The organism is Pseudomonas sp. D4002 (assembly GCF_013385665.1).
GTDB lineage: Bacteria > Pseudomonadota > Gammaproteobacteria > Pseudomonadales > Pseudomonadaceae > Aquipseudomonas.
Genome location: NZ_JACAPN010000044.1, coordinates 55,520 through 110,603 on the forward strand (window position 1 = coordinate 55,520; position 55,084 = coordinate 110,603).

General features: G+C 58.8%; 56 protein-coding genes, 1 pseudogene and 1 riboswitch (2 of these 58 cut by a window edge). Of the genes and pseudogenes, 22 read left to right on the forward strand and 35 right to left on the reverse strand.

Translation table 11 applies throughout. The annotated features are described in order from the left end of the window. The 6 genes from chrA to HX824_RS27040 all read right to left on the reverse strand — a co-directional run. On the reverse strand, positions 1 to 1,074 hold the 5' portion of the coding sequence (chrA, locus tag HX824_RS27015; RefSeq protein ID WP_177055556.1) for a chromate efflux transporter. It extends 144 nt beyond the left edge of the window; the window shows 1,074 of its 1,218 coding nt (coding positions 1-1,074); it begins with the start codon at positions 1,072 to 1,074; its stop codon lies beyond the left edge, outside the window. A gap of 193 nt (positions 1,075 to 1,267) precedes the next feature. Further along, positions 1,268 to 2,470, reverse strand: a complete 1,203-nt coding sequence (nhaA, locus tag HX824_RS27020) for a Na+/H+ antiporter NhaA (protein ID WP_055135311.1) — start codon at positions 2,468 to 2,470, stop codon at positions 1,268 to 1,270. A gap of 310 nt (positions 2,471 to 2,780) precedes the next feature. After that, positions 2,781 to 3,311, reverse strand: a complete 531-nt coding sequence (ppa, locus tag HX824_RS27025) for an inorganic diphosphatase (protein WP_055135310.1) — start codon at positions 3,309 to 3,311, stop codon at positions 2,781 to 2,783. A 2-nt stretch (positions 3,312 to 3,313) separates the two neighbouring features. Next, positions 3,314 to 3,667 carry a DUF190 domain-containing protein gene (locus HX824_RS27030; RefSeq protein WP_008438039.1) on the reverse strand — a complete coding sequence of 118 codons (354 nt, stop codon included), beginning with the start codon at positions 3,665 to 3,667 and terminating at the stop codon, positions 3,314 to 3,316. Between the two features lie 10 nt (positions 3,668 to 3,677). Then, positions 3,678 to 4,061, reverse strand: coding sequence for a fluoride efflux transporter CrcB (gene crcB, locus HX824_RS27035; RefSeq protein WP_055135309.1), 384 nt, complete (start codon positions 4,059 to 4,061; stop codon positions 3,678 to 3,680). Between the two features lie 138 nt (positions 4,062 to 4,199). After that, positions 4,200 to 4,261, reverse strand: a riboswitch (Fluoride riboswitch). A 135-nt stretch (positions 4,262 to 4,396) separates the two neighbouring features. Beyond that, complete coding sequence (locus tag HX824_RS27040; RefSeq protein WP_055135308.1) at positions 4,397 to 4,732, reverse strand: hypothetical protein; 336 nt, start codon at positions 4,730 to 4,732, stop codon at positions 4,397 to 4,399. 466 nt (positions 4,733 to 5,198) lie between these two features. Between HX824_RS27040 and HX824_RS27045 the strand changes: the two genes are divergently transcribed. Continuing rightward, positions 5,199 to 5,642, forward strand: a complete 444-nt coding sequence (locus HX824_RS27045; protein ID WP_103451672.1) for a 3'-5' exoribonuclease — start codon at positions 5,199 to 5,201, stop codon at positions 5,640 to 5,642. A 116-nt stretch (positions 5,643 to 5,758) separates the two neighbouring features. Here HX824_RS27045 and HX824_RS32715 read toward each other — a convergent pair whose 3' ends face one another. The 5 genes from HX824_RS32715 to HX824_RS27070 all read right to left on the reverse strand — a co-directional run bounded on the left by HX824_RS32715 (position 5,759) and on the right by HX824_RS27070 (position 9,470). Beyond that, positions 5,759 to 6,955 (reverse strand): hypothetical protein, encoded by a 1,197-nt coding sequence (locus HX824_RS32715; protein ID WP_256347051.1) that lies wholly within the window; start codon positions 6,953 to 6,955, stop codon positions 5,759 to 5,761. Between the two features lie 42 nt (positions 6,956 to 6,997). Further along, positions 6,998 to 7,870, reverse strand: a complete 873-nt coding sequence (locus HX824_RS27055) for a restriction endonuclease (protein WP_043303409.1) — start codon at positions 7,868 to 7,870, stop codon at positions 6,998 to 7,000. Positions 7,871 to 8,169: 299 nt separating this feature from the next. Continuing rightward, complete coding sequence (locus tag HX824_RS27060) at positions 8,170 to 8,559, reverse strand: hypothetical protein (RefSeq protein WP_150689268.1); 390 nt, start codon at positions 8,557 to 8,559, stop codon at positions 8,170 to 8,172. A 2-nt stretch (positions 8,560 to 8,561) separates the two neighbouring features. Then, positions 8,562 to 9,032, reverse strand: coding sequence for a hypothetical protein (locus HX824_RS27065; protein ID WP_007246713.1), 471 nt, complete (start codon positions 9,030 to 9,032; stop codon positions 8,562 to 8,564). A 42-nt stretch (positions 9,033 to 9,074) separates the two neighbouring features. After that, positions 9,075 to 9,470 (reverse strand): hypothetical protein, encoded by a 396-nt coding sequence (locus HX824_RS27070; protein ID WP_150689267.1) that lies wholly within the window; start codon positions 9,468 to 9,470, stop codon positions 9,075 to 9,077. Between the two features lie 157 nt (positions 9,471 to 9,627). Here HX824_RS27070 and HX824_RS33050 point away from each other — a divergent pair, with 157 nt between their 5' ends. Further along, complete coding sequence (locus HX824_RS33050) at positions 9,628 to 10,083, forward strand: helix-turn-helix transcriptional regulator (protein ID WP_177055558.1); 456 nt, start codon at positions 9,628 to 9,630, stop codon at positions 10,081 to 10,083. A gap of 206 nt (positions 10,084 to 10,289) precedes the next feature. Continuing rightward, complete coding sequence (locus HX824_RS27080; RefSeq protein ID WP_256347052.1) at positions 10,290 to 10,916, forward strand: hypothetical protein; 627 nt, start codon at positions 10,290 to 10,292, stop codon at positions 10,914 to 10,916. 94 nt (positions 10,917 to 11,010) lie between these two features. On the opposite strand, the gene HX824_RS27085 is transcribed toward HX824_RS27080, so the two are convergent. From HX824_RS27085 to HX824_RS27105, 5 genes are all read right to left on the reverse strand, one after another. Continuing rightward, positions 11,011 to 12,045: an AAA family ATPase gene (locus HX824_RS27085; RefSeq protein ID WP_177055560.1), complete on the reverse strand. Its 1,035-nt coding sequence runs from the start codon at positions 12,043 to 12,045 to the stop codon at positions 11,011 to 11,013. Continuing rightward, a complete protein-coding gene (locus HX824_RS27090) occupies positions 12,030 to 13,592 on the reverse strand; it encodes an ATP-dependent endonuclease (protein ID WP_177055562.1) in 1,563 nt (520 codons plus the stop codon). The genes HX824_RS27085 and HX824_RS27090 overlap by 16 nt, the downstream gene beginning before the upstream one ends. Before the next feature lie 203 nt (positions 13,593 to 13,795). Further along, positions 13,796 to 14,344 carry an SH3 domain-containing protein gene (locus tag HX824_RS27095; protein ID WP_311968484.1) on the reverse strand — a complete coding sequence of 183 codons (549 nt, stop codon included), beginning with the start codon at positions 14,342 to 14,344 and terminating at the stop codon, positions 13,796 to 13,798. A 48-nt stretch (positions 14,345 to 14,392) separates the two neighbouring features. Then, positions 14,393 to 14,716: a hypothetical protein gene (locus HX824_RS27100; RefSeq protein WP_177055563.1), complete on the reverse strand. Its 324-nt coding sequence runs from the start codon at positions 14,714 to 14,716 to the stop codon at positions 14,393 to 14,395. Continuing rightward, a complete protein-coding gene (locus tag HX824_RS27105; RefSeq protein ID WP_177055565.1) occupies positions 14,707 to 15,318 on the reverse strand; it encodes a TetR/AcrR family transcriptional regulator in 612 nt (203 codons plus the stop codon). The genes HX824_RS27100 and HX824_RS27105 overlap by 10 nt, the downstream gene beginning before the upstream one ends. Before the next feature lie 115 nt (positions 15,319 to 15,433). Here HX824_RS27105 and HX824_RS27110 point away from each other — a divergent pair, with 115 nt between their 5' ends. Genes HX824_RS27110 through HX824_RS27120 form a run of 3 tightly spaced genes read left to right on the forward strand, consistent with a single transcriptional unit; the run spans position 15,434 to position 18,203 of the window. After that, complete coding sequence (locus tag HX824_RS27110) at positions 15,434 to 16,648, forward strand: MFS transporter (protein ID WP_074908471.1); 1,215 nt, start codon at positions 15,434 to 15,436, stop codon at positions 16,646 to 16,648. 36 nt (positions 16,649 to 16,684) lie between these two features. Next, positions 16,685 to 17,677, forward strand: a complete 993-nt coding sequence (locus HX824_RS27115; RefSeq protein ID WP_200994539.1) for an alpha/beta fold hydrolase — start codon at positions 16,685 to 16,687, stop codon at positions 17,675 to 17,677. Positions 17,678 to 17,690: 13 nt separating this feature from the next. Further along, positions 17,691 to 18,203 carry a VOC family protein gene (locus tag HX824_RS27120; protein ID WP_074908470.1) on the forward strand — a complete coding sequence of 171 codons (513 nt, stop codon included), beginning with the start codon at positions 17,691 to 17,693 and terminating at the stop codon, positions 18,201 to 18,203. 421 nt (positions 18,204 to 18,624) lie between these two features. On the opposite strand, the gene HX824_RS27125 is transcribed toward HX824_RS27120, so the two are convergent. Beyond that, entirely contained in the window at positions 18,625 to 19,530 is a 906-nt protein-coding gene (locus tag HX824_RS27125; RefSeq protein ID WP_177055567.1) for an AraC family transcriptional regulator, read from the reverse strand. A gap of 98 nt (positions 19,531 to 19,628) precedes the next feature. Between HX824_RS27125 and HX824_RS27130 the strand changes: the two genes are divergently transcribed. After that, positions 19,629 to 20,372, forward strand: a complete 744-nt coding sequence (locus HX824_RS27130; protein WP_177055569.1) for an SDR family oxidoreductase — start codon at positions 19,629 to 19,631, stop codon at positions 20,370 to 20,372. Next, positions 20,369 to 21,337 (forward strand): alpha/beta fold hydrolase, encoded by a 969-nt coding sequence (locus tag HX824_RS27135; protein WP_177055571.1) that lies wholly within the window; start codon positions 20,369 to 20,371, stop codon positions 21,335 to 21,337. Before HX824_RS27130 ends, HX824_RS27135 begins: the two co-directional genes overlap by 4 nt. A 111-nt stretch (positions 21,338 to 21,448) precedes the next feature. On the opposite strand, the pseudogene HX824_RS27140 reads toward HX824_RS27135, so the two are convergent. Next, positions 21,449 to 22,195, reverse strand: a pseudogene (locus HX824_RS27140) (IS66 family transposase); the annotation flags it as partial. A 129-nt stretch (positions 22,196 to 22,324) separates the two neighbouring features. On the opposite strand from HX824_RS27140, the gene HX824_RS27145 reads away from it, so the two are divergent. Beyond that, a complete protein-coding gene (locus HX824_RS27145; RefSeq protein WP_256347053.1) occupies positions 22,325 to 22,816 on the forward strand; it encodes a hypothetical protein in 492 nt (163 codons plus the stop codon). Positions 22,817 to 23,136: 320 nt separating this feature from the next. Here the strand turns inward: HX824_RS27145 and HX824_RS27150 are convergent, their stop codons facing one another. After that, a complete protein-coding gene (locus HX824_RS27150; protein WP_177008886.1) occupies positions 23,137 to 24,045 on the reverse strand; it encodes a LysR family transcriptional regulator in 909 nt (302 codons plus the stop codon). 103 nt (positions 24,046 to 24,148) lie between these two features. On the opposite strand from HX824_RS27150, the gene tam reads away from it, so the two are divergent. Continuing rightward, entirely contained in the window at positions 24,149 to 24,910 is a 762-nt protein-coding gene (gene tam / locus HX824_RS27155; RefSeq protein WP_177055573.1) for a trans-aconitate 2-methyltransferase, read from the forward strand. Positions 24,911 to 24,922: 12 nt separating this feature from the next. Here tam and HX824_RS27160 read toward each other — a convergent pair whose 3' ends face one another. Beyond that, positions 24,923 to 25,474, reverse strand: a complete 552-nt coding sequence (locus HX824_RS27160) for a cysteine hydrolase family protein (RefSeq protein ID WP_087692337.1) — start codon at positions 25,472 to 25,474, stop codon at positions 24,923 to 24,925. Between the two features lie 95 nt (positions 25,475 to 25,569). On the opposite strand from HX824_RS27160, the gene HX824_RS27165 reads away from it, so the two are divergent. The 3 genes from HX824_RS27165 (at position 25,570) to HX824_RS27175 (ending at position 28,573) form a co-directional block, all read left to right on the forward strand. Further along, on the forward strand, positions 25,570 to 26,550 hold the full coding sequence (locus HX824_RS27165) for a GlxA family transcriptional regulator (protein ID WP_177055575.1): 981 nt from the start codon (positions 25,570 to 25,572) through the stop codon (positions 26,548 to 26,550). A 171-nt stretch (positions 26,551 to 26,721) separates the two neighbouring features. Continuing rightward, the gene (locus tag HX824_RS27170; protein ID WP_177055577.1) at positions 26,722 to 27,831 is read left to right on the forward strand and encodes a DUF3182 family protein; all 1,110 of its coding nucleotides are present in this window, start codon (positions 26,722 to 26,724) and stop codon (positions 27,829 to 27,831) included. Next, positions 27,821 to 28,573, forward strand: coding sequence for a S9 family peptidase (locus HX824_RS27175; protein ID WP_003210032.1), 753 nt, complete (start codon positions 27,821 to 27,823; stop codon positions 28,571 to 28,573). The genes HX824_RS27170 and HX824_RS27175 overlap by 11 nt, the downstream gene beginning before the upstream one ends. On the opposite strand, the gene HX824_RS27180 is transcribed toward HX824_RS27175, so the two are convergent. From HX824_RS27180 to HX824_RS27200, 5 genes are all read right to left on the reverse strand, one after another. Next, positions 28,560 to 29,540, reverse strand: coding sequence for a lysylphosphatidylglycerol synthase domain-containing protein (locus tag HX824_RS27180; RefSeq protein WP_177020916.1), 981 nt, complete (start codon positions 29,538 to 29,540; stop codon positions 28,560 to 28,562). The genes HX824_RS27175 and HX824_RS27180 overlap by 14 nt on opposite strands. Then, the gene (gene clsB, locus HX824_RS27185; RefSeq protein WP_003210028.1) at positions 29,518 to 30,816 is read right to left on the reverse strand and encodes a cardiolipin synthase ClsB; all 1,299 of its coding nucleotides are present in this window, start codon (positions 30,814 to 30,816) and stop codon (positions 29,518 to 29,520) included. Before clsB ends, HX824_RS27180 begins: the two co-directional genes overlap by 23 nt. Next, positions 30,813 to 31,589 (reverse strand): endonuclease/exonuclease/phosphatase family protein, encoded by a 777-nt coding sequence (locus tag HX824_RS27190; protein WP_177055579.1) that lies wholly within the window; start codon positions 31,587 to 31,589, stop codon positions 30,813 to 30,815. The genes clsB and HX824_RS27190 overlap by 4 nt, the downstream gene beginning before the upstream one ends. Continuing rightward, the gene (locus HX824_RS27195) at positions 31,586 to 32,512 is read right to left on the reverse strand and encodes a DUF72 domain-containing protein (RefSeq protein WP_177028969.1); all 927 of its coding nucleotides are present in this window, start codon (positions 32,510 to 32,512) and stop codon (positions 31,586 to 31,588) included. The genes HX824_RS27190 and HX824_RS27195 overlap by 4 nt, the downstream gene beginning before the upstream one ends. A gap of 213 nt (positions 32,513 to 32,725) precedes the next feature. Further along, complete coding sequence (locus HX824_RS27200) at positions 32,726 to 33,928, reverse strand: MFS transporter (RefSeq protein WP_177035943.1); 1,203 nt, start codon at positions 33,926 to 33,928, stop codon at positions 32,726 to 32,728. Between the two features lie 177 nt (positions 33,929 to 34,105). Between HX824_RS27200 and HX824_RS27205 the strand changes: the two genes are divergently transcribed. Next, on the forward strand, positions 34,106 to 36,220 hold the full coding sequence (locus HX824_RS27205; protein WP_177055581.1) for a mechanosensitive ion channel family protein: 2,115 nt from the start codon (positions 34,106 to 34,108) through the stop codon (positions 36,218 to 36,220). A gap of 131 nt (positions 36,221 to 36,351) precedes the next feature. Here the strand turns inward: HX824_RS27205 and HX824_RS27210 are convergent, their stop codons facing one another. Beyond that, a complete protein-coding gene (locus tag HX824_RS27210) occupies positions 36,352 to 40,632 on the reverse strand; it encodes a DEAD/DEAH box helicase (RefSeq protein ID WP_177055582.1) in 4,281 nt (1,426 codons plus the stop codon). Between the two features lie 407 nt (positions 40,633 to 41,039). On the opposite strand from HX824_RS27210, the gene HX824_RS27215 reads away from it, so the two are divergent. From HX824_RS27215 to HX824_RS27230, 4 genes are all read left to right on the forward strand, one after another. Then, the gene (locus HX824_RS27215) at positions 41,040 to 41,930 is read left to right on the forward strand and encodes a sugar nucleotide-binding protein (RefSeq protein WP_008436463.1); all 891 of its coding nucleotides are present in this window, start codon (positions 41,040 to 41,042) and stop codon (positions 41,928 to 41,930) included. A gap of 243 nt (positions 41,931 to 42,173) precedes the next feature. Further along, entirely contained in the window at positions 42,174 to 43,298 is a 1,125-nt protein-coding gene (locus HX824_RS27220) for a PAS domain-containing hybrid sensor histidine kinase/response regulator (protein ID WP_177055584.1), read from the forward strand. A gap of 90 nt (positions 43,299 to 43,388) precedes the next feature. After that, complete coding sequence (locus HX824_RS27225; protein WP_023659166.1) at positions 43,389 to 44,849, forward strand: ATPase domain-containing protein; 1,461 nt, start codon at positions 43,389 to 43,391, stop codon at positions 44,847 to 44,849. Between the two features lie 6 nt (positions 44,850 to 44,855). After that, positions 44,856 to 45,218 (forward strand): response regulator, encoded by a 363-nt coding sequence (locus tag HX824_RS27230; RefSeq protein WP_008436466.1) that lies wholly within the window; start codon positions 44,856 to 44,858, stop codon positions 45,216 to 45,218. Between the two features lie 98 nt (positions 45,219 to 45,316). On the opposite strand, the gene HX824_RS27235 is transcribed toward HX824_RS27230, so the two are convergent. The 5 genes from HX824_RS27235 to HX824_RS27255 all read right to left on the reverse strand — a co-directional run bounded on the left by HX824_RS27235 (position 45,317) and on the right by HX824_RS27255 (position 49,376). Beyond that, on the reverse strand, positions 45,317 to 46,015 hold the full coding sequence (locus HX824_RS27235) for an OmpW family protein (protein ID WP_008436467.1): 699 nt from the start codon (positions 46,013 to 46,015) through the stop codon (positions 45,317 to 45,319). Positions 46,016 to 46,111: 96 nt separating this feature from the next. Beyond that, complete coding sequence (locus HX824_RS27240; protein WP_177055586.1) at positions 46,112 to 46,633, reverse strand: DUF3299 domain-containing protein; 522 nt, start codon at positions 46,631 to 46,633, stop codon at positions 46,112 to 46,114. A gap of 11 nt (positions 46,634 to 46,644) precedes the next feature. Beyond that, positions 46,645 to 47,910 (reverse strand): ABC transporter permease, encoded by a 1,266-nt coding sequence (locus HX824_RS27245; RefSeq protein WP_003210004.1) that lies wholly within the window; start codon positions 47,908 to 47,910, stop codon positions 46,645 to 46,647. 1 nt (position 47,911) lies between these two features. Beyond that, positions 47,912 to 48,622, reverse strand: a complete 711-nt coding sequence (locus tag HX824_RS27250) for an ABC transporter ATP-binding protein (RefSeq protein ID WP_087692348.1) — start codon at positions 48,620 to 48,622, stop codon at positions 47,912 to 47,914. A gap of 148 nt (positions 48,623 to 48,770) precedes the next feature. Beyond that, complete coding sequence (locus HX824_RS27255) at positions 48,771 to 49,376, reverse strand: DUF2796 domain-containing protein (protein ID WP_177055587.1); 606 nt, start codon at positions 49,374 to 49,376, stop codon at positions 48,771 to 48,773. A gap of 135 nt (positions 49,377 to 49,511) precedes the next feature. Here HX824_RS27255 and HX824_RS27260 point away from each other — a divergent pair, with 135 nt between their 5' ends. Further along, a complete protein-coding gene (locus HX824_RS27260; RefSeq protein WP_008436481.1) occupies positions 49,512 to 49,859 on the forward strand; it encodes a hypothetical protein in 348 nt (115 codons plus the stop codon). Between the two features lie 3 nt (positions 49,860 to 49,862). Here the strand turns inward: HX824_RS27260 and trxA are convergent, their stop codons facing one another. From trxA to HX824_RS27280, 4 genes are all read right to left on the reverse strand, one after another. After that, a complete protein-coding gene (gene trxA / locus HX824_RS27265; RefSeq protein WP_003209995.1) occupies positions 49,863 to 50,735 on the reverse strand; it encodes a thioredoxin in 873 nt (290 codons plus the stop codon). 32 nt (positions 50,736 to 50,767) lie between these two features. Next, a complete protein-coding gene (locus HX824_RS27270; RefSeq protein ID WP_177055590.1) occupies positions 50,768 to 51,472 on the reverse strand; it encodes an Abi family protein in 705 nt (234 codons plus the stop codon). A gap of 269 nt (positions 51,473 to 51,741) precedes the next feature. Then, positions 51,742 to 52,395, reverse strand: coding sequence for a methyltransferase (locus HX824_RS27275; protein ID WP_177051298.1), 654 nt, complete (start codon positions 52,393 to 52,395; stop codon positions 51,742 to 51,744). Then, complete coding sequence (locus HX824_RS27280; RefSeq protein WP_003209991.1) at positions 52,392 to 52,850, reverse strand: YbaY family lipoprotein; 459 nt, start codon at positions 52,848 to 52,850, stop codon at positions 52,392 to 52,394. The genes HX824_RS27275 and HX824_RS27280 overlap by 4 nt, the downstream gene beginning before the upstream one ends. 139 nt (positions 52,851 to 52,989) lie before the next feature. Between HX824_RS27280 and nrdR the strand changes: the two genes are divergently transcribed. The 3 genes in view from nrdR to HX824_RS27295 are tightly spaced (at most 34 nt apart) and all read left to right on the forward strand, a layout consistent with a single transcriptional unit that may run on beyond the window. Next, entirely contained in the window at positions 52,990 to 53,460 is a 471-nt protein-coding gene (gene nrdR / locus HX824_RS27285) for a transcriptional regulator NrdR (RefSeq protein ID WP_003209990.1), read from the forward strand. Continuing rightward, complete coding sequence (gene ribD, locus HX824_RS27290) at positions 53,457 to 54,593, forward strand: bifunctional diaminohydroxyphosphoribosylaminopyrimidine deaminase/5-amino-6-(5-phosphoribosylamino)uracil reductase RibD (RefSeq protein WP_177055592.1); 1,137 nt, start codon at positions 53,457 to 53,459, stop codon at positions 54,591 to 54,593. The genes nrdR and ribD overlap by 4 nt, the downstream gene beginning before the upstream one ends. 34 nt (positions 54,594 to 54,627) lie before the next feature. Next, on the forward strand, positions 54,628 to 55,084 hold the 5' portion of the coding sequence (locus tag HX824_RS27295; protein WP_177055594.1) for a riboflavin synthase. Its footprint extends 221 nt past the window's final position; the window shows 457 of its 678 coding nt (coding positions 1-457); it begins with the start codon at positions 54,628 to 54,630; its stop codon lies beyond the right edge, outside the window.

A 55,084-nucleotide genomic window follows, 5' to 3' on the forward strand; every position in this document is an offset into this window, starting at 1 on the left:
TGGGTTATACAAGGCTGCCAGGAGAAGGCCTACAACTGCTGCGTTTACGCCTGAAAGTGCGGCTTGGGTGCGTAAGCTGTTCCGCAGTTGCTCCCAAAATGGCAACACGCCGATTACGAGCAAGAACGAAGGAGCAAAAATTGCAACGACGCACGCGGTAGCCCCGAGCCAACCAGAAGGTTGGGCATTCATGGACGCGCCAAGAAATGCTGCGAAGGTAAAAAGTGGGCCTGGTACGGCCTGTGCTAAGCCATATCCGGCAAGAAACGTGTCATTGGCTACCCATCCGTTCGGCACGGTCGCCGACTGAAGCAACGGCAGCACAACATGCCCACCTCCGAAAACTAATGACCCGGCGCGGAAAAAGGCGTTTACCACAGCTAACGCTTGTGAGGGCCACAACTGAACCAGCAATGGCAGGCCAGCTAACAGGCCGAAGAACAGCAGCAACGACACCACACCGACTTTCCTGCTCACCGGTATCGGCAAAGACTCAGTAGTCTGGCTTTGATCGGTTTTGAAGAGCATTAGTCCTATGACGGCACCGAAGAAAATCACGCCGATCTGCCCCCAAGCATGTGGCCAAAGCATTGCAGCATAAGCCGCAAACACGGCGACGGTTATTCGAGGGGCATCAGTGCAAAGACTACGGCCCATTCCCCAGACGGCTTGAGCAACGACAGCCACCGCGACAATTTTAAGACCGTGCAAAAGACCGCTCGGAAACGCGCCTCCCCACGCGGACATACCCTGAGCGAATAAAACCAAGATTATTGCCGAAGGCAATGTGAAACCTGCCCACGCAGCGACTGCTCCTGGAAATCCGGCACGAGAAAGTCCTATACCTATGCCAACCTGGCTACTGGCGGGCCCCGGCAAGAATTGGCACAGGGCAATCAAATCCCCATAACTGCGCTCGCTCAGCCATTGGCGTCGGGCAACGAATTCTTCGCGAAAGTAAGCTAGATGTGCAATCGGGCCTCCGAAAGAAGTGAGACCTAGGCGCAGGAATACCAGAAATACTATCCATGGGGACTCAGTCGTAACACCCTTTGAACGTCCCTCGGCTGACAAGATTCGTTACTCCCCACATGACTGCTATAGAACACCAAATACGACGGCCTCCCTCACCGGCATATCTCGGCTTCGATATGCCGTCGCACACTGTATCGTGATCCTAACGACAAAATGATGGCACTTCGTTAGACGGTGCTCCTACAGCAGAAATTCTGATGGAGAGAAATTCTGCTGTCAGCTCATTTTCTAATCACCTCGATAGAGTGGCTGTGGCAACGGCAGGCGCAGCGCTGCGACGCAAAATCAGGACTCCACCGATTGCAGCCAAGGTCGAACCGATCAACACGCCGACTTTTACCTCGTCAATCAGGTGAGCTGATCCAGCAAACGCCAAGTTGCCAATGAACAGGCTCATGGTGAAGCCGATGCCACACAGGAGCGCAACGCCGTAAAGCTGTGCCCAATTGCTGCCTTCTGGTAGTTTGGCCAGGCCCATACGAATGGCAAGAGCAGCCAATAGGAAGATGCCAATCTGCTTGCCCACCAACAAGCCCAGCGCAACACCCAGAGGAACCGGATCGACTAGGTTCTCCATGGAAATACCTGCCAGTGAAACGCCCGCATTGGCGAAGCCGAAAATCGGCACCACAGCGAACGCAACCCACATGTGCAGCTTTTCCTCCAGGAATAGCAGTGGAGACCGGGCTTCCTCTTCAGGCTTGCCCATTGGGACGCACAGAGCTACAGCGACACCCGCAAGGGTGGCATGCACTCCCGACTGCAGCACGAAGAACCACAGCACACCGCCGACCAGCAAATAAGGGAATAATCGTCTGACGCCCAATCGATTCATTGCGATCAGAATGACCAGGGTTACGAGCGATGCCAGCAACATCGGCATGGAAAGACCGGTGGTGTAGAAAAAGGCGATGATGACTACAGCACCCAGGTCGTCAATGATCGCCAAGGCGGCGAGGAAGACCTTCAGCGACGTAGGGACTCGCTTACCTAGGAGCGACAAGACGCCCAGGGCGAACGCGATGTCGGTAGCGGCAGGGATAGCCCACCCCTTCAAGGTCTCAGAATTCCCCCAGTTGATTGCGATGTAGATCAGCGCAGGCACCACCATGCCGCCTATAGCACCAAATCCCGGCAAGGCACGCTGGCCCCAAGTGGAGAGCCCGCCTGCCAGAACCTCCCTTTTGATCTCAAGGCCGACCATCAGGAAGAAGATAGCCATCAGGCCATCATTGACCCAATGCTCCACAGACATGCCCAGCCAGACACTGTGCAAGGCGGCAAAATAACCTTGCGAGAGAGGCGAGTTAGCCACAATTAAGGCCGCGAGTGCTGCGCCCATCAGTACGAGACCGCCAGCGGATTCCGACGATAGGAAGCGAGCCAGGATCGCGGCTGCTCTAGGGGTTTCTGCGGGAGTTCTGCTGTGAGTCATCAGTGTCCTTACGCTTTGATCCAAAGCGATTATTTTAACATCCGAGGTTTACCAACGCGGCAGGGCACATAGCCTGTAACGATTTACACCAAGCCCTAATCAGCCTCCAGCCTGTTCCCCGGCAGAGGCTCGCTCACGAAACTCAGGAGCACGCTCCAAGCGCATATCCTCAATAGGCGAGCGAACATTGATCATTCCTTACAGGCGTGTGGTTCCCCGGATATTTGATGATTGAAGCAACTGAAACCCACCATAAATGCCCGCACCTCAGCGCGATCCTCCGACTGTGGCATTTCAATCTGGAGTAAGCCTATTTGGGGATATACGCTGCTACCGACTTGCGAATTTCTTCCCGCGCTTCATCCGCGCTCCCCCAACGCCCCATCTTCACCCACTTACCCGGCTCCAGTGCCTTGTAGTTTTCGAAAAAATGCTGGATCTGTGCGAGGAGTAACGCAGGGAGGTCTGAGCACTCCTTTACATCGCTGTACATTGAGCTGAGTTTTTCATGAGGCACTGCGATCACCTTGGCATCCGCACCAGCTTCGTCCGTCATGTACATCACACCCACCGGGCGACTGCGGATGACAACGCCAGGTGAGACGGGATAAGGGCAAACCACCAGGACGTCCAGCGGATCACCATCGTCGCTCAGCGTGTTCGGGATAAACCCGTAGTTGGCCGGATAGAACATCGGTGTGCTGAGGAAGCGGTCAACGAAGATCTGCCCACTTGGCTTGTCCACTTCGTACTTGATCGGAGTGTGGTTTGCAGGAATCTCGATAACGGTGAAAAAGTCATCGGGGATGGCTTTGCCAGCTGGGATGTCCGCGTAGCTCATGTTCATAGCTCCGAAGTTGTGGAGGGGGCTGCGCTGGAAGGCGTTTTTCCAAGGGTGCCCATCTCGATTGGCGTCTTAGTGAAAAACACCGATATCTCCTCGGAGTCCAGTCGTGTGAACAACCGTTCTGCCTCATCTTCCGTGATTGCCAAGCGAATCTCCGTGGGTTGATCCGCCAGCTCAAAAAAGTGCGATGAATGCAGTTTTCCGGTGTGCCCAAACCCTTCGATTCCAGTGCAGAGCGTGGCGCCTCGCAAACCCATTTCTTTAGCCACGTCGACGATCCATTCGCCTAGCATCTTTCCCTGATAGCGACGGTTTTGTTGAGTAAAGAAAACGACCATAAAGCCTTTCATTTCGATCTCCTCAGCGAGTACCAATCATTTGGTAGGACAGAAGCCCGGCAGCAGTCATCGCTAACGAACCTACGACGTGCAACGAAATTGAGCCGAGCGCCCAGAGCAGTCTGCCTTCCTGAATCAAGGCAACCGTTTCGGCTGAAAATGTGGAAAAGGTGGTAAGCCCACCACAGAAGCCCGTGATGATCAGGAGACGCCACTCTGGGCTTAGGGTCGGAGATGCGGCCAAGAAGGCGATGGCCAAGCCGATGATGTAACCCCCAACCATGTTCGCGACCACAGTACCTGGAGGAATCGTTGGGAACAGAGCATTCAGCTTCATCCCCAAGAGCCAACGCAACCAAGCTCCAAGTGAAGCGCCAACAGCGATGACGATTAATGACTTCAGCATGGCGAGCCCACCTCATCAGACCTGAATGGAATAACAGGCGGAGGGCAGGTGCAGAGAAGAAATCGAGACTCGAAGGGTAAGATCATATCCTGTCCTAAATTGGAGGACAGGGAGGCACACCTACGCACCCTGTCCAGGGTTCACGTAGGCATCATCAGCACGAAGGCGGTTAAAGGAGGAATGCCATCTCCTGTTCTGATCCTATAGCATCAGCGCCAATGGCATCAAGAGCAGTTACACGCGAGCGATCTGAAGGCCCCTTCGGCCAGGCAAGATGGTTGATCAATGATCCAGGCAGGGGTCGACCCTTCGCCCAACCAGATTAGTTGGCGCGTCTACATCGATTTAACCGATACCACTTCCACATACTTGTACTTTTTCCTAGCAGCCTTCACAGCCTCCTGCTCAGCAAGCAACGAGCTCAACGTGTCGGCCTCGTGGATAAACTCATGCATCTTCCCCTCGAATTCGTTTCCAACCCGAAGCGTGACCTTCAGCCTAGGCGTAAATGCTTTTGCCACTTTCTTCTTCGCTGCTGGAGCGACCAGCGGTTTGGCGAGCACAACTTCTTCCACGGGCTCCGGCACTAGCGACGTAGAAACTTGCTCCTCTGGCTGAGGTGTGCCGAAAAGGGCATGACGCATTTCTTCTTCAGTTAAATCAGAGCTCATAGAACATCTCAAAGGGACGCATTTCGCTGGGCAAGTTCTAATAGGATTGTTGCTGACCGGTGTTCGGGGAGCCTGCGGAGACGTCAAATCCCCAATTCGATTTCAATACAAGAGCCTCGCAAGGCTCGCGAAAGCTGCGCCTTTGGCAGCAGTGTAATGAGCCCATCAACTAAGTTGCTAGCGTGACGAGCGTACAGCGTGACTGTGCCTGCATCAGGCGTTCGACCTGGCACGATGGCACCTACCCGCTGCTGGGCAATTTTCAGTATGCTCAAGACTTCCTGACTCACCTCATTGGTGGACAGGTGTTCAACCAATGGTCTGGGTGGAGGGGCGGCGCGGCTCCACATTTCTATGACCGCTTGGAGGAGTCCGTCTGAGCCAAGATGCTCGAGGGCCATTTCCCATAGCTGCCCCTCCTGCGCCATATCCAAGCGAGCCCTAGTCATTACGGAGTTCTAACAAGGTGAGGGTCTTTCTTGATTGTGAGTTTACCAAGCTCTCAGCGGCTGCGAAGCTGATATCACTCGCACTGGTGGCTGAGGATGGGCGCGAATTCTACGTGGAATTGCTCGATGCTTGGAAAGAAGAAGACTGCAGTGATTTCGTAAAGGAAATCGTGCTTCCGCAGCTGTGGGGTGGGAGCTACGCATTGCCCATTGTTGAAGCCAGGATATCGCTGCTCAGGTTTCTGACGTCGTTCAAAAAGGAGGTCGAGATCGTTACTGATGCCCCTCAGTACGATTGGGAGCTTTTTTGCGACCTGGTATATGAGGAGGGACGATGGCCCAGAATCGTTCGTAATTTCCCTACTGACGCAACGACACTTACTCCGACTAGCGAGGGTGAAGAGCTGCCTCACCACGCGTTGCTCGATGCAAGGATTATCGCCGGTGTCTTTGCTCAGTGATGGCAGGGCACTGTTGCGGATCGCTAACCTTTTCGATAGTGAAGTGACATCTAAACCTATAGTTCAGTGCTGGAGTTCGTTGAGGTTACGCGTCATGGGCTGGCCATGGTGGTGAATCAGCGTGGGGGTAGCTCAGTAAAGCGAAGTCTGGGATAGATCCTCTGTTCAACCGCGCACTCGGAAATTTGCCAGAATGCCGAAAGGAGTGCCTGCTCTGAGGGACAGTGCCTCGTCATAACCTCGAACTCGTTGTAATCAAATGCCAACACACGAACACCTACATCGTCCATGAAATCCAAGATCATGGCCCCGTACTCTTCATAGGTGTCGCTAAATAGCTCTTTTACCACCACGACTCCTACAAGGGGACGTGCTGCAAGATCGATTTTGAGGGGAGTACCATTAACAAGCCGCAGCGCGGGATTTCCCTCACGCTCGATAGTTGAAACTGCGCCACGTAGCTGCGATAGGCCTCCTTTCAACTGACTCAGGGCCTTCTTGCGCTTTCGTTCAAGCTTTGTCCCCATCATCTCAGCGGTGTTTGGGCTGTCCTTAGCCTGTAGTAAAAGCGTGACCTCCGTCCCCAAAACAACAGCATCGGTCAGCTCTTCCCCATCGGAGACTTTCACTGGCCCATGGATGATTTGCTCCGCCGAGTAAGCACGCTGGAGCAGATAGATGATATCCAGCTCCTGTAGGTGTCCTGGCTCCGGTCGCTCAAGGTGAGTATTTGAGAAACCCCTGGAACCCTGGAAGCCTTGGCGAGTGAGGTCGGTGATCAGGAAGTCGCTTGGAAATAGATCCTCCAAGAGCGTCAACGTTACTGCTCGGCTGTCGTCTTCCCTAGTCGTAAAGCTGAACCAGTCATCTGCCTGCTCCATCATGAGATGCCAGTGCTCCTTCCCCAAGGGATTGACACCCTTTGCATGCTTTCGGAGCTCTTCAAGGCTAGCGTGCGCTGTACTACTAAGAAGCTCGCGATTGTGTTCATCAAAAAAACAGACGCTAAAATGGTCAGGAAGGCTTTTCAGCCCCTCTGTAAAAGGATCGCTACCCATCAGGGGTGTTTTAATAGTCAGCGGACTAATCGGGTCATCAAAGCAGGCCGTCAACAGCGTCAGGCCTTGCGCCTCATCAGACTCGTATGGCGCAAGATAGAACTTCAGCTCGCGCTTCTCACGTGCGGCGAGGATAAATTCTTTGCCCGCTTTGACCACGAGCACTGGGCCTTCAGGGCCATCTACAATCCAAAGGCCACGACCGAGCGATGCAACGTCCTGAAGCACTTCGGGCTTCATGATGGTTAGGTACATTGGAGCCCCTGATGAAATTTCCCTTCGCGTTGCCGCATGGGCTTAGAACAATTTATCCAAAGGTACGAATACTGAACCTGTCTCAGCAGCCGCCCGCACTTTGCGGTCTATGACATCCGCGAATGGGATGTGCCTCTCTAAAGCATGGTTGATATCTTTTCCCGAAATGCATATCAGGCTCTTGCCGCGTCCGAATGCCTCCAGCCCAACGTCAGTGAATCCGTAGTAACTGATAAAAACACCTCGTGTCCAAGCTGCCTTTTGGCTGATCTTGCCTTGAAAGATGTGCAGCTCCCCTGCACCAACAGGGTTCACTACCCACTTCGCCTCAACAAGGTAGATGTCCCCTCGGCATTGGAAACTTCCATCTATCTGTTCCCCCGTATTCCGAAATGGTGCGCGAGGTTGGAGGTTGGATGCCTCAAACAGCTGCTGGAGGAACGTCTCGAATGCGTAGCCACGTGCTTGAGGAGCGAGCTTATGAATGTCCAACAGGGCCCTCTTCAACTGAGCCGCCTGATCAACATTTACCTGACGCACAGCTGCGAACGGATCGCCCTTGATGACGTCGGCAGATGAGCCGGACTCCAAGCCTTGAATCAAAGTCAGGAAGCGCCCCTCGGCGTTAACCACAGGTTCATCTTTGCGTTGGTTGGCCAGCGCAGCCTGACGATATTGCCAGAGTGCTTTGAGCGCTCGCACGCAAGTCGGTGTATCGGCAAGCGTGAGGAAGCTCCGCAGGCGCCTAGCTTTGGATGTGCCATCCGCAGTGAACAGCGGATCATCAATATCGATCTCCAGCTCTCCGAGGAAGAACTGGGACATGGTGCGGTCTGAGAAGTCCAACACGTAACCCCCTTCCATCTCGAAAAGAAGGTCGATTAGCTTCATATCCAGTGGTTTGATCTTCGGCATGCCACACGTCCTTGGCTAAGCATAGGGAACCGAGCATACGATATCGCTGAAAGTGTCCAATAACTATCTGCTCCCGAGGAAGCGTTAAAAACCTCGGAGACCGGATTCAAAGGCCAACAGTTAGGGAATCGAGCAGGCACCATTGTGCTGGCTTCCGAAATGGCAAGCGGAGCGCTTAGGCCCAAGCAGGGCTGGAGACTTAAGGATGGAAGCCCGAAGAGGCCAAGTCCCGCAACAGAGGGATTGGTAAACGACAACCATCCCCGAGGCGGGGCAGGCCCAAAACAACGACCTCAGTGCTACTGGAGGCGATCAGGCGTTGGCAGATACCTGTCTCCCGCTATGCGCATGAACTCACGCAAGCTACGCCGTCCGACGTCCCGCCTGAACGTCGCAATGACGTACTTCGAGTTGACCGTATTGATCACCCAAAACCTGCCTTCCTTCGTTACGGACTGAATGTCGGATGTCCGAATCAGCCGACCATCTGCAAATCGTTGGTACGGCCCAGGGCAAATGTGACCGAACACCACACCAACAGCACTGCACGCATGAATATGGACATTCACCAGGTAGGCCGTGACCAGCCCGTCGTAGTCTTGATTCACTGCTTTGGCGATGCGAAGAAGGTCGAAGTCCGAGTAGCGCTTTTCATGTAAATCGACTGCGACGGTATTGATGTCGTCCATAGCTACAGAGCCTCCGACGCTGAGGCTACGCCGGTGGTTGCAGCACTGCGCCGATATAGCTCCCTGACCCCAACCAAGGCATCGACATCGAGGTCGCGCTGATGGGTATTGACGTACACATCACCACTCTCGACCTGCAGAACACAGATTGGCACTTCTGCCTGGTTGAACCCCATGGAGAGCGATTTCAGCTTTTCCATCTTCCAGCCTGACCCTTTGTTCATCCATGCCGGGGTAACGACCTGGACATCTTGAATGACCATGCTCTCGTCTTGGGAGACCAGCAGCTCCACCAAGCGAGGCTCATCGTTCAGCATCTCTTCATAAGCTACGAATCGCCCCTCATGCCGGCGCTTGAGGCTCACGTGATACCAATGGGTAACCAAGGATCGCGACATGGCGTGAAAGTGAGCGAGACCATCCCCGAACATACCCACCGGGCCGGCCTGGTCTTGCATGCTAATCCTGAACATCGTGTATCTCTTGTTGAGCAGGCCCGCGAAGTGCGCCTGCGATTAACATAAGCCAAATATTGTCTTCAGCGAGGCAGTCATCTCGCGCCCTTTTCCCACGAGCACGTACACCGTGTTTCGCGTCTCGAACAGGCAAACACCGTCGAACGATTTACACAGGGTCGAGCGCACCCAGCCCCCTGGCGGAAACCGGCCATGACCGTCATGGATGACGCAATGGGCATACATGAACATCGGTTCCAGACCAGTAGCTCGTACTTTCGCGAGCGACTCTGGGGACTCGTCGACGTGGAAGATGACCCAGTCCTCGACGGTGCAAAAAGGCTTACGACCGAAGCGCCCCGCGACCAATACTTCCACTTCTGCAGGAGACAGCGACGTGCCAGCAGAGGAGATTTCCCCTTCCCGCAGCAGCTCGTGCTCAGAGGAATTAGTCATAAATTGATGATCCTGTTGGCCACAAAGAAAATAGGGCTCTGCGCACGTGCAGATCGCAAAGATGGCGCACCTGTAGTCCCATCGCAATGACTATATACATTTGTGTGGAACTCATCAAACGGGGCATACCGTCTCCTTTTGTGGAGAGGTGCACTGGATGTCTTTGCGGAAGGCATATGCGGCAACGCTACAGTGGCTGAGGGTTCGACATGGGTTGTCGCAAGCAGACCTCCAGCATCAGACCGACCAAGCACACATAAGCCGCTTGGAAGCATCGACGACATCGGCTACCGTCGATCTCAGTGCCGACTTAGCTAAAGCGCTAGGCCTAATGCCACTCTCCTTTCTCACACTGGTGGTCGCAGCCGATGAAGGCAAGACCGCGCGCTCAGTTCTGAATGACACAATGAAAGAACTCATGCAGCTCGGTGTTCTTGATGAGCAGCTACCTGCCGAACCCCAAAAGCTCACTACGCCCCAGAGAATCGCTGCCGCAGAAAGACTCAAAGCGGTGCGCGATCTCAAGGCGGCAGGCCTTTCTCAAGCGGAGGTTTGCCGGCAATTAGAACTGCCCAAGAGCACAGTTAACCGGCTGTGGTACGTTGGCGGTTGAGGTTCAATTAGACACCAAACCCTGCCCAGCATGGATCAGAGCCATTTTTCGATGTCAGTATCCAGCAAAAAGGACAATGTGACCTCAGCTTTGGATCACGCTTTCTCGCACAGTAGTCCACGCTAGAAAACCACTTACTGGTTGCCGGTAGTCCACCCAGACTCGTAAAGTTCTGAACCATGGACTGGCCAACGTGAGAAGACGACATGGATGAGGAATCGCCACCGATGCTCGACCCGGAGCTTGAGGCCATCCAGTGGCCGGCAGACTTCTCCGGCCAGCAGCTGTTTATCCAGGGTGAAGATTGGCAGTACAACGCCATGCTGAACTGGTCTCACTTTCGTGCCGACCTCTATGCCTTTGCCTACAAAGATGCCGCTGACGGCCTTGTGGAGGCTATGGCTAATCGTCAGGTGCCACTGGATAGTGGCATCTACCCGTTGCTCTTTCTGTACCGCCATTCCTTGGAGCTGCAGTTCAAGCTCATGCTAAAGAGTGCTCGCGCTCTGACAGGCAAAGAGCCCAAGAACTACGACAAGCATCCGTTGATGCCTCTGTGGTCGGAATTGCGGCATCTGCTCAAGGATTTGGGTCTGGAGCGCTCTGACGCGAATGCTACCGCTGTTCACGAGTTCATTCGCCAGTTGGACAACGTTGACCCGGACTCGATGGCATTTCGGTATGCGACGACCAACAGTGGTAAAGACCATCTGCCAGACCTTACGCACATCAACATCCGGCACTTGCGCGAGGTGCTCAACAGCGTCTTCGTTTGGCTAAACGGCACGTACAGCTGGATTGGGGAGATGGAGCAGGGCCAGTCTTTCGACTGATCACCCTAGGTGTCATGCCCAGCGGCTCACCTTCATACTGAGCGTACTTTCTGGACAAGGTCTTACGCCAGAGATCACCACCCATGGCTACGACCTAGTCCGTTTTAAATGGTTTGAAAAGTTTTTCGGGCGCCAGGTATAGCTTTCCGCGAGTCCGTGAAAAGGCAACATAAAGTTTGTTTTTTGTCTGTGGGGGGAGCGCGGCAAGTGAGGATGTTTGGTAGATCTTCCAGTGCGTAGCGCCCAGCACAACGCAGACATCGTTATAGTGGTCAAGGCCCTTGCTAGCCCCCCAGTTGTTAGACAGGCATCTGTACTTGTAATGCTCCTGGTAGAATAGCTTTACCACGTTGCCATCGGCGTGCACGGCGTTAGCATCCACTTGATTGGCCAGAGGAATGATTTCGGTTTCGTAGGTATGCTGTGACTGCATATCAATCTGCAGATGTGTTCGAATAAAATCACATACGGTGACACCACACCTCCAGCTTCGGCTCAGTGTTTCCTTGTCGACAGTCACACCCGCCTTTTGAAAAAGCTTTTCGTATTTCCCAATGTCAGCGTGTAGCGAGCTGTTCACATTTCCATCACGACTTGTGTCGAACGTATGCTGGTAGAAGTCTCCCACAAACAGCATTTCAACCTTGGCTTTCGCTAATGCCATCAGCAGGTTGAAATCATGACCTGCTAGGTCTTGAACTTCGTCGACATAAAACTCATCGTAAAAGCGCTCCATTCGCGCCATCACGTCAGGAATTGCATTAACGGTCTCTAGGAGCTTTGCGAGGCGATTATGGTAAACGCTGCCACTTGTAGTGGCGTAATACGCCTTATTGTCTCGTTTGAGCTTTAGCGTACGGGCGTGCGGAGCTCGAAAGCTGATTCCCCGAGTCTGCATATGCACCTGCAGCAGAGGGCGATAGCAGAAGCTATAAAGGAACGTGAAATAACTCAGCAGGTTGATGTTTTTTGGGACATGCCCGAACCGTTTGATGATGCTATCGCGCAAATGACGATAGTTGTTCTCCGTGTAGGTGATTATCAGCGCGCGCTTTTCTAGGCTCAGACGCTTCACTAGCAAGGTGGTCTTCCCTGACCCTGCCACAGCGAACATCACTCGTTTATCCATTGGATTGCCTCCGCGATGTAGGCAGGAACGGTGAGCTCGCCTGGCTTTCCCTTGAGCAGCTCAAACGCGGCTTCTGCCTTGTTTGCCAGCATGTATTCCAATGGAGAAAGGGTTTTTCGTCCTGGGCCGAAGACGGCCTTGCAGGTTTCCACATTGTCGTTGTGCAACCCTATTTCGAAGGTTGAACGGTCATTGTCTTTGTCGGCGAAGACTTTGGCATTATCGGAAGCGAAGTCGGCGTAGTTTTCTACGCAGTTTTTCTGATAATCCTTGTCATTGTCTCGTATGGCTGCGACTCGAATTCCGAGCAGGTTAGCGAGCTCCATGTACCTTTTGAAGCTGGTTCCGCCGATGGAGATTATGTGAACGTCATCGACGTGCGGCAGGCGTCCATTTGAGCATTGCTTATAGAACTCTTCGACCAAGATGAATTCCGCATCACCTTCAACCAATATCACCTTTTTCGAAAGCGCGAACTCCAGGACATTGTTGTCCGGCGCCTTCATGAAGAATTCTGCGGTGTCAGGTGATAGGGCTTTAAGTGAGCCAGCAGCTGTATTCGGGCCGATCAGAAGGGCATGCCGAAGATCAAGCCTTGAACAGATATGACTGCTGTGGGTCGCGATGAAAAGCTGTGTGCTCTTGTTCTCGGCAAGCTTGGCGACGAGCGCTTTCATAGAGGAATGGCTGAGGTGGTTTTCGGGCTCCTCCAACAGCATTACATCCAACCCGCCTTGCTTGTGCTTGCTCAGCGCGAATTCGGTCTTGATGAAGCATTGCCTTCCTTTGCCGTGGTTCTCAAGCGGGATATTGTCTTCCGTGATGATTAGGTCAGTTTCCAGGTTCGACCGGATGCTACTCCGTACGTCAAACTGATACGCGGGTAGGTCAGCGTTGAGTGCTGCGAGATGTTGTCCTGTAAAAGCCTGCTTGCCTTGGCGGTACAGGTTCTCAAGCTTGTACCGGTCTTCTACGGGTGCATTGAAAGCGTACACGGCTCGAGTGTATTCACGAGATGCGTGGTCGCCATCAATGCGTGAACCGTCTAGCATCATGTGCTTAATGGGGCGGTTGAATGCTGCGTAGGGCCTGCCGGCAAACGTCTCAAACCGCACTGCGTAATATTCGAATGGGAAATTCGGTTGATCATCAGCCAAGATGGCTTGCACCGCTTCGCCATACTCGGTCATCACCGCAAGGATCATGCGCACGCCGTCGGTCTGGCGCTGGTGAGCATTGTTGGTTCCATAGAGGCTTTCGTCGTCACCTTCCTCTAGGAAAACGTCAACGATCAGCTCAGGTAGTTTTTCTAGGCTTTTCTCCCCGGCAAGGAAAGTATTCACCGAATCCTTGTTGAGCAGTGTTTCTGCGCCCAGAGCTTCAATGCGATTGCGACTCCCACCGAGCGCGAGGTCTAGAGCGAGCAAAATGCTGCTTTTCCCCGCCTCATTGTTGCCAATCAACACGGTCTTGCCAGGCTCGAAATCGAGCGTGAGAGATTTGAATTTTTTGAAATTCTGAATTATCACTTTCCTTATGATGTGCATGTCTATCCCTAAGCTGAAAAAGTCAAAAATGAGGGTGAACCACCTGACTTATAGAGTCAGGGGTAGTAACGGATTGCTAGCCAGCACTTGGCCATCTGCAGCCAAACCTAACGTCACGAGAGGGACTCGTCTACCGGCGTTCACTTCTTCAAAGCACCCGCGAAATTTGCAGCCCCCCCCCCAAGATGTCATCAATTAATCGCTCAAACGCCGTAGCGCTTGTTACCTCCTGATGTAATGCAGTACCGACCACCGCGAGGCCCGATGCACACATTGCCCGATGAACAAGGACAGGCCGAGCCGTACGCAGGAATCTGCTGGCGAGCAGGCTGTACTGGCTGAGTCACTGGTTTGGGTTTCGAAACGACGTAGCAGCCCGACCCGCTGCACAGGCTTTTCAACGAAAGCCATTGGGAAGACTGACTATCAGTGCTGATGCGCGCCCATTCATTCCGGGTCTCGAAAACCTGAACCTTTTCCCCACGCTTCAGCTTCGAGACGACCTTACCGCCTGGTTGATCCCGGACATTGAGATTATCAGCACTTACAAAGTGCTCAGTCGCAGAGACAGGGGCCGGCGCCGAGGACGGAGTCGGAGAAATCCCCGCTAGCGTACTCGGCGTGTTCAGGGTGCTTGGTTGTACCGGGGCAGGAGGCGAGTCTTTCTTCCCCATTGCCCACAGGACGGCAAAAAGAATCAGGAGCGGGACAAACCATGACTGGGACTTCTTGCGCATATCCATTGCTCTCATTCAGCACGTATTACACGGCTGTCTTCCTGACCAACCTGACGTCATCACCTATTGCGAGCTTAGCCAAGCTTCCACTTTTTGCAGCCTGCTCAGCTCCCAAAGCTTGGGCTTGCCAATATTCAGTAGCTCGAGCAGCCGACTTCGCGCCTCAGGGGAAGGGAACCATTCCGCGACTTCTACATTGCAGTGTAGTGAATCGCTCAACGCCCACTTCACGACCATGTCTGCTGCGGATCTGTAGTAGCCAGCCATGAAGACCTTATTGTCCTCGACGAGCCAGCCGCGCTTCCTGAGCTGCTCGGTCGCGTCAGTGATGCCCGTGTCACCAAAAAACGCATCGGTATCTGGGGAGTGAATCCCTGCTAGCGACACTTTATATCCTTTGCCCTGGCTATTAGTTGGTTGAGGCCTACGACGGCGGTCTCCACAACTGCAATCAGCCTATCTTCCTCCCAACCCTCCTTCGCCGCAGCCGACAGGCCAAGCATAGTCACGGAGACATAGTCTACGACGTGGCTAGCAGCGGAGATGCCAGATGCTTCGAGAAACGCCATCACTTTTGCACGATTCTCGTCTGCGATTTGCTTAGCAGCTATTCCCGACTCAGTGGTTCCGGCCTTCGCATGCTCCAGAATAAAACAACCTCGGCGGTTCGGATGAGCGGCGTATGCATGCGCCGCAGCCCTAAGCATCTCCCTCAGTACAGTCTGCGGCGGTTTGTCTGGGATCAAGAAAGTGTCAAGTGGCACGACAGTCGCGGAGTAGTGCTTCAACGCATCGTTGAAAAACGCACCCTTGCTGCCAAAGGCCGTATAGAAACTCGGCGCAGTAATCCCTATCGCTTCGGTCAGCGCTGCGACGCTGACGTTCTCATACCCGTACTCGTGGAACAGATGCTGCCCGACCTGGATGGCGTCTGCTAGGACAAATTGGCGCGGTCGCCCACGGGATCGCTTATTTACGTTAATGGACATTACATAATCCGTTTACTTTGGGATTTATGAATACTATAGTGGCTGTTAACGTAAATATCCATGCTGTCAGGTTGCGCTCTGCACGGCAGCCAGTACGCCAATCGCGAGGAAAATTATGCAGCCCTCCACATCTCAAAGCCTGTCCGATGAGGCTCCTGCTAAGGGCCCCGGACTACCCATAGCGGCACTGGCTGGCCTAGCCGCCGCAGGCTTTCTATGCATCGTCACTGAGACACTGCCCGCCGGTTTGTTGCCTAGCATCGCCTCTGGCCTTCAGATATCTGAAGCTATTGCAGGGCAACTTGTCGCGATATACGCACTTGGATCGTTGTTGGCGGCAATCCCACTAACCAGTCTGACTCAAGGTTTGCGCCGCAGGCCTGTCCTGCTTGCAACGATCATCTGCTTCGTTGTCGGCAACACGTTGACCGCGATGGCTGAGTCAATCGGTGTCGTACTGATCGCACGATTCATAGCAGGATGTGCCGCAGGGTTGGCGTGGGGAATACTTGCGGGATACGCACGCATCATAGTCCGTCCCGAACAGACTGGGCCGGCAATGGCGGTCGCGATGGTAGGTGTGCCCCTGGCGCTCTCACTGGGTGTGCCGTTGGGTACGTTCCTTGGGAGCTTAGTAGGGTGGCGTGGGTCGTTCCTTATTCTATCGGCACTCGCTGTCATGTTGATCGTTTGGATCATCGTCAAAGTTCCCGATGCTCCTGGTCGAACCGGGGACAACCGCCCCTCGCTCACAGGCGTCATCAGAACCAAGGGTGTCCTGCCGATTCTACTTGTCATTCTGGCCTGGATGACTGCCCACAACATTCTCTATACCTACATTGCGCCGTTCTCTACTGCCTCGCAATCGCGAGTCGATCTAGTCCTGCTGGCGTTCGGAATAAGTTCGCTTGTTGGGATATGGGTAGTCGGGCGTTGGGTCGACCGGATGCTCCGCCTTATGGTGCTTTCAGCTATCGGTTCGTTCGCATTGACCGCTGTGCTCTTGACTATCGCTGGAGAGCATGGCGTCGCTGTCTATCTGGGCGCCGTCGTCTGGGGCCTGGGCTTTGGCGGCGCGGGCGCCATGATGCAGACAGCGTCAGCAGATGCCGCCGGCGATGGCGTCGACTTGGCCCAAGCCATGGTAACAACTGCGTGGAACCTGGCAATCGCGGCAGGCGGGGCTGTTGGCGGGGCACTCCTTACGCAAGGTGGTACGTCAATGCTGCCGCCTGCTGTCGCCATTCTTGCACTGCTCGCTTTTGTAATAGCACTGGCAGCACGTCGCTATGCCTTTCCCCCCGGTAATCGCGCTCAACAAGATCGTTGATCGTCCAATCATTTATCGTCCCACAAGGTGAAAAACATGAAGCTCCACGCAATTGCACTAGCCGTTGCTGCGCTCGCTATGGGTGTAACTCAGGCCAACGCAGCACAGACCAATCCTGTGCCGCCTTCAGCTGTCAGCGCCCAACATACAGAGTTTCCGATACCTGAAGGTTTTACCAGCGCCTACGAGACTGTTGACGGTGTGAAGCTGCATTTCGTACGTGGCGGTAAAGGCCCCCTTGTGCTGCTTGTCCACGGCTTCGGCCAGACATGGTATGAGTGGAATAGCCTCATGCCGCAACTCGCAGAACGCTATACGGTCGTAGCAGTCGACCTGCCAGGTCTTGGCCTGTCAGCGCCGCCGAAAACTACTTACACTGGAGTGGATGTTTCGGAATATCTGCACAAGCTTGCCAAGCGGATGAGTGCGGACAAGCCCTTCTACCTTGTTGCCCACGATATTGGTATCTGGAACAGCTATCCAATGGTTGCCCGCCATCCTGGGGACATCGTGAAGGCTGCGTTCATCGAAGCGACCATTCCTGACGACACTCTTTATTCGCTGCCAGCCTTTGTCGCGACCGGAGAGGCACCTGGATGGCACCACAGCTTCTTCGCAGCCTCGGGTCAGTTGGCCGACGCAATGGTCAAAGGAAACGAGCGATTGTTTCTGACGCATTTCATTCGTCATCATGCCAGCAACCAAGCGGTGTTCACTGACGAATTGGTAGACCGTTACGTGCGGTCATACTCTAAGCCCCAGACCTTCCACCACGCATTTGAATATTATCGTGCGCTTCCCCAATCGATTAAGCAGAACGAGGAGCTGGTGGCTACTAAGTTGACAATGCCTGTCCTCGCGGTTGGCGGTGGGGGTAACGGCGGGTTCGGTGCTAAGCAGCCTGAGAACATCCGTCGCTACGCCACTAATGTTGAATCCCACGTGTTGCCAGATTGTGGCCATTGGGTTCCAGAGGAGTGCGCTCCTGCGTTGAACCCTTTGATCAACTCCTTCTTGGATCGACCATAGGGCGGAATGCGTAATGTCTAACAATATACGTGGCATAGATCATATAGGAATCACGGTTCCAGATATCGAGGCAGCAACCCGGTTCTTTCACGAGGCCTTCGATGCAGCTATCGTCTACGACACGGTGGTCGATAGCCATCCGCGCCGATCCCCTGAAGAGCTTGCCGCTACGGTTGCCCTGAAAGAAGAGCAATTAATTGTGGCAACCCGCATGATTCGTCTTGGGAACGGTGCCAACATCGAGCTGTTCGAGATCGAAGGCGCGGCGCAGGGCGTTGACGGAATAGGCTCTTTGGGGCTCCAGCACTTCGCCGTCTATTGTGATGAACTGGGCTCAGTGCTCAATCGTGTCTTGGCTGCTGGAGGTACTCAGCTTCGCGGGCCAAACGCACTTTTTGGTATCGAAAAAGGGACAGGCAACTCTATGCACTACGTCCGAGCGCCATGGGGCTCGTTGATTGAGTTGATCTCCATACCCACCGCTACAGGGCCGAGCTGCGAGGTAGATCGCTGGAAACCTTCTTAAGCTAGACTTCGTCAAAATAGTCAGCTTGCAAGCATTGCAGCTCGTGCGAATATGGCTTTAAAGCTGTTCGCCAGCTTGCACCTGGAGACAGCATGACGTATGCGTCCGGCCAAGTCATCTACACAGCCCCCGCAAAGCCAAGACAAGGTGTGCACTTAGATTTAAGTGGGCGCCACAGGTGAGTCAGCAGCTCGATTGAATTCCGCTTGCGCGCTGCGCGACAGTAGATCCAGAACGCTCTTCAACTAGGTATAGGATCAGTCCTGTTGAACCGTGCGAATTAAATCAGGCTCACGATGGCCTTAGCCCGCCCGCCATTGCGTTCTATCCTGACTACACACAGCTACTGACACATAACTTGGAGAATACTCTGGCGGGAGGCGTGAGCGCGGGGCGCTGACGTTTGTTTGAAATGAACCCATTAGTACATCGATTCTTTGCGTGAGTAACATCCAGGTGTAGACCCCGTATAGCGGGTAAACGCAACGCTGAAGGCACTCCCGGAGCTGTAACCTACTTGGTGTGCAACCCCAGCAATAGTGGCGTCCCGACCATGCAGCAGGTTTTTTGCCAGTGCCATTCGCCACGTGAATAGATACGCCATCGGCGCCATACCCAGCGCTTGCTTAAAACGCTCAAAAAAAGTCGAGCGCGAGAGCGCGGCTTCTTTAGCGAGTTGCATTACCGTCCATGGTTGTCCTGGATCTTCGTGCATCCTGCGAATAGCGGCGGCCAGCCGTTCATCGCCGAGCCCGCGCAGAAGGCCCGGCGATGCCGCAGTGTTCGAGGTTGAGCGCAAGGCTTCGATGAATAGCACCTCCAACAGATGCGCCAAAATCACTTCCCGCGCAGGACGCTGTCCCCGAGCCTCCTGGGTCACCAGCTCGACCAGCGTGGTCAGGCGCCGCTCACCGCGAACGAGTAACAGTTGCGGCAGCAGCGAAACTAGCAATGCCCGGTCAGGCGAGCCAAACGTGCAATGCCCCACAAGCAGTTGCACATCGGCTGGGATACCTTGCGTGCCTATGCGAATTTCTCGTGGGCGTATTTCTACCGGTTGGGTATCTGCAGCTTCAGTCGCCATTGGCTGAAGACTCGAAATTGTAAAATCATGGGCCGATGGTATTAGGAGGAAGTCGTACATTTGCAAGTTCTGTGGCGCCTGGCCTGCCACTGCTAGCCGGCAACCACCCTCGAGAATCGCGCAGTAGAAGGGCTCTCCTACATCCAAGCGCCGAATACGCCATGCCCCCGCGCCGCTGACGACCTTGGATGACGAAGCAGTGGGCTGCAACAAGGCAACAACCTCGGCAAGCGGATCTAACATCTCGGACTCCAACGAAAGATTTTCGGATCTACGATGATACTAAGTCCAGGGTCGAAGGGCTATCGTTGAAGTCCATCGAGCCTCAGAAGAACCTACGCATGAAAACAGTATTGATTACCGGCTGCTCTTCTGGATTTGGACTGGCCACCGCCCAGTATTTTCTCGCGCACGATTGGAAGGTCATCGCGACCATGCGCACTCCGGACGAAGCAATTTTTGTCCCCAATGAGCATCTACGGGTGGTGAAGTTGGATGTAACTGACCCCCAAAATATCAAACAAATCCTAGAAGCTGCTGGCCCCATTGATGCACTGGTCAATAATGCCGGGATTGGCGCGCTGGGAGCGCTCGAAGGCGTTTCGATGCAATCGATCCGCGACATTTTTGAAACCAATACCTTCGGCACAATGGCGATGGTTCAGGCGATACTGCCGCAGTTTCGGCAGCGAGAAGCAGGGGTTATCGTGAACATCAGTTCCAGCGTAACGATTCAGCCATTACCGCTGCTCAGTGTTTACACTGCGAGTAAGGCAGCAGTAAATGCGTTCACCGAGTCTCTGGCGCTGGAACTTGAACCGTTCAACGTTCGGCTGAGTTTGGTGCTACCGGGGCGTGCTCCGAAGACGTACTTCGGTAAAAATGCACTGGCCCGTATGCAAGGCAGCATTCCAGAGGCGTATGACGAACTGGCGCAGGGGATCTTCGCCGAATGGTCGCAATCCACCGTCGAGACCGAAATTAAGGACGTAGTCGAAGCCGTATGGCGCGCTGTAACCGATTCCACGTCACCGATGCGCATTTTCGCAGGCGCAGACGCCGTAGCGTTGGCAAATGGCGTATGAACAATCTTATAAGCATTGCCCGCTTCATTCCGAAGGCTGACGCGACGCCAGCAATGTCCTTCAGCTGCGCGACCTTGACCGCACCAAATCGAGGGCTACCCCTGCAATTGCGTGTCACGGCACCCGCCGTCGGCACCGCCCTGCCGATCATTATTTTTTCCCACGGGCATGGCCCCTCGCTCTACATCCCTTCAAAAGATGGCTACGCGCCCCTGGTCAATTTCTACGCAGAACACGGCTTTGTAGTCATTCAGCCGACGCACCTAAATTCCAAAGTTGCCGGGCTCAACGCCGGTGCGCCTGGCGGGCCGTTATTTTGGCGATCAAGGGTCGAAGATATAGCACTCATACTCGACCTACTCGACGAAATCGAAGCCCAAGTGACATTTCTCGCAGGTCGACTCGATCATAGCCGAATCGCGGCAGTAGGCCATTCGCTCGGTGGACAGACCGTTGGCATGTTGTTGGGTGCACGCCTGACCGACCCACGAGACCCGACTGCGAGGGACGTCAACCTGATCGAGCGGCGCATCAAGGCCGGTGTGCTGCTGGCGGCTCCGGGTAATGGCGGTGACTCACTAAGCTCATGGGCAGCCGAAAATTACTCGGCCCTCAATCCTGATTATTCGTATATGACGACACCTACGCTTGTGGTAGCCGGCGATAACGATAGCTCTGCGCATCTCACGATACGAGGGGCTGGTTGGCATGCCGACGCTTACCATCACAGCCCAGGGAGCAAATACCTCCTGACCTTGTTCGGGGCTAAACATGGGCTTGGCGGCATTGCAGGCTACGACTGCGCGGAAACTGACGATGAAAACCCTGATCGCTTAGCTGTCGTTCAGCGCATGACCTGGGCATACCTGCGTTCAGCGCTATACGACAAAGATCCGGCTTGGTCGCTGGCTTGCGAGGCGCTCTACAAGGACGCAAGTTCGTTGGGCGGTGTGGAATGTAAATGACCGACAGTTTTCTCGGCATTAGCTATCCCACCTCTCGATATTCTCCGGTAAGAGTCTAGGTTCAAAAGTCGTCGGAGCGTTGTTAGCGTCCGTCCAACATACCTTGCGTGATTAAACGGGCACCCACCTGTGCGGCAACAGCTCGGTAATCTCACTCGCCCGCTGCGTCGGCAGGCGTGTAAGAACATCCTTCAAGTAGGCGTACGGATCATGTCCGTTGAGCCGCGCCGACTGGATCAAACTCATGATCGCCGCCGCACGTTTACCGCTGCGTAACGAGCCAGCGAACAGCCAGTTTGAGCGCCCAAGAGCCCACGGCCGGATCTGATTCTCGCACCAGTTATTATCGATGGGCACAGCACCGTCATCGAGATAGCGCGTCAGCGCTATCCAGCGTTTGAGGCTGTAATCCAACGCTTTCGCGATGGCCGATCCCTCAGGCACAAGCTGTCTTTGGGCGATCATCCAGGTATGAAGTGCGTCGATGATCGGCGCTGCTTTTTCCTGCCGTATTCGCTGTCGATCACCCGGTTCCAGCTCGCGGACTTCTCGTTCAACTTCGTACAAGGCCGCGATGTAGTGCAGCGCTTTTTCGGCGATCTGGCTCTTGTTGGTCGCATGCAAGTCGAAGAACTTTCGGCGGGCATGGGCCATGCAGCCGATCTCCGTAACGCCCAGTTCAAAGCCTGCCTTGTAGCCTGCAAAGTCATCGCAGACCAGCTTGCCGTTCCAACGACCCAGGAAGGCTCGGGCATGTTCGCCAGCGCGGCTTGGGCTGAAGTCGTAAACGACCGCTGCCAAGTCGGAGAACTGACTGGTAGCATAGAAAACCCATCCAACCCGCGTGAGAACTTCGCCGACTCTTGGGAGCAAGAGCCGGCAAGGAAAGACGCTTTCTATGATTGGCTAGATACGGCCCGTACTGACTTTGTCCGCGCTGCGGAACAGGGAGATCTGAACACTATTATTGACGCTTTGGCTCCAAGGATGGGGCGTGAGTTGGTTGAAAAAGCGGCTAGCAATCCTGGGCAGAAATTGCTGAGCGAGGCTTCCGTCATCAAGCGCGCGAAAAGCGCGTTTCAGAAGTTGGTAGATGCGCCGCATCGCAAACCGGTTGCTTGGCCAACCGTTCCGGTAGGTTATGTTCAGGTCGAAGGAGCTATGGCCAGAAATGGCTTTAGAGAAACCGTGTTTCATAACGATGGTGTGCCTTTGCCTAGAGGATCTTCGTTGAGCTTTGTAGCGAACACAGACGTGCCCAGACCATTCAAAATCTATTGGCAGATAGTGAACACAGGTGAGGCGGCAGCAAAGGCAAAAAAACTTCGGGGGGGATTCGAGCAAGCCACGGTGACAACGGGGACGCTGATAAGGAGAGAAGATGCTTCCTACGCAGGATCTCATACCATTGAATGCTTTGTGGTCAAGGACGGTTACTGCGCCGCTAGAAGTGGACTTTTCGTAGTCAACATCCAGTAAAGATATTTTCCCGACGAACGGTGTGTCGGTGTTTGCCGTAGTTGGGCCAAAACCATTTTGTTAGGTTTTGCACGGGTTTTGGTGTAGAAATGGCCGAAAACTTACAGAATACGCTACATAATAAAATCAGAAAAATTACGGTTTTATCAGATTCTTCCTTCTATCTAAGAGGGTTCACTCACTCACTCGCACAGTTGGGTCGCCTTTCTGGTGTTCATAACCTTTCTAAGGTCGCTTGAGACCCAGAACTGTCGCGTAACACCAGAAAACCCCCGGTGGCCTTGGCCCCGGGGGTTTTTCATTGCGGACACGGCAATCCGCTAAACGTCAGTAGAAGCGGCGCTCACCACCAACTCCCGAAACCTCTCCAATACCGACGACGTATCACCTACCCGGGTAGCCAGGTGCAACGGCGCCACCAGGCTCCGGCACTCCGAAAGCTCCCGATAAACAATCCCGTCGCCCCGCAACCGTTGCATTGAGGCAGGCACAATCGAAACCCCAAGCCCCGCAGCCACCAGGCTCAACGTCGCCGTCATGCGCGGCGCCTCTTGCACAACTTGCGGGCTGAAACCCGCTTCGCGACACGCCACCAGAATCGCGTCATACAACCCAAGCCCTACCCGGCGCCGATACAGCACAAACGCCTCGGTGGCCAATGCCGCCAATGGCAGCGGCGTCGACGGGTTGATAGCCAGTGGGTGGTCGGTAGGCAGCGCCAGCAACATTGGCTCCACCAGAATTGGCTGGTCCTGCAACGCCTGCGTCCCGCTCAGCGGCGAGCGAATGAACGCCGCGTCGAGCTTTTCGTGCAGCAACGCGTCCAGCAGTTCACCGGTACCGGCTTCTTCCAGTACCACTGAAACGCCGACAAAGGTTTCCCGAAACAGGCGCAGTACGCTGGGCACAAACGGATGCAGGGCGGCAGAGCTGGTGAAACCAATCGCCAGGCGTCCGCGTTCACCTCGGGCGGCGCGGCGCACAATGTCGGCCACACCATCGACGCTGGCCAAGATATGCCGCGCCTCTTCCAGCAAGGCCAGCCCCGCAGTGGTCGGGCGCACGCCTCGTGGCAGGCGCTCCATCAGCACCACACCCAACTCGGCTTCAAGACTTTGCAGCAGGCGGGTCAGCGGCGGTTGCTGCATGCCCAGACGTTCTGCCGCGCGAGTGATATAGCCTTCTTCGGCAATCGCGACGAAGGCCCTGAGCTGCCTGAGTTCCAGCATAGGGATACTTTTCAGGTATGGGAGATGATCAATCGTGGCATTTGTTCTCATGGATCACAAGATTTAGGCTGTCGTCACTCCTCACAGAAGAAGGAATGCCGCAATGACCTGGTCAGCCAAGCAATACTCGATGTTCGAACAACAGCGCACTCGTCCCGTCCGGGATCTGGTAGCGGCCATCCCTGAGGGTGACGTGCGCACCGCCGTCGACCTGGGTTGCGGCCCGGGCAATTCGACTGAAGTCCTGGCTGATCGCTTTCCGCAGGCATTGGTCACCGGCATGGACAGCTCTGATGACATGCTGGTCGACGCCCGCAAGCGCCTGCCCGCGTTGAACTTCGAATTGGCTGATATCGGCGCCTGGAACCCAGTGCAGAAATTCGACGTCATCCTCGCCAATGCATCGCTGCAATGGCTGCCTGATCACGCCACGCTGTATCCGCATTTAGTCAATCAACTGACTCCCGGCGGCACCCTGGCGGCGCAGACGCCCGACAATCTTGACGAGCCGGCCCACAAGCTGGCGCGGGAAGTCGCGGCGGACGGCCCGTGGGCCGCAAAGATCGGCAGCGTCAAACACAATGAACGCCATACCGCGAGCTACTACTTTGAGTTGCTGAGCCAACACTGTTCCACCGTGGATGTGTGGCGCACCACTTACCACCATCCGCTGGCAGGTTCTGCCGCGGTGGTGGAGTGGTTCAAGGGGTCGGCATTGCGTCCGTTCCTGGCGCCCCTGACCGAGTCAGAAAGGAACGCCTTCCTCGACGAGTACCTGGCGCGGATCACCAAGGCTTATCCAGCGCTGGCCGATGGCACTGTGTTGCTGCCGTTTCCGCGCCTGTTCATCATCGCTACCCGGTAAGCGCGGAGAAGGTCAATCGGCGGACAAGAACTGTTCCGCCGATACCACGCTCGCATAAGCAAACCCCAGCGACGACATAAACGCCGCATGCACCTGGGCTGCCGGCACGACGCTGCCATTGAATTCCAGGTCCCGCGTGGCGCAGGCATCGTGGATCACCGTCACGGTGTAGCCCAGGTCCGACGCGGCGCGCACCACGCCGTCGATGCACATATGGCTCATGCTGCCCACCACCACCAGCTCGGTGATGCTGCGTTGTTCCAGCAGGGCCCGCAGGTTGGTTTCGCGGAACGCATTGACGAAATGCTTGAGCACCACCGGCTCGTCGGCCTGGTTCAGCACCTTGGGGTGCAGGTGTGCACCTTCCGAACCCGGGGTGAAGAAGGGGGCATCGTCGGAGGTGAATTCGTGGCGTACGTGAATCACCGCATCGCCTGCCTGGCGAAACGCCTGTAGCACTTGCTGCGCCTTGTCTGCCGCCGCGTCCACTCCGTCTAGCGGCCACTTGCCCTGGGGGAAGTAGTCGTTCTGGATATCGATTAGGATGAGCGCTTGCTTGGCCATGTTGGTTTCCTTGTGAGGGTTGATGCGTCCAGTATCCTGGCTGGCGTGACGCCTGGGGATTGGCCGCACCGACAATAACAGAGGGAAAACTGACAATGGCGATCGTCGAGCTCGGCGTGCTGATCTACAGTGGTGCGCAAATGGCTGCCGTGCATGGCTTGACCGACCTGTTCGCGGTCGCCAACCGGATTGCGACCGAGCATCAGTCCGAGCAACTGCCGTCCCTGCGCATCAGCCATTGGCAGGCTGAAACAGGCGGTGCGCCGACCCGTGTATTCGATAGCGAGCCCGGTAGCGGGGGGAGGTTGACGGCCTTGCTGATTCCACCCTCCATTGCCGGCTTTTCCGAGGGCCAGGCGTCCGCCGAATTGCTGGATTGGCTGCGCCAGCAACATCGGTCCGGGACCATTCTGGGCGGCGTGTGCGTAGGTTCGATCCTGATGGCGGAAAGCGGCCTGTTGGACGGTCGCAGCGCCACCACGCACTGGACGTCGGCGAAAACCTTCGCCGCCCGTTATCCGGCGATTCGCCTGGAAGCCGACAAACCCATCGTCGACGACGGCGACTTGATCACCACCGCCGGCCTCATGGCCTGGTCCGAATTGGGCCTGCGCCTGGTGGACCGTTTGCTCGGCCCGAGCATCGCTGCCAGCACCGCGCGTTTCCTGGTGATCGAACACAGTGACAGCGCCAGTGAGTGCGGCAGTAACTTTGCGCCGATCCTTGCCCATGGCGACGCTGCGATTCTCAAGGTGCAACATTGGCTGCAGGCCAGCGGTGCGGTGGATGTTTCGTTGGCTGCCATGGCGCAGGAGGCGGGACTTGAGGAACGCACCTTCCTGCGACGGTTCCGCGCCGCCACCGGTTTGAAACCCACCGAATATTGCCAGCACCTGCGTGTCGGCAAGGCGCGCCAGATGCTCGAGTTCACCAACGGCACCATTGATCACATCGCCTGGACCGTGGGTTATCAGGACCCTGGTGCTTTCCGCGCCACATTCAAGAAAATCACCGGGCTGGCGCCAAGTGATTACCGCAGCCGTTTCGGCGTGACGCCCACCAAGGCGCACGCCTGAATCGTGCAGAACGCCGCGACATCTCGAGCACTTCGTGCAGAATAAAACAGGCCAAGTGCTATCGCTTTTCCCGCAACTGATTGATTCCCCGCGCGTTTAAACAAACGCCGCCTTGGCTTGATCCCTGCTACCGTTTCCTTACACACATGGCAGCAGAGCCAAGGGGGACGCATGACCCCGACAAATCGCAAAAAAATCGTGGTGGCGCATTCAATCCGTCCGCAAGCGCCATTGCACGAAGTGGAGACCAACCGCGCCTTGGCACGTTGGCTGGCGCACGTCCTCGGGCTCAAATATGGCGGCAGCTATAACCCTGAGCTGCACAGTGGGCGCGACCTCTATCTATTGCCCACTCAGACGCTGGTCGGCGCGGCCCAGGCGCGGCAATTCGGCGTCAAAGGCCCTGAGGATTTGTGGGGCGGCTACGTCGATCACGATTTCATCTGCACCAAGGCCATCAGCCACGATTTGCTGAATAAAAACGCGGTTGCGCCCGAAGGCTGGTCGCCGCTTTTTTCCGAGCGCATCCGCAATGTGGTGCTGGATGGGTTGAGTGTGCACGCCCTGGCAGATGCGCGGCCGGCGGCGACCCATTTGCTGTACACCGGGCCGATCCGTCTCAAGCCTGTGCATGCCTGCGCCGGTCGCGGCCAGGAAGTGATCCGCAGCCTCGACGAGTTCGACGCCATCCTCGCGCGCCCTGATGCGGCGCAATTGTTCAGCGACGGCGTGGTGCTGGAGCAGGACCTGAGTGACGTGGTCACCCACAGTGTCGGCCAGAGCTTTATCGGCGATCACGTCATCAGCTACTGCGGCGGTCAATACCTGACCCGGGACGGGCAGGGCGAAGAGGTCTATGGTGGTTCCAACCTGTTGGTGGTCCAGGGCTACTACGAGGATCTGCTCAAGCTCGACCTGCCCGCTGACGTGCGCCTGGCCATCCAGCAAGCGCAGGCCTTCGATAACGCGGCGGATGAGGCCTATCCCGGGTTCTACGCCTCGCGGCGCAATTACGATATCGCCCAGGGCCTGGACAGCGACGGCCAACGCCGCAGCGGCGTGCTCGAGCAATCCTGGCGCATGGGCGGGGCCAGCAGCGCGGAAGTCGCGGCGCTGCAAAGCTTCGTCAACAATCCCGGGCTGCGGGCGATTTATGTCTCGTCGGTAGAAACCTACGTCGACCAGCCACTGCCGGCTGACGCGATCGAGGTGTACCGGGGCCCGGCAGAAAACAGCGACTTTCTTCTCAAGTACGTGACGGTCAAATCCTATGACGGCTAGAAGCGAAACCATTGCCATTGATATCGACGACGAACAGATGAGCGGGACCTTCCTCAGTCCCAAATCGAAAGTACCGGGGGTGTTGTTTGTGCACGGCTGGGGCGGGAGCCAGGAGCGTGACCTGGAACGCGCCAAGGGTATCGCCGGGCTCGGTTGTGTATGCCTTACATTCGACCTGCGCGGCCATGCCGGCAACGGCATTCCGTTATCCCGCGTCACCCGCGAAGACAACCTGCGCGACCTGCTCGCGGCCTACGACCGCCTGTTGTCACACCCGGCCATCGACACCTCGGCGGTGGCGGTGGTGGGCACCAGCTACGGCGGTTACCTGGCCGCCATCCTCACTTCGCTGCGCCCCGTGCGCTGGCTGGCTTTGCGGGTGCCGGCGCTGTACCGCGACCAGGAATGGCTCAAGCCCAAGCGCGACCTCGATAAAGCCGACCTGATGGATTATCGCGGCACCTTTGTGCACGCCGAAACCAATCGCGCCCTGCATGCATGCGCGGCGTTTACCGGTGATGTGTTGATCGTGGAGTCGGAGACCGACGACCACGTGCCCCATGCCACCATCATGAGCTACCGCGCCGCCTGCCAGCAGACGCATTCGCTGACTCACCGGATTATCGACGGTGCGGATCATTCCCTGAGTGATCCGGTTTCCCAGCAGGCCTACACCTCGATCCTGGTGGACTGGATTACCGAGATGGTGGTGGGCGAGCGCTTGAGCATCATCCAGTCGTAGGCGTTTTCTTCACGCGCAATGCCTTGGCCTTGGCTTCGACCGCGAGGTACATCACCAGGGCCACCAGCAGGGGCAGGATGAAGTAGATCGCGCGGTAGGCGATCAGCCCCGCGAGCAGACTGCCGCGGGACGCTTCATGCTGCAGCAAGGCAATGAACACTGCCTCCAGCACACCCAGCCCTGCCGGGATATGCGTGACCACCCCGGCAATGCTGCTGATCAGCAACACCCCGAGCACCACGGGGTAATCCAGCTGCTTGGGCAGCAGGGTAAAAATCACTGCTGCCATCAGCGACCAGTTCAGCGCGCCGAGCGCCAACTGCAACACTGCCATGCGCAGCGACGGCAGGCTGATTTCAATCCCGCGTATCGACCATGCGCGCTTTTTCGACAAGCGACAGGCCAGCAGGTAACCCAGGCTCGCCAGTACCAACAGCACGCCGACGCCTTGCAACGCACCGCTGCTGAGCTTCCACCCCGGCGGCAATGTCACCAGCCCGCTGCTGAATACCGCGCCGGCGATCGCCATGTAGCCGAACCAGTTGGTGGCCAGGCTCAAGCCGAGGATCTTCGCGATGTTCCCGCTGCTCACCCCGAGTCGGGAATACAACCGATAGCGCATGGCGATGCCACCTACCCACGCGCTCAGGTTGAGGTTGAACGCATAGCTGATGATGCCCACCGGCAAAATCTGCTTCCAGCCCAACGGCTGGCGGATGTAGGTGCGGCCGATCAGGTCGAAGCACGAATACACCAGGAAACTGCACAAAGTCAGCCCACCCGCGATGAGCAGCGTGCGCAGCTTGAAGTCGCCCAGGGTGTCGAGCACTTCGCTCCAGTCGATACGCCGGGCGAGCAGGGTGAACAACACGATCAGCACCAGGAAAAACACCACCGTCAGCGGTTTTTTCCAGCGTTTCAAGAAGCCGGGGCGAGCGCTTTCTTCAGCGATGCGAGCTTGGGTCATGATCCGCACGCTCCTCAAGAACGAAGGGTTTCAACCTCGGCTTGTGGGCCGGCAACCAGCCGGTCCACGACGGAAAATGCCGCAGCACATGGAACACCACGAAACCCACGGTCACCCGCCAGAACCAGCCGCGAGGCGCGCGGTTTTCCGGCATGGTCTTGCAGTGGTTCTGGCTCAGATATTCCAGGCGCTCGAACAACTGCTGGTTGAAGGCACGATCACGAACCAGCACATTCGCCTCCAGGTTCAGCGACAGGCTCAACGGGTCGAGATTGCTCGAACCCACCGTGCTCCACTCTTCATCCACCAGCGCCACCTTGCCGTGCAACGGACGCTGGCAGTACTCGTGGATCACCACGCCTTCCTTGAGCAAATAGTCATAGAGCATGCGTGCCGCCAGCTTGGCCAGGAGCACATCCGGCTGGCCCTGCATGATCAACTGCACGTGCACGCCGCGCCGCGCGGCATTACGAATTTCCCGCAGCAGGCGGTAGCCGGGAAAGAAATAGGCGTTGGCGATCACCACCCGCCGCTCGGCCTTGCGCAGGGCGTGCAGGTAGGCCTCTTCGATATCGGTACGGTGTTGCAGATTGTCCCGGTAGATCAGCCGTACCAGGCCATCGCCTTCGCCGGCAGCCCATGGCGACGGGCGTTGCTCGCGCCGCCAGCCGCGCCGCTTGCGCACACGCCGGCCACTTTGTGCGAGGGCGAAATGATGCAGGTCGGCGACTGCCGGGCCCTGCACCTGCACGGCATAATCCTGCTTGGCCTCGGGACCGAAATCCCCCAGGTGATCCGCCGAGAAATTGATCCCGCCGATAAACGCCACACTGGCATCCACCACCACAATCTTGCGGTGCAGGCGGCGAAACCAGTTGGTGCGAAAACCCAATGTCTTGCTCGCCGGGTCGAACATCTGCACGGTCACGCCGGCCTGGCTCAATTCGCTGAGAAACCCCGGTGTCAGCTCGCCACAACCAAAGCCATCGAGGCTGGCGACGACCTTGACGCCACGCTGCGCCGCCTCGATCAAAATGCCCTTGAGCTCGTGGCCGACCTTGTCTTCGAAAAGGATAAAGGTCTCCAGCAAGATCTCCCGCTGGGCCTGGCGCATCGCCTCGAACACTTTGGGAAAGTAGGCCTCGCCGTTCTCCAGCAACTCGATCTGGTTACCGCTCTGCCAGCCGTAATCCAGGTCCCGGGCCACGGCATCGTCCGGCGGTTGGTCGGTCGCGATGTGTTCCACCGCGACCTTTTCCAGTGGTGCGCTGTTCATAACTCGATCTCCACCGACAGCGGCGCATGGTCCGACAAGTGTGACCACGGGCGGCTGGTCAGGACTTGGGGCTGATGCACCTTGAGGTTGCTCACGTATATGCGGTCCAGCGGCAGCAGCGGCAGGCGCGCCGGGAAGGTGCGGGCCGGCTTGCCGTGGGTTTCGATAAACACTTCCCGCAGCCCGCAGTGGGCGAGATCGGCGCGCTGGCGCCAGTCATTGAAATCACCGGCGACAATCACCGGCGCGTCGGCGGGAATCTCGGCGACCCGCTGCGCGATCAGGCGCAGTTGCTGCTGGCGATGGACTTCCCGCAGTCCCAGGTGCACGCAGATGGCATGCACGTCCTGCACGTTGCCCGGCAAGCGCAGCACGCAATGCAGCAGCCCGCGGCTTTCGTGGCCGCTCTGGGAGATGTCGAGATTGTCGTAGCGGATGATCTGGAATTTCGACAGCAACGCATTACCGTGGTCGCCATGGGGATACACCGCGTTGCGACCGTAGGCGTATTGCGGCCAGATACTGTCGGCGAGGAACTCGTATTGCGGCATGCTCGGCCAGTTACTGTAGCGCTTGGGGTGGCGTTCATGGGTGCCGTGGATTTCCTGAAGGAACACCACGTCGGCGGCCACACTGCGAATCGCCTCGCGCAACTCGGGCAATATGAAGCGCCGGTTGAGCGCGGTGAAGCCCTTGTGGGTATTGACCGTCAGCACCCTGAAGCGGGTGATGGTTTCGGTGGGCGTGGTTGGCATCAGTTCCGGATGGGTCATGGCAACACTCCCGTGTCCGGCAACTTGCCGGGTTCGGTGGCCAGTGCCTGGTCCAGGCCGAAACGCTGCAGTAATTGGCGCGCGTCGAAGGGCGCGCGCACCTTGATGTCGTTATCGAAGTAGCAAAACACCTCGCGCTGCTTGCGGGCGCGGGGTTTGTGCTTCGGGTCGATCAACTGTGCATCGGCGGGTTGTTTGCCGTGGCTCCAGCGTTCGATGCGATCGCCCCAGCGCTTGAGCGCTTCGGGCGTATAGCCGCTGGCATACAGCGCTTTGTCCCCATGCAGACGCAGGTACACAAAGTTGGCCGTGACGTCTTCCAGGTAAGGCCACTTGCCGGCTGTGTCCGCCACCACCAGGGCCACGCCGTGCTTGTCGAGCATCTCGACAAACTCCGGCACGGCGAAACTCTTGTGGCGAATCTCCACCGCATGGCGCAGCGGCTTTTTACCGTGGGCTTGCAGGCTCGCCTTGCCGTTCAGGCGCGGCTCATGCTCGCGGGCGAGGGCGGCGGCCTGCTGGGTAGTGGTGGGTAATTCGGCGAGAAAGGCTTCAAACAACGGCGGGTCGAATTTGAAACTGGGCGGGAACTGCCAGAGGATCGGCCCGAGCTTTTCCTTGAGTTCCAGCACCCCGGAGGCGAAGAAATTCGCCATCGGCTTGTGCACCTCCCGCAGCCGCAGGATATGCGTGATATAGCGCGGCGCCTTGACGCTGAACACAAACCCTTCAGGCGTGTCGCCATACCATTCGGCATAGCGTTTGGGTGTTTGCAGCGCGTAGAACGAGCCGTTGATCTCGATGCTGTTGACCGCCCGTGAGGCAAACTGCAGCTCGCGCTTCTGGGTCAGGCCCTCGGGGTAGAAATCCCCCCGCCAGGGCGTGTAGCGCCAGCCGGAAATGCCGATATGAATCGCGGCCATGATGACTCCCGTGGGTTAACTGTGTGGTGACCTCCGTTTTTGGATGACTGTGAGGATCGGGAGAAAGTTTCGATGGTCCTACAGACGGCACCTCTCAAAATGTGGGAGCGGGCTTGCTCGCGAAGACGGTGGGTCAGTCGATATCTCTGTTGACTGACTTACCGCTTTCGCGAGCAAGCCCGCTCCCACATTGGGTTCTTTATCGCTGCGGGATCAGTGCCCGCCAACCACCCGGGTCGAGCTCTCGGCATACACCGGCCCCAGCCGGTCAAGGCGCCCGCTCCAGGCCGTCAGCGCCAAGGCCACCAACACCACCGAGCCGCCAATCCACGCCGTGTGGATCAAGCCCATGTGGGCGACGATCATGCCGCCGGCCCACGCGCCACCGGCAATCCCCAGGTTGAACGCCGCGATGTTCAGGCCCGAGGCCACGTCCACCGCATTCGGCGTGTGATGTTCCGCCTGGCGCACCACATACACCTGCAAGCCCGGCACATTGCCGAAAGCGACCGCGCCCCACACCAGCACAGTGGCCAGGGCCAGCCATGGGTTGCCTGCGGTAAAGGTCAGTACAAACAACACGGCAGCGAGCAGGGCAAAGATGATTTTCAGCGCGCTGATCGGGCCGCGTTTGTCGGCCAGTTTGCCGCCCCAGATATTACCGATGGCCACCGAGATGCCATACACCAGCAACACCAGGCTGACGGTGCCGGCGCTGAAGCCGGAGATGTCCTGAAGGATCGGCGCCAGGTAGGTGAACGCGATGAACGAGCCGCCGTAACCCACCGCCGTCATGGCGTACACCAGCAGCAGCCGTGGTTGTTTCAACACTTGCAGTTGCTGCAACAGCGACGCGGGTTTGCTGTGGGCGATGTTTTTCGGTACGTAGAGCAGGCTGCCGATAAACGCGATCAAGCCCAGGGCCGAGACGGCGAGGAAGGTTTCGCGCCAGCCGAAGTGCTGGCCGATAAACGTCCCCAGTGGCACACCGGTCACCAATGCGACGGTCAGGCCGGTAAACATGATGGCAATCGCGCTGGCGGCTTTTTCCTTGGGCACCAGGCTTGTGGCGATGGTGGAGCCAATCGAGAAGAACACCCCGTGGGCCAGGCCGGTGACGATCCGTGCCAGTACCAGGGACTCATAACTCGGCGCTTGCCAGGCCAGCAGGTTGCCGAGGGTGAACAGCACCATCAGCGACAACAACAGCAGTTTGCGTGGCACTTTGCCGGTGAGGGCGGTGAGTACCGGCGCGCCGATGGCCACGCCCAGGGCGTAGAGGCTGACCAGCAGGCCGGCGGACGGCAAGTCGACACCCAGGTCGGCGCCGATGGTGGGTAACAGGCCAACGATGACGAACTCGGTCGTCCCGATGGCAAAAGCGCTGAGGGTCAGCGCGAGCAAGGCAATGGGCATGGCTGCAACTCCGGTGTGTTTCAATCAGGAGCGCAGTCTCGGGGTTCGGCTTGTGCGGAAAAAGACAGGTATTGGCATTTGATATTTGCCTGGGGCGCACGGATCGACGCGCGTGGGGAACGATCAGGCGTCAAACCCGTCAGTTCCTTACAGACCCTTCTGAAGGAGCCCGGTGTTTTGTTGAATTTAAAGACTGTGCTACTGCTCGGCACGCTGCTGTTCTGCGGCAGCGGCGCGCTGCAAGCGGCCACCGCCCCCGCGGCTCCAGCGCCTGCCGCCCCGGCCCAGCCGGAACTTTTGGTAGAAGGCGGCCTGCTCGGCGCCATCAGCTCCAGCATCGATGATGTGCAGGACAAACTCGACCTCAACCAGAACCTGGTCGACGCCTGGCGGCTGCGGGCCGACCGGGCGGCGGATGAGGTGGACAAGCTGGTCAACCAGCCGTCCGAACGTTCCTCGTGGAGCGTAGCCGGGGATTTCCTGTTGTTGTCCGGGGTGTGGGTCGGCGCGTTCGCCGCGCTGACCCTGCTGGGGCGCTTTATCGTCAAGCGCCTGAGCCTGCAGCGGCATATCGCACCTCGCCAGCGCCTCCAGGCGTTGCTGGGTTACCTGATTCCCTACACGATACCGGCGCTTATCTGCCTGCCATTGACGCTCTACGTCAGCCACTTCCTGCCCACCTCGGTGGGCCGTGCGCTGGCGCTGTGTTTTGCCTACGCCACCAGCAGCGGCATTTTCTCCACCTCGATCCTGTTGTGCGTGATCGTCATGTTCAACGTCGGCCACAAGCGCCCGGCGGTGCAGATTATTCGGGACTACTGCCCCAAGCCGCTGTTCCTGATCGGCTTCCTTGCCGCCCTCAGCGATGCGCTGACCAGCCCACAGATCGCCCGCCAACTGGGGGGCAATATCACCGCCAGCGTCGCGATCTTCACCGGGCTGTTTGCCTCGGTGATCTTCGGCATGCTGGTGATTCGCCTGCGCCGTCCGGTGGCGCATTTGATCCGCAACCGGCCCCTGGCCCAGCGCCTGAAACACCCGGCGGTGCAGCAATCCCTGCGGGTGTTTTCCGGCCTGTGGTATTGGCCGATCCTGCTGATGGTGCTGGTGTCGGCGATCAACCTGATCGGCGCCGGCGACGACAGCCAGAAAGCCCTGCGCTGTGCGCTGTTCACCACGATCCTGCTGATCGGCACGGTGTTTCTCAGCACGGTGTTGCAGCACCTGTTCCAGTCCCGCAGCACGGTGGCGGTGCAGCGCAGCAGTGCCTACAAGGAACGTTTCCTCAGCCTGCTGCACGCGCTGTTGCGCATCGTGATGGCCATCGCCTTTATCGAAATACTCGGGCGTATCTGGGGCGTTTCGCTGTTTGAGTTTGCCCAGCGCAACTCCGTGGGCCGGGCCATCAGTGATTCCCTGAGCAGCATCGGTTTGATCCTGCTGGTGACCTGGCTGTTCTGGGTGGTGCTCGACACGGCGATTCAGGAAGCATTGAAACCCCCGGTCAACAAACGCTCCAGCCGCCAGCCCAGCACGCGGGTGAAGACCATCCTGCCGCTGCTGCGCAACGCAGTGAAAATCATCCTGGTGGTGATCTGCGCGATCACCACCATGGCCAACCTGGGGATCAACGTCGCACCGCTGCTGGCGGGTGCCGGGGTGGTGGGCCTGGCCATTGGTTTTGGCTCCCAGCAACTGGTGCAGGATGTAATCACCGGGCTGTTCATCATCATCGAAGACACCCTGTCGATTGGCGATTGGGTGGTGCTCGACTCCGGCCACGCCGGTACCGTCGAGGGGCTGACCATCCGCACCCTGCGCCTGCGGGACGGCAAGGGCTTTGTGCATTCGGTGCCGTTCGGGCAGATCAAGGCCGTCACCAACCAGTCGCGGCAGTTCGCCTATGCGTTTTTCTCGGTGCAGTTCACCTACGACACCGATGTCGACAAGGCCGTGGAACTGATTCGCGAGGCGGGGCAGTCGATTCGCGACGACGTGTTCCTCAAGTACAACCTGCAAGGGCCGCTGGAGGTATTTGGCGTCGACAAGATGGACCTCAACGGCGTGGTGCTGACGGCGCAGTTCCGCACGGTGTCGGGCGGGCAATATGCGGTGAGCCGCGCGTTTAACCAGCGCTTGAAAAAGCTTGTGGATAACTGTGCCTTTGTTCATTTTGCGCAAACTTATCCACAGCAGGTGATGCTGCCGCAGCGGGTCGGGCAGCAGGTGGATGAGCCGGAGGAAGAAGTGCCTTCGTCGGTGGTGCTCACTGAGCAGCCAAGAACCCAATAGTTTTGTGTTGAGGCCGCCGGCCTCTTCGCGAGCAAGCCCGCTCCCACATTCGACCGCAGTCCAAGAGTGGAACCGGATTGAAAGTGGGAGCGGGCTTGCTCGCGAAGGCGTCATTACGGGCGCTGCACAAGTCAGTGTCTGATCAGTTTTTCCCGCACCAACCCGGCCTCCTGCTGATCCAACTCCAGCAACACCTGCTGCTTGCCGGCAATCTCCACCGCCGCCGGCAAACCATCCCGGTACACCAGCCGATTACCGCTCAACGCCGGCACCTTGCTACCCGGCAGCAGCGTACCGACCAGGTTCAGCGGATCCGCCCCACACACGGCAATCAAGCTTCCATCGTGAGGCCGCCGCCGAACTTCCCGCAGCAGCGGAATCGCTTCCGGCAACGCAAACTGTTCCCCCGCCAAACCACTCACAAACCGCCCGCCACGAATCTCGCCCCGGGCCTCCAGCCGGTGGAACGTACGCAGCAATTCGCGCCAACTGGGCAGCCAGTCCGCCTCGCGCTCCAGCAGGCGCCAGAACACCACCCCGTAGCGGCGCAGCAAGGTCATCGCCACATGCTCCAGCGTCTCGGCCGAGTGAGCCCCCGGACGTGTGCCGTCCGCCACCGGTGCCCGCCGTACCAGGGCCCAACGCCCGGCATCGTCCATCCCGCCGACAAACGCGCCACGCCCGCGCCGACTGCTGCGGGCCTGACGTTTGCTCGCCGGCGTGGTCAGGGCGCGCAGGCCGGCAAAACTGTCGGCGTTCGCCAGCCCCGCGCCCACCAGTTCCTGCAACGCGGTTTCCAGTTCGCTGCGCAGCAGATGGGCTTCGTGGATCAATTCATCGAAAAACAGCGCGCCGTTTTCCCGCAGCGCCTGATGGACTTTCTGTGCCTTGGGCGACAGCTCGGTGCTGTCCGGCGCTTCGGTCAGTCCACTCCACAATGGCACCTGGCTGCGGGGCAACAGCACCACTGGCGTGCTGCGCAGGGCCGTCGCGCCGGCCTTGTTGCTCAGGCGCGTCCACACCACTTTGCCGCTGCGGCACAAATCGTCCAGCCAGTGGGGCGCGTAATCCTTGATTCGTGCGCTGAGCAAATCGCTGTCCCAGGCCGAAGTGGCTGCGGCGTACCCTTCCAACTGCGCGACGATCTGCGGCAACACCGCGCTGCCCTGGCCGCGGGTACCGTTCGACAGGTGCTGCCAGTCGAACAGAAAACGCATGAAATCCTGCAACGCCACCGGCTCGATTTCCCGGCGCAGGCGCTTGACCGTGTAGCGGTGAATGCGCGCCAGCAGGTGGCGTTCGCACCATTGTTCGGCGCTGGCGCCGGGGCTGAAACGGCCGCGCAGCACGTAGCCTTCGCTCTCCAGCCGCGCGAGTGCCTGTGATACGTCGGCCACCGGCAAGGCCAGGGGCGCGGCGATCTCGATCAGCGTCAATGGGCCGAAGCCGCTCAGGCGCGCCCGCAGCACTTCCACCAAGGCTTCATCGAAGGTCCAGGGCTCATCGAAACCGGGCAACAGCGGCAGGTCATTCGGGTAGATCGCCGTCAAACAGCTCAAGCGCTCCAGAGCGACCCAAACGGCCTGGCCGGTACCGATCTGCAATCGGCTGGCGCGCCCACCGTCGGCCAGGGCTTGCAGCCATTCGGCCCACTGCGCCGTGACCTCGGATTCGGCAATGCACGCCAAACTCATCAGCGCTTCATGCATCTCGTCCAGGCCATTGGGCGCCGGCCAGGCTTCCTCGCACACACCGGCAATCGCTTCGGCATCCAGCGCACCAAGGTCATCGGTGCTTTGCGGATCGCTCCAGCGCCGGTTGAGCACGGCCTGGGTGCGGCGCTCCTCCAGCGGAGCGTCGTCGAGAAAGGTGTAGGGGCGGGCGCTGAGAATCTCTGCTGCCAGTGGCGACGGCGCCGGCAGATCACGGCTGATCAGGCGGATTTCGCCGCGCTCCATGCGCCGCAACAGGGCCAGCCAGCCTTCGCTGTCCATGGCTTCGTGCAGGCAGTCGTCGAGGGTTTGCTCCACCAGCGGATGCTCGGGCACTTCGCGCTCGCCGGCGAGGTTTTCCAGGCAAGCGATCTGGTCGGGGAACACACTGGCGATCAGGTCTTCACTCTTCATGCGCTGGATCTGCGGCGCCACCTTGCGCCCACCGGTGTAGCGCGGCAATGCCAGGGCCACCCCGGCATTCCAGCGCCAGCGCACGCCGAACAGCGGTGCATCCAGTACCGCCTGGATCAGGATGTGCTCGGCCGTGTTGCTGTTCAGGTAGCGCCACACTTCGTCCAGCTCAAAGCTGTGACTGGTGGACAGCGACAACACGATCGCATCCTCGCTGGCGGCGGCTTGCAGTTCGAAGTTGAAGGTGCGGCAAAACCGCTTGCGCAGCGCCAGGCCCCAGGCGCGGTTGATGCGACTGCCGAACGGCGTGTGGATGATCAATTGGGTGCCACCGGACTCGTCGAAAAACCGTTCCATGATCAACGTGTTCTGGGACGGCAGCGCGCTCAGCGCCAGCCGCGCCCGCGCCAGGTAATCCAGCAGTTGTTCGGCGCTGGCCAGGTTCAGGCCGAGGGTGCCGGTGAGCCAATCGAGCGCCGGTTGCAGGTTACCCGGCGTGGCGCCCAGCAGCGCGTCCAGTTGCCCCTGAAAACGCGCCACGGCAAACGACAACTCCGCGCTGCGCCCCGGTGCTTCGCCGAGCCAGAACGGAATGGTCGGCGGCTGGCCGTGGGCATCCTCGACCCGCACCTTGCCGGGTTCCACTCGCAGGATGCGGTAGGAGGTGTTGCCCAGCTGGAAGATATCCCCGGCGATGCTTTCCACCGCGAAGTCTTCGTTGACGCTGCCGATGTTCAGGCTTTGCGGCTCAAGCAGCACGCTGTAGTCGGCGTTGTCGGGGATGGTACCGCCGCTGGTCACGGCGGTGAGCTTGGCGCCCCGCCGGCCACGCAGGGTGCGGGTGATGGCGTCGCGGTGCAGGTAGGCGCTGCGCAGGCCCTGGCGCCCGTTGTAGCCTTCGGCGAGCATTTGCAGCAGTGCCTGATAGTGACGTTCATCCAGCTCGGCGTAGGGCGCGGCGCGGCGGATCAGCGTCAGCAGGGCCTGTTCCTGCCATTCCTGGCAGCTGACTTCGGCGATGATCTGCTGGGCCAGCACATCCAGCGGCGCAACCGGAATCAGCAAGGTGTCCAGCTCGCCCCGGCGCACGCAGTCGAGCAGGGCGGCGCATTCGATCAGGTCGTCGCGGGTGGTGGCGAACAACCGGCCCTTGGGCGTGCCGCCGACCTGATGCCCGGAGCGTCCGACCCGTTGCAGAAAACCGTTGATCGAGCCGGGCGAGCCGATCTGGCACACCAGGTCGACATCGCCGATATCGATCCCCAGTTCCAGCGACGCAGTGGCGATCAACACCTGCAGCTCACCGGCCTTGAGCCGTTGTTCGGCGTCCAGGCGCATTTCCTTCGCGAGGCTGCCGTGGTGGGCGGCGACGGCGGTTTTGCCCAGGCGCTCGCTCAAGTGCCGGGCCAGGCGTTCGGCCAGGCGCCGGGTGTTGACGAAAATCAGCGTGGTGCGGTGTTGCCTGGCCAGTTCGGCGAGGCGGTCGTAGACCAGCTCCCACACGTCGTTGGCCATGACGGCCGACAGCGGCACCGGCGGCACTTCGATATCCAGGTCCCGTGGGCGTGCGTGGCCGATATCGACGATCTCGCAAGGCCGGCCGGTGCCCACCAGAAAGCGCGACACCGCCTCGATGGGCTTTTGCGTGGCCGACAGGCCGATGCGGGTCAGCGGTTCGCGGCACAAACCCTGCAGGCGCTCCAGTGTCAGGGCCATGTGGCTGCCGCGCTTGCTGGCGGCGATGGCGTGGATCTCATCGACGATCACCGTGCGGGTGCTGGCAAGCATCTGCCGGCCGGAATCCGAGCCGAGCAGCACGTAGAGCGATTCCGGGGTGGTGACCAGGATGTGCGGCGGGTGCTTGCGCATCAGGGCGCGGTCTTTCTGTGGAGTGTCGCCGGTACGCACGGCGGTGCGGATCGCCAGCGGTGGCAGGTCGAGGCGCTGCAAGTGCTCGGTGATGCCGGCCAGCGGGGTTTGCAGGTTGATCTGGATGTCGTTGGAAAGAGCCTTCAGAGGCGAGACGTAGACCACCAGCGTTTGGTCTGGCAGTTGGCCGCCATTGGCCAGGCCTTGGTGCACGAGATCGTCCAGCACCGCGAGAAAGGCAGTCAGGGTCTTGCCGGAGCCGGTGGGCGCGGCGATCAGTGTGGAGCGGCGCTGGCGGATCAGCGGCCACGCCTGGGCCTGGGCGGCGGTCACCGACGGGAACGTGCTGCGGAACCAGGTGCTGACGGCGGGGTGGAAACCGTTCAAGACCGTGTCCGTTGATTCAGGAAGGTTCATACCCAATTTATGCGGCCGGCCCCGGCAACTTGCAACCCCGGGATGCATTCCCTGTGGTGAGGGATCTTGTTGTGGCGAGGGAGCTTGCAGTGGCCAGGGAGCTTGCTCCCGCTGGGCTGCGTAGCGGCCCCAAAAAAGCGGGAGCGCTGCGCACTCCAGCGGGAGCAAGCTCCCTGGCCACAGCAAGCTCCCTGACCACTGCAAGGCCCCTAGCCACTGCATGCTCCCTAGCCATAAAAAGGCTCTCTCTGCCTAAAGCCCCCCGGCCGCAATCGGCGGCGCACTTTATAAGTGACGGTTGCGCTACAAACCCGCAAAATGCAACGATTCTGGCAAATGCCAACGGCATGGCTCACAAGCCTGTCGATAATAACCATCGTTCCAAACAGACCGGGCCTGCTCAATCTATGCGAATGCGCCTTATGTTACTGGGCGGCGGGAATGCCCTCGGGCAGGCGCTGATTCGCCTCGGTGCGGAGGAAGACATCGGTTTCCTCGCCCCGCGCCCGCCCCAAGACGGCTGGGATGCCGCGAGCCTCACGCAACTGCTCGACGACACCCGTCCCGATGCCTTGATCAATCTCGCCTATTACTTCGACTGGTTTCAGGCGGAGACGGTCAGCGAGACACGCCTGGCCGCCCAGGAATATGCGATCGAGCGCCTGGCTGAACTGTGCCAGCACCACAGCATCACCCTGCTGCAACCGTCCAGCTACCGGGTGTTCGATGGCTCCCGCGCCACCGCCTACAGCGAAAAAGACGAACCCGTGCCCTTGGGCCTTCGAGGCCAGGCGTTGTGGCGCATCGAGCAGAGCGTACGCGCCACCTGCCCGCAGCACGTGCTGTTGCGTTTCGGCTGGCTGCTGGATGACAGCGTCGACGGCACCCTCGGGCGCTTCCTGGCCCGTGCCGAAAAACCTGACGAACTGCTGATGGCCGACGACCGCCGGGGCAACCCGACGCCGGTGGACGATGCCGCGCGGGTGATCATTTCGGTGCTTAAGCAACTGGATTGCGCCGCGCCGTTGTGGGGCACTTATCACTATGCCGGCCACGAAGCGACTACCCCGCTGGCGCTGGGGCAGGCGATCCTGACCGAAGCGCGCAACTTCCACCCGCTGGCCGTGGAAGCGCCGACCGCCCAGGCCCACGCCGCCCGTCCGGATGCAGCCGACGAGCCGCAACACGCGGTGCTGGCCTGCAAGAAAATCCTCCACACCTTCGGCATCAAGCCACGGGCATGGCGGGCCGGGCTGCCGGCGTTGCTCGACCGGTTCTATCGACACGGTCAAACATAAAAAAGGCGCCTGAAACAGGCGCCTTTTTTTGTGGCGGTGCGCGGGCGGTTAAAAGTGATATGTGTTGGCAAGTCGGATGCGCCACGGCATACGAAAAATTTGAAACCTTTGGTGCGCCCGGTCATCCATGCCAATAGGGATTGATTGTGCTTACGGCTCGTTCAGCAAAAGCAAAAGTCTGCATTCAGAAGAAGACTTCGCCCATCCAGCCATGGGCAGCCTAAAAGAGGAGCCCTACCCATCATGGCAACAAACTCTCCGGTGAATGGTTCGCCGCCGCCTTACGATGATGTGTATGAGGAAGCGCACGACCTGCAGTTCGCTTTGAGTGCCGCCGGGCTTGGTATATGGCGCCTGGATTTGACGACGGGCGAGCTGAAGACCTCGGCCACTTGCCGCCTCAACTTCGGACTCGAACCACAGATACCGTTCAGTTATGAACACATGCAGCGCCTGGTGCACTCCGAAGACAGAGGCCGAGTGGCTGACGCATGGGATCGCTCGATCGCTCGACGCTGCGCCTACGACGTTCACTATCGGATCGTCACGCCCCACGGTGAAACTCGCTGGCTGCACGTGTGTGCCAGAGCCCGTTACGCCGATGACGGTCAGCCCGTCGCGATGACGGGAACCGTTCAGGATGCGACCCAGGAGCAGTTACTGCAGTCGCAGAAGATGGAAGCGCTGGGGCGGATAACGGGCCGCGTGGCTCATGACTTTAACAACCTGCTGACGGTGATCCGTTCTTCAGCAGATCTTTTGAAGCGTCCTTCAGTATCGGAAGAGCGGCGGCTGCGCCTGGTGCAAGCCATTTCCGAGGCGGTAAAGCGTGGTTCTCACTTCACCAGCCAATTGCTGTCCTTCGCTCGCAGGCAAACCCTCCATCCCGCACCGCTGGACGTCAATTCAAGCACGTTGGCCATGGCCGATACGATTGCTTTGCGGGTTGGCACAGGCATCCACGTACGCATTGAGTCCACAGCAGCACCCTGCGTTGTTCACGTTGACCCAGAACAGTTTGAAACCGCCATTCTCAATATGCTCATGAATGCCCGAGACGCCATGCCTGATCACGGTGAGGTGGTCATCCGTGTTGAGTCGATGGACCTTATCCCTGCGTCCAATGGTCATGCCCTTATGAACGGAAGTTACGTTGCCGTCTCCATCACAGACAATGGTTCGGGTATCGCACCGCTCAACCTCGACAGGATCTTTGAACCGTTTTTCTCCACCAAAGGCAACGGCCAGGGAACCGGGTTGGGGCTCAGCCAGGTATTTGGTTTTGCCAAGCAGTCGGGGGGAGAGATCAGGGTAGAGAGTCGTCCTGGTCAGGGAAGTACGTTCACGCTTTATTTGCCCCGCGCTTGAACGGGCTGAGTGGATAGCCCGATTGCACAAATGGAGTTAGCATCGTAAACCTTCGGCTCAAGAGCCTGTTGTTCACATCAGGGTTGCATTGTGGAAAAGCTAAATCGCCTTCAAAGCGGAATAGAAGGGCTGGATGCTCTGCTCAAGGGTGGGCTAGTCGCAGGTGCCTCCTATATCATCCAGGGGCGCCCGGGATCCGGTAAAACCATCCTCGCCAATCAGCTGGGGTTTAACCATGCGCGCAATGGGGGCCGTGTACTGGTCGCCACGTTGCTGGCCGAATCCCACGACCGTTTATTTCAGTTCCTCTCGACCCTGAACTTCTTTGATGTTTCCCGGGTGGGGGCTGAAATTCAGTTCGTCAGTGCGTTTGACACCCTTGAGAACGAAGGTCTCGATGAGGTGGTCAAGCTGCTTCGGCGTGAGATCAGTCGCCAGAAGGCCACCGTGTTAGTGGTCGATGGCTTGCTCAATGCACGCTCCAAGGCTGACTCGCCCATCGACACCAAGAAATTCATTTCCGAGCTGCAAGGGCACGCTGCGTTCGCCGGTTGTACGGTGCTGTTTCTCACCAGTTCCCGGTTGGACGACGGCAGTCCCGAGCACACCATGGTTGATGGTGTGATCGAGATGGGTGAAGAGCTTCACGGCAGCCGTTCAGTGCGCCGTATTCAACTGCGCAAGACTCGCGGCAGTGGTGCACTGACCGGATTGCACGAGTGTGAAATCACCGACGATGGCCTGGTGGTTTATCCGCGTCTGGAAAGCCTCTACAGCCATCCGTCTTTACCTGACAGTGCCGATCTGACGCGTATCACCAGCGGCATCGGTTCGCTGGACGCCATCATCGGCGGTGGCCTGCACAGTTCCTCCGTTACCCTCGTCATGGGGCCTTCCGGCGTCGGGAAAACCACGTTGGGGCTCAGGTTTCTCGCAGAGTCGACAGTGGAAGCGCCGGGCCTGCATTTCGGTTTTTATGAAAGCCCGCAGCGGTTACGTCTCAAAGGCCAATCGCTGGGGATTGATATCAAGGGTATGGAAGAAAGTGGTGCGCTGAATATTGCCTGGCAACCCACGACAGAAGGCCTGATCGACGGTCTCGGCGCACGGCTGCTGAAAATGGTTGAGGAAAAGGGCATCAAGCGCCTGTTCATCGACAGCTTGAGCGGCATGACCCGAGTGTCGACGAACCCGGCACGTATCACTGATTTCTACAGCGCCCTGATGAGCGAGCTTCGTGCCCGTGGCGTAACGGTGTTTGCCTCATGGGAGATGCGTGACGTTTTTGGTTCGGAGGTCAGCTCTCCAACCCCGGACCTCTCCAGTATTGTCGATAACCTGCTGCTGATGCGTTTCTTCGAGATTCAATCTGAACTAAGAAGAATGCTTTCGATTCTTAAGGTACGAGACAGCTTCTACGATCCTTCGCTTCTTGAAGTGGTAATCCATGAACACGGCGTTGACTTGAAGAAGGCATCAAGAAATGCATTGGCTGTCGCTGATGATTCCTGGCGGCCGGGCTCAACGTCCAAAGTCTCTGATTCGGGTTGAATTGACATGACCACCATCCTGGTCGTCGACGACGAGTATTTGATCGCTGACATTCTCGGCTATGCGCTGGAGGATGAGGGGTACATGGTCGTAAAAGCGAGCAATGGCCAGAAAGCACTCGAGGTCCTGGAGCGCGAGCGGCCAGCGTTGATCATCACCGACTTCATGATGCCGGTCATGGATGGCCAGGAGTTTGCCGAAGCGGTTCGCGCTCTGCCGGCAGTCAATCACTTGCCCATCATCCTGATCAGCGGAGCCCAGGCTCATATTGGTATGGAGCGGTCGGACTTGTTCAATGCAGTGTTGAAAAAGCCGTTCAACATTGACTTGGTCATCGCTGAAGTTCGCCAACTCCTGGCTGAAGCCTGAATCGCAGCACACGGGCGTGTGCCTGGCTTCTGATTGGCGCTTGCCTCCATGGGAAGCCTCACAAAAAAGGCCCTGTACAACAGGGCCTTGGGTAGAACCTAGAACTTGTAGCCAATACCGACCATGTACACCATCGGATCAACATCCACATTGACCTTGGCCCGAGTGCCCTGGCCCAGCGCGTTGTTGTCCACGGTGGCCTTGGTGCTGATGTCGATGTAGCGCGCCTGGGCGTTGATCATCCACTTGTCGTTGATCATGTAGTCCGCACCGATCTGCGCGGCCCAACCCCAGGAGTTTTCCGCCTTGAAGTTGCTGAAGCCGGCCTCCTGGGCGCGACCGCCAACGTGCTCGTCGTAGATCCAGGTGTAGTTGATACCGGCGCCGATGTACGGTTGGAATACCGACTTGCTGTCCAGCGGGTAGTACACGACGCTCAGGGTCGGCGGCAGGTGTTTCAGCGAGCCGAGCTTGCCGTTGGCCGGGGCCAGGGCGGTGTTCTTGATCTTCACATCGTGCTCGAACGGCGTGGCCGCCAGCAGTTCGATACCCCAGTGGCTGGTGAACATGTAGGCGAAGTTCAAACCCAGTTGAGTGTCGCTGCTCATGGTCGCCTTGCCGCCCAGGTTGGTCCCGGCCAGCGGGCCCTGGTCAACCTTGACACTGCTGCTGTCCGCTTTCGGGTTGACGGTGATGGCACCGGCGCGAATCAGGATGTCACCCGCTTCGTGAGCGTGGGCAACAGGGGCGACGAGGGCGAGCGCGACAAGCGACGCGCCGAGCAGGGACTTGTTCATGGGAGCTCCAAAGGACGTTATTAATTGCTTGTGTCCAATGGTAAAGATCGTAACGTTCGAGCTTTTGACTCAGCTCAATGAAAGCGCAATCACGGGTTATTCCTGCAACTCGTACACATAGATCTTGTCGGCATCCATCTGGTAGCCGGCATCGGCCAGTTCACTGCTGGACGGTTTGACCTGCATCTGGCCTTCGATCCAGTACGGCTGATACAACTCGTCGAGCTTCACGCCGACTTCGCTTTTGACATGCAAGATCTGGTTCGACGGCGGTGGCGGCACGTGAATGCAGGCGCCGAAATACGGCACCAGCAGGAACTCCGTGGTGCGGCCTTCCTCGCTGACTTCCAGCGGCACGATATAACCCGGCAGGCGGATGTGCTTGCCGTCCAGGCTTTGTACGACCGGCGCGTTGGGCAGGTCCTGCTTGGCGGCCGGCGCTGACTCCACCGACAACGCATCGGCCATGCCCGACAAGTCGTGCAGCGGTTTCATGTTGGGGATTTCCGGCGGCGCGTCCGGCGGGATCATCTCCTGCCACGACAGGTCCTTGGGCTGGTCTTCAGCCCACACGGGCAGGGCCACCAGCAGTAACAGTGCGAGCACGACGCGACGCATCAACAGCTTCCTCATAAACGTATCGACAGGCCGTCGGCCAACGATTGCCGGTAGGCGCGCCAGGCCGGCACGCTGCCCATCAGCAGGGCTGCGACGAGAATACCGCCCAACAAAGTCCATTCATATTCGCTCGGCAACGACAGCGGCAGGTCCAGGCCGTAGTTGGCCTGCAAATACCCGCGCGACGCGGCGATGCACACATACAGCAGCCCGACGCCGGCGATCACGCCCGACAACGCCAGGGCGAAGGCTTCGAAGATCAGCAAGGTCGCAATATGCCAGGGCCGCGCGCCCACTGAACGCAGGATTGCCATTTCCCGGCGGCGCTCGTTGAGGCTGGTGAGGATCGCGGTGAGCATGCCGATCAAGCCGGTCAGCACCACGAACAGCGAGATCACGAACAGCGCTTTTTCAGCCGTGCCCATCATGCTCCACAGCTCTTGCAGCGCCACGCCCGGCAGGATCGCCAGCATCGGCTCGCCACGGAACTCGTTGATCTCCCGTTGCAGGGCGAAGGTGGAAATCTTGTTGTTCAAACCGAGCATGAACGCGGTGATGGCTTGTGGCGTCAGGTCCATGTTGCGGGCCTGATCGGCGCTGATCCGGCCTTTGCCCTGGGCCGGTACGCCGTTGTGCCAGTCGATGTGAATCGCTTCCATGCCGCCGAGGCTGATATGCAGTGTGCGGTCCACCGGAGTGCCGGTGCGCTTGAGAATGCCGACCACGGTGAAGGGCTTGTCATCGTGCTTGACCAGGCTGACCACCGCCACGCCGTGGGCCAGCACCAGCTTGTCGCCGAGCTTGTAATGCAGCGCGTCGGCCACTTCGGCGCCGAGCACCACTTCGAATGGATCGGTTGCGAAGGCGCGGCCGCTGGCCAGTTCCAGGTTCTGCCGGCGGCCGTATTGATAGTGTTCGAAATAGGATTCGTTGGTGCCCATCACGCGGTAGCCACGGTGGGAGTCGCCAAGGGAAATCGGGATCGCCCATTTTACCTGCGGGTTGGCCGCGAAGTGCTCGTAGCTGTCCCAGCGAATGTTGTTGGTGGCGTTGCCGATGCGGAACACCGAATACAGCAGCAAATTCACCGAGCCGGAGCGCGCGCCGACGATCAGGTCGGTGCCGCTGATGGTGCTGGCGAAGCTGGCGCGGGCTTCGGTGCGTACCCGTTCCACCGCCAGCAACAGGCACACCGACAGGGCGATGGCGAAGGCGGTGAGGATCGCGGTAAAGCGGCGGTTAGCCAGGCTGGCCATGGCTAGTCGAAACAAATACATCTCAAACCTCTGCAAGCGTGGCGGCGCGATTGAGTTCGGCCAGCGACAGGTTGCGGTCGAACAGCGGCGCCAAGCTCTGGTCATGGCTGACGAACAACAGGCTGGCGCCTGCTTCGCGGCATTCGGCGAACAGCAACTGAATGAAGGCTTCCCGGGCGTCGTAGTCCAGGGCCGAGGTCGGCTCGTCGGCGATCACCAGCTCCGGCTGGCCGATCAGCGCACGGGCAGCGGCCACCCGTTGTTGTTGGCCGATGGACAGGGAGTCGGCGCGGCGCTCCAGCAGGCTCTTGTCCTTCAGGCCCAGGTGGGCGAGCAAGGTCGCGGCAGCCTGGTCGACGCTGCCGTGACGCTGGATTGCCCGCTGCGCCCGTAACGTTGAAAAGTGGCAGGGCAACTCGACGTTCTCGCGCACCGAGAGAAACGGCAACAGGTTGAACTGCTGGAAGATGTAGCCGGTGTGGTCGACCCGGAAACGGTCGCGGGCGCCAGCCGAGAGTTCGGTCAGCTCCTGGCCCAGCAGGCGAATGCTGCCGCGGCTGGGCTTTTGCACACCGCCCAACAGGCCCAGCAGGGTGGTCTTGCCACTGCCGCTGGGGCCCTTGAGGAACAGGGTTTCCCCCGGCTCCAGGCGGAACGTGGGGATGTCCAGCAACTGTGGGTGACCGGGCCAATTGAAGCCCAGGTCAGACAGTTCGATAAGTGCTTGGGTCATAGGGAGGTCAGTGGTCTGGCTCGATTTGGATGATGACACCGATCAACTGTAGGAGCTGGCTTGCCTGCGATGCAGACGCCGCGGTGCTCCAGAAACACCGCGGTGATGCCATCGCAGGCAAGCCAGCTCCTACAGTGTGGTGTTTACATCAGAATTTCAGGGTGGCTGCTGTGGCCGTCGCTTCCACACCCTGCTGGCCGCTCGGGCCAATGAGTTGTACCTGAATTTTCTGGGTGGCGGGGAAGGTCTTGAACACCTGGGTCAGGTCGAGGTTGCTCAGGGCGGTCGGCGTGGCGCAAGTGAACTGGTAGTGAGCGTGGATTTCGCTGTGGTCGTGGTGATGTTCGTGGGCGGCGGCGCCTTTGCCATCGGTGGCGTGGTCGTCATCGTCTTCATCGTGGTCGGCTTCAGGCTTGTCGCCGAACAGCGGGCTGTTCAGTTCCTGGGTGCTGATCACGCAACCGGCGGCCTTGGGCAGGCTGAACAGCACCAAAGGTTGCTCCAGTTGCTTGCGGGCGGCGGCGACCTTGGCTTTGTCGGCAGGGGTGGTGGCGAGGTGTTCAAAACCCACCAGGTTCATCGCCGGGCTGTCCAGTTCCAGCTCCAGGGCCTGGCCGTCGAGCACCGCATTGAGGCGACCCACGCCGTGTTCGTGGGCACCGAGGCTGCCGTGATCATGGTCGTGCTCGTCGGCAGCCTGGGCGATGGCCAGTGGCAACAGGGCAAACGGCAAAGCGAGCAGCAAACGGCGCATGGTGGAGCTCCCGGACAAAGATGAAAGTTTTGTTATGTGATCTTATAACAATTTTGCGAGGAGTTTGACCGCCTGCTTGGCGTAGCGCAAGACGCGTGGGAGCATGCTCGTCAGAAAAGTGCGGGAGTAAGTGCGATGTTGAGAATTCGTGGAACCGTCGGTGACCTGCCGGTGGACTTGACCCTGGAGCTGGATGACGGCGATTGGGCCCGGCTGGGCGCGCAGTTGCAGGCCAGCAAAACCCCGAGTGTGGAACCGGTAGTGACGCCGGCGGCGGGTAACCTGGACGAGAGCCTGTGGCAGGCCGCCCAGGATTTACTGCGCAAGGCCGGGCAACTCAACGGCCTGGAATTGCTTGATCAGTTGGAAGGCCTGGCCGGCAGCGCCTCGGCGGGCAAGCGCCTGCTGGTGCGCCTGCGCCATAGCGCCAAGGTCAAGGTAGCCAGCGGCGGGGATACGCCGCTGTACAGCTGGATCGAGTAAGGCTTAATACAGCGCGGCGAACAGCTTGCGGCGGTACACCGTGACAAGCGGGTGATCGTTGCCGAGCAGTTCGAACACCTGCAGCAGCGTCTTGTGGGGCAGGCCTTCGCTGTAGCTGCGGTTGCGGATGAACAGCTTGAGCAAGCCATCCAGCGCGGCGTCGTATTGCTGGCGCGCCAGTTGTTGCACGGCCAGTTGGTACACCGCCTCGTCATCCTGCGGGTTTTGCGCCAGGCGGGCTTTCAGGTCTGCGGCGTCCGGCAGGTCGGCGGCCTGGCGCAGGAAAGTGATCTGCGCCTTGGCGCCGGCCAGTGCGGCCTTGTGATCATCGCTCTTGACGGCGTCGAGCACGGTTTGCGCTTCGCCCAGTTCACCGCGCTCGGCCAGGCAGCGTGCGTACAGGATCAGCGCGGCGGCGTTGGTGTTGTCTTCGCCAAGCAGGGTGACCAGCACGGCCTCGGCGTCGGTGATACGGCCTTCGGCAAACAGCGCCTGGGCCTGCTCCAGTGGATCGGCAGCCGCCGGTGGTGGCATCTGCACATGGGGCTCCAGCATCGCGCGCACGGCGGATTCAGGCTGCGCACCGGCAAACCCATCCACTGGCTGGCCATCCTTGAACAGCACCACGGTCGGCAGGCTGCGAATGCCAAAGCGCGAGACCACGTCCGGCTCGGCATCGCAATCGACCTTGGCCAGCAGCAACTCACCCTGATAACTCTCGGCAATCTGCGCGAGCATCGGCATCAACGCCTTGCACGGCGCGCACCACTCGGCCCAGAAATCCACCAGCACGGGTTTTTCGAAGGAGTTCTGGATCACCGCCTGATCGAAGGTGGCGGTGGTGGCATCGAAGATGTACGGCGTGGGCTCACTCATGGGGAATCTCGAAGAAAGCAGGAATGGGGCAACTATAAAGACTGGAGGAGGCGACCGGAAGCTATGCCGCGATTAAGCGCGTGCAGGATGCCAGAAAGGGTCCTGGTACCAGTCTTGAGGAAAACCCATCGCTTTGAGTGGGACAGGTCGCCGAGTGTGAGTTCTTCCAGCATTGCCCAGCCGGGCATGAGTGGTGGTTGGTCGTAGTTGGTGGGGTAGTGTCGGGCGTAACTCTCTTTTGCTCTCTGGCGTTTGAGATGGGCTTTGCGACCGCTTTCGGCTTGCAACCGATCTATTCGCAGGCATTCGCGCTCATAGTCTCGGATAGCGGCACATTGCTTGGACTGCAATGTTGCAAGTAGGCGTTGGTGGTCAAATGCCTGTTGAAAAATGCCGATATCGGTATACCAATGGCTGCCATAGTTGGGCCCCATATGGTTACTGATCATTGAGCGGGTCGCTATTTCCACGCGTTCAATGGCATCCATGCTCAACAATCGAAGCCTGCGGTCAAAGTCGTAGAGTCGAGTTAGCTGACGAAAACCTGTGCCATCGCGAAATCGATGATCGACATCCCCCGATTGCTGAAAAGGGCGCATGTAGGGGCTCAATCGGAAAAAACTGACGGACTGCAAGAAACACTGCGCACGGGCTTCATCTTGAATGAGCAAACCACGTTGTTTGAGCAGTTCTATCTGGGAGGGGACATCAATGGCAGGTTTGTCGAACGTTCTCATGCCCAAAAAAAGCCAGGCATAAAAAACCCGCACAATTTGTGCTTAGTCACTTGCGCGACCAGAGGCATGGCGGGTGTATTGCGGCAAAGACTAGGCAGTAGCGGTGATGTTTGCAAGCTTTTTGAGCAAGAGGCGACGGATGCAAATTGGGGGGTTGGCATACCGTTGGGTCGTCCAGGTTGCGTGCGAGAGGCGGCCATTTTCCACGCTACGCTGAAGACTGTCTTAGCCCATCTGTTACTGGAGATTTGCGGGTTTGATAGGCGCGACTATCGCTGCGAATGGTACAGGCTCACCTTGCGAAACTCCCACGGCTCGGCCAGGTCGGGCAGTGTCAGGGCGTCGAGGATACCCAGGCGCTGATACTCCGGGTGCTGGAAGTCCCGAACCCGGGAATCGGCGACCAGCGCTTCGCGGCCGCGTGTCAGGAATTGATCCAGCAGCGGCAGGTTCGCCCGGTCGTACAGCACATCGGCGACCAGGATCAGGTCAAACCGGTCGGCTTCGGTGAAGAAGTCTTCTGAATAGCCCAGTGTTACGCCGTTGAGTTCGGCATTCGCCCGGCAGGCAGCCAGGGCCAGCGGATCCAGGTCGCACGCCACCACTTCCAGCGCTCCGGCCTTTACCGCGGCAATCCCGGCAACACCCGAACCTGCGCCGAAATCCAGCACCCGCTTACCCGCGACCCACTCGGGGTTGGCCGCCAGGTATCGCGCCAGCGCCAGGCCACTGGCCCAGCAAAAGCTCCAGTACGGCGGCTCATGCAGGATGCGCCGGGTTTCTTCGGGGCTGAAGGCGCGGTCCATGTTGTCGGCGTCCAGTAACCACAGCGACAACTCGGTGCCCGGCAGCGGGCAGGGCACCAGTTGGGCGTCGCCGATCAGTTCGCTCAGTGCGCGTTGCAGGTCCAGCGGTGGCGTCATGGTGCGGGAACGAGTTGCAGCGGCCCGGTGGTCTGGGTGATCGCCTGGGTGATGCGCACCGGCGGCAGGTGCAGGATCAACTGGCCGGACTGGCTGGCGCGACCACGCAATTCAACGCGCCCGCCCGCCGGGAACGCTTGCGGGTTGAAGCGCAGGCGGAAGGCCAGGGGCTTGTTGTTGCCGATCAGCACGCTGCTGGCCAGCAGTTGTTGCGGGCGCGAACGGTCGTCGATCACCAGCAGCGCCAGTTCGACTTCGGCACCCGCCGGTATACCGTTCAATTGGCCGCTGACTTCACGCTGGTAGGCGGGCAACGGGCCGAGATCTTCTTCCACACCCGGCAGTTTTTTCTCTTGTTGCGGTGCCGGAGCCGGCGCCGCAGGTTTTGGGGCATGGCTGCTGCAGGCGACCAGAAAACCGAGCAACGTGAGCAAAACAAGTGGTCGTAACTGCATGTACGGCTCCAGAAAGGACAAAATCCGTGGCTTAAAAAATATGAAACATAATAGTCAGCCTATATACCGTAAAGGCTATGGCTTGTCTTGCCACAGGGATGCGCTACCATGGCCCTCCCATTTTTTGTTGCCTGCCACCATGCACTGTCCCTTCTGCGGTGCCAACGACACCAAGGTCATTGACTCGCGTCTGGTCGCCGAGGGCGAACAGGTGCGTCGCCGGCGTGAATGCCTGGCCTCTGGCTGCGGTGAACGTTTCACCACCTTCGAAACCGCCGAACTGGTATTGCCACGTCTGATCAAGACCGACGGCAGTCGCCAGCCTTTCGACGAAGAAAAACTGCGCGCCGGAATGCAGCGCGCCCTGGAAAAACGCCCGGTGAGTGTCGAGCGGCTGGAAGCGGCGCTGGTGCACATCAAGCACAAGCTGCGCGCCACCGGCGAGCGCGAAGTCAAATCCCTGGTGGTTGGAGAACTGGTGATGGGCGAGCTGCAAAAGCTCGACGAAGTCGCCTATATCCGTTTCGCCTCGGTGTATCGACGCTTCCAGGACCTCAACGAGTTCCGCGAAGAGATCGACCGCCTGGCCCGTGAGCCGGTAAAAGAATGAACCCACCTTCGGCAGAACAAGCGGTACTCGACGCCCATTACATGGCCCGTGCCCTGGAACTGGCGCGCAAGGGCCTGTACACCACCCACCCCAACCCCCGGGTTGGCTGCGTGATCGTGCGTGACGGGCAGGTTGTCGGCGAAGGCTGGCACGTGCGCACCGGCGAACCCCATGCGGAAGTCCACGCCCTGCGGGCTGCGGGCGACAAAGCCCGGGGCGCCACGGCCTACGTGACCCTTGAACCGTGCAGCCACCACGGGCACACACCGCCCTGCGCCGATGCCTTGGTGAATGCCGGCCTGTCCCGTGTGGTGGCAGCGATGCAGGACCCGAATCCGGAAGTCGCCGGGCGTGGCATGCGCCGCCTGGCCCAGGCCGGGATCGAGACCCACAGCGGCTTGCTGGAAAACGAAGCGCGGGCGCTTAACCCGGGCTTTCTCAAGCGCATGGAGCATGGCCTGCCGTTTGTGCGGGTCAAGTTGGCCATGAGCCTGGACGGTCGCACCGCGATGGCCAACGGCGAAAGCCAATGGATCACCGGCCCGGCCGCCCGTGCCGCTGTGCAGCGCCTGCGTGCCCAGGCCAGTGTGGTGCTGACCGGCGCCGACACGGTGCTGGCCGATGGTGCTCGCCTGACCGTGCGCGCCGCCGAGCTGGGCCTGGATGAAGAAACCACCGTCCTGGCGATGTCCCGTCCGCCGCTGCGTGTGCTGATCGACGGCCGCCTGCGGGTGCCGCTGAATGCGCCGTTCTTCAAGGCTGGCCCCGCGCTGGTCATCACCTGCGTGACGCCGGACAACCAGTACCCCACAGGCCCCGAGTGCCTGGTGGTGCCGGGTGTCGACGGCCAGGTCGACCTGCGTTCCGCGCTGGTGGCCCTGGCGGCCCGTGGTGTCAACGAAGTGTTGGTGGAAGCGGGCCCAAGCCTGGCGGGTGCCTTCGCCCAGCAAGGGCTGGTGGACGAGTACGTGATATTCGTCGCCGGCAAGTTTCTTGGCTCTGCCGCCCGGCCTTTGCTGGACTGGCCGCTTGAGAAACTGGCCGACGCCCCCCAACTCAAGATCACTGAAATGCGCGCTGTGGGAGATGACTGGCGAGTCACTGCCATCCCTCTGCCATCAGCGAGCGTATAATTCCCGGCCTGCGCCACGTCTTCAGGAGAACGGCATGTTCACCGGCATTATCGAATCCATCGGCAGCATCCGTGCAATGACCCCAAAAGGCGGCGATGTACGCCTGCTGGTTGAAACCGGCAAGCTCGACCTGGGCGACGTCAAACTGGGCGACAGCATCGCCGTCAGCGGTGTGTGCCTGACCGTCATCGAGTTGCCTGGCAACGGCTTTGCCGCCGATGTCAGCCGGGAAACCCTGGACTGCACCGCGATGAACGACCTCAAGAGCGGCAGCCCGGTGAACCTGGAAAAAGCCCTGACCCCGACCACACGCCTCGGTGGGCACCTGGTCAGCGGCCACGTCGACGGTGTCGGCGAAGTGGTTGCCCGCAGCGAAAACGCGCGTGCCGTGGAATTTCGCATTCGCGCACCGAAAGAGCTGGCCAAGTACATCGCCCACAAAGGCTCGATCACCGTCGACGGCACGAGCCTGACGGTGAACGCCGTGAATG

What these genes read in the sequence shown, in the direction of transcription:
- HX824_RS27115 (WP_200994539.1), top strand. Translation starts at nt 16,685, where the DNA reads ATGAAGCTCCACGCAATTGCACTAGCCGTTGCTGCGCTCGCTATGGGT.
- clsB (WP_003210028.1), bottom strand. Translation starts at nt 30,816, where the DNA reads ATGAACAGCGCACCACTGGAAAAGGTCGCGGTGGAACACATCGCGACC.
- HX824_RS27275 (WP_177051298.1), bottom strand. Translation starts at nt 52,395, where the DNA reads ATGACGCCACCGCTGGACCTGCAACGCGCACTGAGCGAACTGATCGGC.
- HX824_RS27105 (WP_177055565.1), bottom strand. Translation starts at nt 15,318, where the DNA reads ATGTCCATTAACGTAAATAAGCGATCCCGTGGGCGACCGCGCCAATTT.
- HX824_RS27260 (WP_008436481.1), top strand. Translation starts at nt 49,512, where the DNA reads ATGTTGAGAATTCGTGGAACCGTCGGTGACCTGCCGGTGGACTTGACC.
- HX824_RS27210 (WP_177055582.1), bottom strand. Translation starts at nt 40,632, where the DNA reads ATGAACCTTCCTGAATCAACGGACACGGTCTTGAACGGTTTCCACCCC.
- ppa (WP_055135310.1), bottom strand. Translation starts at nt 3,311, where the DNA reads ATGAGCTACGCGGACATCCCAGCTGGCAAAGCCATCCCCGATGACTTT.
- HX824_RS27230 (WP_008436466.1), top strand. Translation starts at nt 44,856, where the DNA reads ATGACCACCATCCTGGTCGTCGACGACGAGTATTTGATCGCTGACATT.
- nhaA (WP_055135311.1), bottom strand. Translation starts at nt 2,470, where the DNA reads ATGACTCACAGCAGAACTCCCGCAGAAACCCCTAGAGCAGCCGCGATC.
- HX824_RS27125 (WP_177055567.1), bottom strand. Translation starts at nt 19,530, where the DNA reads ATGTTAGATCCGCTTGCCGAGGTTGTTGCCTTGTTGCAGCCCACTGCT.
- HX824_RS27280 (WP_003209991.1), bottom strand. Translation starts at nt 52,850, where the DNA reads ATGCAGTTACGACCACTTGTTTTGCTCACGTTGCTCGGTTTTCTGGTC.
- tam (WP_177055573.1), top strand. Translation starts at nt 24,149, where the DNA reads ATGACCTGGTCAGCCAAGCAATACTCGATGTTCGAACAACAGCGCACT.
- HX824_RS33050 (WP_177055558.1), top strand. Translation starts at nt 9,628, where the DNA reads ATGTCTTTGCGGAAGGCATATGCGGCAACGCTACAGTGGCTGAGGGTT.
- HX824_RS27060 (WP_150689268.1), bottom strand. Translation starts at nt 8,559, where the DNA reads ATGGACGACATCAATACCGTCGCAGTCGATTTACATGAAAAGCGCTAC.
- HX824_RS27150 (WP_177008886.1), bottom strand. Translation starts at nt 24,045, where the DNA reads ATGCTGGAACTCAGGCAGCTCAGGGCCTTCGTCGCGATTGCCGAAGAA.
- HX824_RS27130 (WP_177055569.1), top strand. Translation starts at nt 19,629, where the DNA reads ATGAAAACAGTATTGATTACCGGCTGCTCTTCTGGATTTGGACTGGCC.
- HX824_RS27070 (WP_150689267.1), bottom strand. Translation starts at nt 9,470, where the DNA reads ATGACTAATTCCTCTGAGCACGAGCTGCTGCGGGAAGGGGAAATCTCC.
- HX824_RS27085 (WP_177055560.1), bottom strand. Translation starts at nt 12,045, where the DNA reads ATGGATAAACGAGTGATGTTCGCTGTGGCAGGGTCAGGGAAGACCACC.
- HX824_RS27235 (WP_008436467.1), bottom strand. Translation starts at nt 46,015, where the DNA reads ATGAACAAGTCCCTGCTCGGCGCGTCGCTTGTCGCGCTCGCCCTCGTC.
- HX824_RS27195 (WP_177028969.1), bottom strand. Translation starts at nt 32,512, where the DNA reads ATGGCCGCGATTCATATCGGCATTTCCGGCTGGCGCTACACGCCCTGG.
- HX824_RS27135 (WP_177055571.1), top strand. Translation starts at nt 20,369, where the DNA reads ATGAACAATCTTATAAGCATTGCCCGCTTCATTCCGAAGGCTGACGCG.
- ribD (WP_177055592.1), top strand. Translation starts at nt 53,457, where the DNA reads ATGAACCCACCTTCGGCAGAACAAGCGGTACTCGACGCCCATTACATG.
- HX824_RS27220 (WP_177055584.1), top strand. Translation starts at nt 42,174, where the DNA reads ATGGCAACAAACTCTCCGGTGAATGGTTCGCCGCCGCCTTACGATGAT.
- HX824_RS27180 (WP_177020916.1), bottom strand. Translation starts at nt 29,540, where the DNA reads ATGACCCAAGCTCGCATCGCTGAAGAAAGCGCTCGCCCCGGCTTCTTG.
- HX824_RS27240 (WP_177055586.1), bottom strand. Translation starts at nt 46,633, where the DNA reads ATGCGTCGCGTCGTGCTCGCACTGTTACTGCTGGTGGCCCTGCCCGTG.
- HX824_RS27255 (WP_177055587.1), bottom strand. Translation starts at nt 49,376, where the DNA reads ATGCGCCGTTTGCTGCTCGCTTTGCCGTTTGCCCTGTTGCCACTGGCC.
- HX824_RS27055 (WP_043303409.1), bottom strand. Translation starts at nt 7,870, where the DNA reads ATGCCGAAGATCAAACCACTGGATATGAAGCTAATCGACCTTCTTTTC.
- crcB (WP_055135309.1), bottom strand. Translation starts at nt 4,061, where the DNA reads ATGCTGAAGTCATTAATCGTCATCGCTGTTGGCGCTTCACTTGGAGCT.
- HX824_RS27040 (WP_055135308.1), bottom strand. Translation starts at nt 4,732, where the DNA reads ATGAGCTCTGATTTAACTGAAGAAGAAATGCGTCATGCCCTTTTCGGC.
- HX824_RS27170 (WP_177055577.1), top strand. Translation starts at nt 26,722, where the DNA reads ATGACCCCGACAAATCGCAAAAAAATCGTGGTGGCGCATTCAATCCGT.
- HX824_RS27090 (WP_177055562.1), bottom strand. Translation starts at nt 13,592, where the DNA reads ATGCACATCATAAGGAAAGTGATAATTCAGAATTTCAAAAAATTCAAA.
- HX824_RS27145 (WP_256347053.1), top strand. Translation starts at nt 22,325, where the DNA reads ATGGGGCGTGAGTTGGTTGAAAAAGCGGCTAGCAATCCTGGGCAGAAA.
- HX824_RS27120 (WP_074908470.1), top strand. Translation starts at nt 17,691, where the DNA reads ATGTCTAACAATATACGTGGCATAGATCATATAGGAATCACGGTTCCA.
- HX824_RS27065 (WP_007246713.1), bottom strand. Translation starts at nt 9,032, where the DNA reads ATGTTCAGGATTAGCATGCAAGACCAGGCCGGCCCGGTGGGTATGTTC.
- HX824_RS27215 (WP_008436463.1), top strand. Translation starts at nt 41,040, where the DNA reads ATGCGAATGCGCCTTATGTTACTGGGCGGCGGGAATGCCCTCGGGCAG.
- HX824_RS27030 (WP_008438039.1), bottom strand. Translation starts at nt 3,667, where the DNA reads ATGAAAGGCTTTATGGTCGTTTTCTTTACTCAACAAAACCGTCGCTAT.
- HX824_RS27160 (WP_087692337.1), bottom strand. Translation starts at nt 25,474, where the DNA reads ATGGCCAAGCAAGCGCTCATCCTAATCGATATCCAGAACGACTACTTC.
- HX824_RS27250 (WP_087692348.1), bottom strand. Translation starts at nt 48,622, where the DNA reads ATGACCCAAGCACTTATCGAACTGTCTGACCTGGGCTTCAATTGGCCC.
- HX824_RS27175 (WP_003210032.1), top strand. Translation starts at nt 27,821, where the DNA reads ATGACGGCTAGAAGCGAAACCATTGCCATTGATATCGACGACGAACAG.
- HX824_RS27080 (WP_256347052.1), top strand. Translation starts at nt 10,290, where the DNA reads ATGGATGAGGAATCGCCACCGATGCTCGACCCGGAGCTTGAGGCCATC.
- HX824_RS27190 (WP_177055579.1), bottom strand. Translation starts at nt 31,589, where the DNA reads ATGACCCATCCGGAACTGATGCCAACCACGCCCACCGAAACCATCACC.
- HX824_RS27245 (WP_003210004.1), bottom strand. Translation starts at nt 47,910, where the DNA reads ATGTATTTGTTTCGACTAGCCATGGCCAGCCTGGCTAACCGCCGCTTT.
- trxA (WP_003209995.1), bottom strand. Translation starts at nt 50,735, where the DNA reads ATGAGTGAGCCCACGCCGTACATCTTCGATGCCACCACCGCCACCTTC.
- HX824_RS27110 (WP_074908471.1), top strand. Translation starts at nt 15,434, where the DNA reads ATGCAGCCCTCCACATCTCAAAGCCTGTCCGATGAGGCTCCTGCTAAG.
- nrdR (WP_003209990.1), top strand. Translation starts at nt 52,990, where the DNA reads ATGCACTGTCCCTTCTGCGGTGCCAACGACACCAAGGTCATTGACTCG.
- HX824_RS32715 (WP_256347051.1), bottom strand. Translation starts at nt 6,955, where the DNA reads ATGTACCTAACCATCATGAAGCCCGAAGTGCTTCAGGACGTTGCATCG.
- HX824_RS27165 (WP_177055575.1), top strand. Translation starts at nt 25,570, where the DNA reads ATGGCGATCGTCGAGCTCGGCGTGCTGATCTACAGTGGTGCGCAAATG.
- HX824_RS27095 (WP_311968484.1), bottom strand. Translation starts at nt 14,344, where the DNA reads ATGAGAGCAATGGATATGCGCAAGAAGTCCCAGTCATGGTTTGTCCCG.
- HX824_RS27200 (WP_177035943.1), bottom strand. Translation starts at nt 33,928, where the DNA reads ATGCCCATTGCCTTGCTCGCGCTGACCCTCAGCGCTTTTGCCATCGGG.
- HX824_RS27270 (WP_177055590.1), bottom strand. Translation starts at nt 51,472, where the DNA reads ATGAGAACGTTCGACAAACCTGCCATTGATGTCCCCTCCCAGATAGAA.